The following is a 56,055-nucleotide window of genomic DNA, read 5'->3' as shown; positions in this document are numbered from 1 at the left end:
GCCCTTCATGGCGCAATCCTGAAACGAACCTCTCCGATAAGGGGTGCCTGCGTTCATTCGCCTGCGCGCCCTCGGTTTAATCAACGTCGACTGTTGCAATAAGTTGCTAATCACTCCTTTACGGAGGATGCGGGCCGCGCGCGGGCCGGCTTTATTCCCTGCGGGAGGGTAAACAGATTATTTCTGCTCGAAGCGGGTCATCAACCATTCGCCGGTTTCCGACAGGCAGGCCTGCCCGGAATAAGCTGCCACACCCTCGAAGGAGTGACGGGTGGTCTTGAATTGACGGCAGACGAAACCGCTTGATTTGTCTTCGCGAATGGCCGTGACGACGCCTGCGCTGCCGGTGGCGGCGTTCGCCCAGGGCAGCGGCTGATCTGCAAGCTTGGCGAGATCGGCCGATGTGACCGCATTGCGAATGGTTACGTCGTCGGTCTGGGCGCTGCCATTCTGCTGGTTGGGCACGGAGGCCGTGGAAAGCGAGCGGTCGACCTTATCGCCGCCGAACAGATCGAGGCTGACACATCCGCTCAGCACCACAAGCATCGACACGACGGCGGAAACTTCCGCTACCGACGAAAGGAGGCTCTTTGTTCGACTGTTCGACTTTGCTATGACGGTCACCATCTTTCACCAGAGATCATCTCTGGGGTCCAAATCAGCTCGGGAGCATTTTAGTCAATATGTCGGAAACGGGGTTAACATCCAGTGACTTCACGGAAGAAAATGAACCTTTCACGCTTTTTGCCGAGTGGCTGAAGGACGCGACGGCTTCCGAAATCAACGATCCGAACGCAGTGGCACTCGCCACCGTGGACGAAAATGGCCTGCCGAACGTGCGCATGGTGCTGCTGAAAGGTGTCGATGACCGCGGCTTCGTGTTCTACACGAATTTCGAAAGCCAGAAGGGCCGGGAGATCCTCGGCCAGAAAAAAGCGGCCATGTGTTTCCACTGGAAGAGCCTGCGGCGACAGGTGCGCCTGCGGGGCGAGGTGGAGATCGTGAGCGACGCGGAGGCGGATGCCTATTATGCCTCCCGCCCGCGCGGCAGCCGCATCGGCGCCTGGGCCTCCAAGCAGTCGCGGCCGCTGGAGGGTCGTTTCGCGCTGGAAAAGGCGGTGGCCGAATATACCGCCAAATATGCGATCGGCGATATTCCGCGCCCATCCCACTGGTCCGGTTTCCGCATTCGCCCCGTGAGCATCGAATTCTGGCATGATCGCAAGTTCCGCCTGCATGACCGCATCGAATTCCGCCGCGAGACGCCTGACGGTGCCTGGTCGAAAGTCCGCATGTACCCGTAAAGGCAAGTCGGCGGGTCGTCGTGGCCCGCCTATTTCAGCAGCGAATCGAACAAGGGCAGGCCGATGACGGCAGACATGGCGATCAGCCCGTAGCAGATGCGCCTGAAGGATGCCTCATCGGCAAACCCATGTAATCGCGACCCTGCGTAAAGGCCCGCACCGTAAAAGGGCAACGCCAGCAGGAAAAACACAAAGACATCGAAGCTGAACAGGCCGCCCAAAAAATAGCTGGCCAGGGAAAATATCGTCGATATCGCAAAATAAAGAATGACATTGGCGCGCACGAAAGCGCCCTTCAGCGCGCCGCCCAGCCAATAGGCGACGACGGGCGGGCCACCCAGCTGCGCGGCGCCTGAAAACAGGCCAGCCACGAGTCCCGTGAGAAGGGTGAGCGGCGTCTTCGGCCGGCCGCTGTAACGCCAGCCGGACAGCAGGAACACGAGCAGCACCACGACGACACCTGAAATGAGCCAGCGCAGCGTCAAGGGATCACCCTTGGCGAGCAACATCGTGCCGACGGGCACGCCGACAAGGGCGCCGGTCGCCATGGTGAACACGTCCCGCCGGTCCGCCATGCGGAAGGCGGGCGGTATCATGCCGACAGTTAGCACGGCGTCCACCACCAGCAGAACCGCCGAAGCCACACGTGGCCCCACGATGGCGCTCGCAAGCGGGATGAATATGAGCGCTGCACCGAAGCCGGAAAAGCCGCGGGCAAGGCCGGCAAGAAAGGCTGCGCCGGCAAACATGGCGAGCAGCACCGGGCTGTGTGCGGCGACGAATGACGCCAGGAAGTCGAGATGGGACATGGGTGACGGCATGATTGTTTGAATATCTTTTCTCTATCGCGCTTGCATGCGCATGTCCCGGAAATTTCTGTTCATGGCTGCATGACGCCCTGACGGGTCGACGCCGTCAGAGAATCATGATTAGAGTTTCAGCGAGTGAACAAAGGATGAACAAATGTTTGCTGACATGATGCGTCGGTTTGAAGAGGCGTCGCAAAAATATGCCGCTGAAAACGGGATATTCCGCGATCCGGACTGGTACATGCTGAAGCTTCAGGAAGAGGTTGGCGAGGTCACACAGGCCTGGAACCGGCTGACAGGAAGGGCGCGCGTTAAGGGTAGGAGCAAAGAGGAGACGAAGCGGGATCTGGCCGACGAAACCGCCGATCTCCTCGGCCATGTGCTGTTACTGGCCCATTATAACGGTCTCGATATTGAAGGAGCGATTGAGCGTAAGTGGTGCTTTACGCCGTCAAAACCCTGAAGGCTCCAGCTTTTCCAACATGGCCGCCACGGCGTTAAGGTCGCTGGCGACGGCCACGCATTTCTCCCGCATTTCCTCCGTCGGCGGTGCAACGTCAGGCACCATGATGGTCATCATGCCCGCCGATGTCGCCGAGCGTACACCTGAGTAGGAATCCTCCAAGGCAAGACAGCGCCCGGGATCGAGGGACAGTCGTCGCGCCGCCGTCAGATAGGGCATGGGCGCCGGTTTCGGCTCCGTATAGTCGCCGCGCGCGACAATGGTGTCGAAACGTCCGAGAAGATCGTGGGGCCCAAGATGGCGCGTCACCGAATCGTGCCGCGATGAGGTGGCGATGGCGCGGCGGATGTCGAGGCTGTCGAGCAGATCGAGGATTTCGACGACGCCCGGCTTCAACGCCACGCCATCAGCCATCATCACGCCAAGATGCCGGAGCCAGGCGTCTCGAAAACTGTCGATGGGAAAATCCGCGCCATAATCGGCAAAGATGGTGCCGGTGATGACGTCCCACGGGCTGCCGCAGACCTTCTGATAGGTCTCCACCTTCATGCCATGGCCGCCTTCATCCGAGGCCGCCAGAAATGAATCGCGATAAAGCCTCTCGCTCTCGATCAACAATCCGTCCATGTCGAACACCACCGCCCGCGGCAGAAAGGGCAACATGGCTCAACCGAACCGGAAGGGGCGTTCGCCGAGGCTCTCGAAGGGGCGGATCAGATACCCGTCGGGATCGGCGACGATGAATTGCCGGTTACCCACTTCGACCGTGCCGCGTCTGTACCACTTCTCCTCAAGCGGCATGACGAGATCGATGGCAGACCGCTCCAGCCGGAATAGAATGGGCTGCAGGGAGGGAACGGCGATCTGCAGGTTCATGCCGCGGCCCAACGGCGCATCGAGCGAGGCATTGCCCGCCACAAAGGTCCGGGTCGCGCCGATCTGGTCAATCATCAGCTCTGCGTCGCCCAGCGCCAGATAGGTGAAGCCCTCTTCGGGGCGCTCGTAAACCACATGGAAGCCAATCAGGTCGCAATAAAAAGCGCGGCTCTTCTGCCAGTCGCTGACGGCAAGTTCAGGAACGAGGGCATTTCGTATGATGGTCGTTGTCTCCTTCGCCACGCAGGCCCCGGATGGGAGGAGGGGCCCGCCATAAGTCTTGATATTATCGCGTTCGCGCCAGCGCGCCAGAAAAAACAGCATCATGGCTGCCATGTGTGGGGTCATGGGCTGGCAAGGCACCGGCAGGCTCAGTGTGGCTGCAACTCTTTCTCCCGTCATTCCGGCTCAACGCCGGGATGACGGGCCGGGCGGGGTAGAATGCGACGTAGTTTTGTCCGCGCTATTGAGACAACCGAGTGCAATCACCCGAAAGCCACGGCCTACGCCTTCGTGCCGCCCACAGTGATCTGGTCCATGCGCAGATGCGGCTGGCCGACGCCAACCGGCACCCATTGCCCGGCCTTGCCGCAATTGCCGATGCCGGTATCGAGCTTTGAGTCATTGCCGATCATCGAGACGCGCTTCATCGCATCCGGGCCGTTGCCGATCAGCATCGCGCCCTTCACCGGCGCACCGATCTTGCCGTTCTCGATGAGATAGGCCTCGGTGCAGCCGAACACGAATTTGCCCGAGGTAATATCCACCTGACCGCCACCAAAGGAGACGGCGTAGATGCCCTTTTTGACGGATGCAATAATCTCTTCTGGCGTTTTGTCCCCGGAGAGCATGTAGGTATTGGTCATGCGCGGCATCGGCACATAGGCATAACCCTGGCGGCGGCCGTTGCCGGTGGGCCTCGCACCCATCAGCCGGGCGTTCTGCCGGTCCTGCATGTAGCCGACGAGCCTGCCGTTCTCGATCAAGACATTATATCCTGAAGGCGTGCCTTCGTCGTCGATGGTAAGCGAACCACGCCGGCTGTCGATCGTGCCGTCGTCGACGACAGTGACACCGGGTGCGGCGACCATCTCGCCCATCAGACCAGCGAATGCGGATGTCTTCTTGCGGTTGAAATCGCCCTCCAGACCATGACCCACGGCCTCATGCAGCATCACACCCGGCCAGCCGGAACCGAGCACCACATCCATGGTGCCCGCTGGCGCATCGATGGCCGTGAGGTTGACGAGCGCCTGCCGCAGCGCTTCATCCGCGCCGCGCTGCCAGTTTTCCGTGGTAATGAAATCGCCGAAACCAACCCGGCCGCCGATCCCGTAGGAGCCGCTTTCCTGTCGGTCGCCTTCGCCCGCGACCACGGAAATGTTGATACGGGTCATCGGCCTGACGTCACTGACACGATGGCCATCGGCGCGCAGAATATCCACCACCTGCCAGCTGGCGGAAATCGTCGCCGTCACCTGCCGGACATTCGGATCCTTATCACGCAGATAGGCATCGATATCGGTGAGGAGCTTCACCTTCTCCTCGAAGCTGGGGCTGCCGATCGGGTTTTCGTCGCCATAAAGCTTTTTATTGGTGCGTTGCGGTGCAGCGGCATAGGAGCCGGAATATCCTTTGGTAACAGCACCCACCGCGTCGGAAGCACGCTTCAGCGCGCTTTGCGAAAGCTCGCCGGCATGGGCATAACCGACCGTCTCGCCAGCGACGGCGCGAAGGCCAAAACCCTGGTCGGTGTTAAAGGAGCCGCCCTTGAGACGGCCATTGTCGAAGGTGAGCGACTCCGCCTGCGCATGTTCGATGAACAACTCGCCATCGTCGGCGCCCGCAAGCGCCTCTCCAACGAGCTTGCGCAATTGCGTTTCATCGCAATCGAAGAGTTTTACAAGGTCGTCGGTCATGGGAGGCTCCAAACTGAATAGTGTCTGGCAAGCATGTAGGGTCGTGCGCCGCTGGTGGCAAGCCAAAGCGTCATCAAGCTCAGTTCAGCTTAAAACGAAATGAATGACGATGAAAGCAACAACGCAGACCACTAGTTGATGCAGGATCATCGGGAATGTCAGCCGTGACCAATGTTTGCTCGAGTCCGGCACGATGCGTTGCCAATGAAGGTAAGCAAGCTGGTTGCCAGATGTAACCGACAGCGCAAGCTCAATCATCCGCCAGTCCCTAGGAGAACCAAGCAAAATCCCGACTTTGCGAGCGTAACCCGCAATAAAGGCAAGTGCGACGTAAAAAAAGGCAACGCCGCATATGAAGCGATAGCTGGCGAGCTTGTTTTCTCTCATGCTTTTCAGTAATTGCTAAAACTATACTTTGAAAGTACAGTTTTCCTGTCGAAAAGCAAGGCGCTCCACTCAAGGAAGCGCGTCGTAACCTTCGGCAAAACCGGAAAGCTCGATCGGAATGCCGACGCGGTCCTGATCCACGGCTTCGCGCAGCGCGAAAACCGCGTTCTTGCCGGCGCGCAAAACCTTCAGCAGTTCGTCGTCAATATCGACTTCCACATAGCAGCCTTCGGAGAAGCAGCGGGTGAAATAGGCGCGGCCGATATTATTATTGTCGATATAGAGCTCCATGCCATCCTTCAACAGCACGCCGAGCGGCGCGAGGATGCGCAGGATGCGCGACTTGCGATCGGCCGTCTTCAGAACGACAACCGAAAGTCCCACTTCCGGGCGGTCGTCGGCAATGACATTCTGCATCAGCGCGCATTGCTCTTCAGAGGCGCCGGCCGGCTTGTCGCAGATGACGGACCACGCACCATGCGTCGACTTTGGCGTGCCGGGCGGCTGCTGTTGCGCCAGCGCCGCTGCAGCGGGGGCGATGATGGCAAGACCGGCGGCGGCAAGAAAAGTGCGCGCGAGCGGGGAAAGACGCATGGATACCTCTGGGATTCGAATCAGTGCGGCTATTTTGACGCCATAATCCGGAAAAAAAAGCCTGGAGCCTTCAATTCCAGCCGAGTTGGGCGGAAATAGGACCTGTCGGCCCGGGCGGGCCCGCGATTTTCCCGGTTCGTCATTCTTTATCTGGCGATCAAACCGGCTGGCGAGCGCGGCTTTGTCGCATCTGAGCCGTTAGAAATCGTGCCTGGCGGGGCAGCTCCCATAAAGGGTGCGGGAAAGTCGCCTGCGGAATGCTCAATGGCAAAATTGGGGCGCTTCCGTGTCCCGACGCATATTGCGGCAGAGGGCAAACTGTGGTTTGAAGTTATTACCATTAGCATGGATTCTGCGCTTGTGATTGATCTGGATCAGGCGCGTGAGGGAGAGGGTACCGTGAGGAATAGGATTTACGCAGCATTGGCGGGGATGACCTGTCTGCTCACGGCTGTCGGCGCCCACGCCGATCAGCCGGTGCATTGGCAAATGGGCATGCAGGAGGCAGCCACGCCGATCATGCACGAAATACGCTGGTTCGAACAATATACGCTTTGGTTCATTGTTCCGGTTACGCTTTTCGTTCTTGCGCTGCTCATCATCGTCGCCTTGAAATTCCGCGCCGCGAAAAATCCGGTGGCGTCCAAGACCAGCCATAACACGGCGATCGAGGTTGTCTGGACGCTGGCGCCGGTTCTCATTCTTCTGTTTCTCGCTTTCCCCTCGTTCAATCTTCTGAACGCACAGCTGACGCAACCGGAAAACCCAGACCTGACGCTGAAGGCGACCGCCACGCAATGGCTGTGGAGTTATGAATATGCCGCAGCCGAAGGCGCCGAGCCGCTCTCCTTCGACAGCTATCTGCTGAAGGACCAGGACCGCGCCGCTGCGGGCAAGGAAGACAAGGCCCGCTATCCGCGTCTTCTCGCTGTCGATAATGAAATGGTCGTTCCCGTCGGCAAGACTGTTCGCCTTCTGGTAACGGCAGCTCCGACGGATGTGATTCACGCCTTCGCCATGCCCGCTTTCGGCGTCAAGATCGATGCCGTGCCGGGCCGCCTCAACGAAACCTGGTTCAAGCCGGAAAAGGAAGGCCTTTATTATGGCCAGTGTTCCGAGCTTTGCGGCAAGGACCACGCCTTCATGCCGATCGCCATTCGGGTGGTTTCCGAACAGCAATACACTGCCTGGCACGCCGCCGCCGCTTCCGACCTGAATGCGGCAAACCGGGCGCTGATGGCCTCCGTCGATGGCGCTCCGCGCACGGTCGACGTTGCCGCCAACGAAACCAACTGACTGGAGTGACGACAATGGCTGGACCTTCCGCACACGACGATCATCACTCGCATGGTCATCCCGCTCATGACGATCATTCGCATGACGCGCATCATTCCCACACGCCGGGCTTCTTCGCCCGCTGGTTCCTGTCCACCAACCATAAGGACATCGGCACGCTCTACCTGATCTTCGCCATCATGGCGGGCATCATCGGTGGCGGCCTGTCTGTCGTCATGCGCATGGAGCTGCAGGAGCCGGGCATCCAGATCTTCCACGGTCTGGCATCCATGGTCTACGGCTTCGAGGGCGACGCTGCCATCGATGGCGGCAAGCACATGTTCAACGTGTTCACCACGGCGCATGCGCTCATCATGATCTTCTTCATGGTCATGCCGGCCATGATCGGCGGTTTTGCCAACTGGATGATCCCGATCATGATCGGCGCGCCAGACATGGCTTTCCCGCGCCTCAACAATATTTCCTTCTGGCTGATCGTCCCCGCTTTTATCCTGCTGCTGCTTTCGCTCTTCGTGGAAGGCCCGGCGGGCGCTTATGGCGTGGGTGGCGGCTGGACCATGTATCCGCCGCTATCGACAAGCGGCATGCCCGGACCGGCGGTGGATCTTGCGATCTTCTCGCTGCACGTCGCCGGCGCATCCTCGATCCTCGGTGCGATCAACTTCATCACCACGATCCTGAACATGCGCGCCCCGGGCATGACGCTGCACAAGATGCCGCTCTTTGCCTGGTCTGTTCTGGTCACCGCATTCCTGCTGCTGCTTTCGCTGCCGGTTCTGGCGGGTGGCATCACCATGCTTCTGACCGACCGCAACTTCGGCACGGCATTCTTCTCGCCGGAAGGCGGCGGTGATCCGATCCTTTATCAGCACCTGTTCTGGTTCTTCGGTCACCCGGAAGTGTACATCCTGATCCTGCCCGGTTTCGGCATCATCAGCCACATCGTGTCCACCTTCTCGAAAAAGCCGGTCTTCGGTTACCTCGGCATGGCTTACGCCATGGTCGCCATCGGCGCGGTCGGCTTCATCGTCTGGGCGCACCACATGTATACGGTCGGCCTGTCGCTCGAAGCGCAGCGTTATTTCGTCTTCGCAACCATGGTCATCGCGGTGCCGACAGGCATCAAGATTTTCTCGTGGATCGCGACGATGTGGGGCGGCTCGCTCACCTTCTCGACACCGATGGTCTGGGCAATCGGCTTCATCTTCCTGTTCACGGTGGGCGGCGTCACCGGCGTGCAGCTCGCCAATGCCGGTCTCGACCGTTCGCTGCATGATACCTACTACGTTGTGGCTCACTTCCATTACGTTCTGTCGCTCGGCGCCGTCTTTGCGATCTTCGCTGGCTGGTACTACTGGTTCCCGAAGATCACCGGCTATATGTACAGCGAGTTCATCGGCAAGCTGCATTTCTGGGTCATGTTCGTCGGCGTGAACCTGATCTTCTTCCCGCAGCACTTCCTCGGTCTCGCCGGCATGCCGCGCCGCTACATCGATTATCCCGATGCATACGCCGGCTGGAACATGGTTTCGTCCTACGGTTCCTATATCTCGGCGGTTGCCGTCGGCATCTTCCTCTTCGGCGTCTGGGAAGCCTTCGCCAAGAAGCGGATCGCCGGTAACAATCCATGGGGTGAAGGTGCGACGACGCTTGAATGGCAGTTGTCTTCGCCGCCGCCATATCACCAGTGGGAACAGCTGCCGCGCATTCGCTGATGCGCGGGCCGGAAGGCGCAGGCTTGGCTTGCGCAGTCCGGCTGCTGACAGACAGGGACGGCGCGGTTTGATCCGTGCCGTTTGCCGAACGGGCAGGGCTCCTGCCGCGTGACATTTTGTCCAAGCGATGCCAACACTCCGACGTGATACATGCTCCGGACGTGATAAAAGCCAAATCTGGCCTTTATGAAATGCAAGCGCAGACGAATGGCGGCAGGGTGCGGCGAATGGCTGGCACATGCTGGTATCGGTTTTCCCCGGTACCGGTCCTGCGGGCAGGTTCGGGACCCATGAATTGAAGCATCGCGCATGCCGGAAATCCCATTCGTTTTTCGGGCCGGTGCAAGGGATGTCGTTTCTGGCGGCATCTGAAGGAAACAGGACAGGACATGACCGTTATCGACGATCGCGACATACTGGGCGCACAAAGCTCCGGACTTTCGGAAGCCGGCGCACGCGATTATTTCGAATTGCTGAAGCCGCGCGTCATGTCGCTCGTCGTCTTCACGGCCTTTGCCGGCCTCGTGCTGGCGCCTGGTCACATCAATCCGATTTTGGGCGTCATCGCCGTTCTCTGCATCGCCGTTGGCGCCGGTGCATCCGGCGCGCTCAACATGTGGTACGATGCCGATATCGACGCGGTGATGAGCCGCACCGCTAGACGGCCGATTCCCTCGGGTCGCATCGCGCCGCGCGAGGCGCTCTCCTTCGGGCTGACATTGTCCGCTTTTTCGGTGGTCATTCTCGGTCTTGCGGTCAACTGGTTCTCGGCCGGCCTGCTTGCGTTCACCATTTTCTTTTATGCCGTCGTTTATACAATGTGGCTGAAGCGCTCGACGCCGCAGAATATCGTCATCGGCGGCGCTGCCGGCGCTTTTCCGCCCATGCTCGGCTGGGCCTGCGTCACGGGCGGCGTTTCGCTTGATAGCATCATCCTGTTCCTCATCATCTTCCTGTGGACACCTGCCCATTTCTGGGCGCTGGCGCTCTTCAAGATGCGCGATTACGGCTCGGTCGGCATTCCGATGATGCCGAATGTCGCCGGCGAGCGTTCGACCAAAAACCAGATGATCGTTTATGCGGTGCTCACGGCCGCTGCCGCCGTCGCACCTTATTTCACCGGCCTTACGAGCCCCGGTTACGGCATCTTCGCCGCCGTGCTGAGCGCAATCTTCGTCTACTGTTCGCTCATTGTCCGGCGCATGCCTGACGGTGACGAGAAAATGCTGCCGGCCAAGAAGATGTTTGCCTATTCGGTTTTTTATCTCTTCGCGATTTTCTCTGGCCTGCTGGCCGATCACTTCGCGCCGGCTCTTAAGGCCGTCATGTCGGGAGTCCTGTGATGGAAACGGTGGAACTGAGCGCGGCTCAGAAAAAATCGAGACGCGGGCGCAACATCGCGCTCGGCCTCCTGTTGGCCAGCCTGGTGGTGCTGTTCTACATCATCACCATCATCAAGATCGGCTCGCATTGACGCGCTGATTACGGGGAGAGGAGGAGGAGATGGCAAATATGGAAACGCAGGCGGCAGCGACCGGCAGGCAGAAGGTGAGCAATCGCTCCATTCTCGTGCTGTGTCTCGTGTTTTTCTGCGCCATGATCGGCATGGCCTATGCCGCCGTGCCGCTCTACAGCCTGTTCTGCCGAGTCACCGGCTATAACGGCACGACCCAGCGCGTCGAGCAATATTCCGACGTCATCCTCGACAAGACCATCAACGTCACCTTCGACGCCAACACGTCGAACGGCCTGAACTGGGATTTCCGCCCCGTCGACAAGAAGGTCACGCCGAAGATCGGCGAAACCGTGCAGGTCACTTTCAAGGCAACGAACCGTTCGCCAGTCGCGACAACGGGCACCGCAGTCTTCAACGTCACGCCGATGGAAGCCGGCGCCTATTTCAACAAGGTGGAATGTTTCTGCTTCACCGAAACGACGTTGCAGCCGGGCGAGACGCTGGAAATGCCAGTGGTTTTCTTTGTCGATCCTGACATCGCCACGGCGCGCGAAACCAAGAGCGTCCACACTTTAACGCTGTCCTATACGTTTTATCCGGCCAAAACCGAAAAACCGGTTGCGTCCTTGCCGGTAAAGACAGAATCTGGCGACAGCAAATTGTAATGAGGAGATCCGGGTCTTTTGAGGGGGCCGGATCAGGGAAGAGATAGCAGGGGATTGTCGTCATGGCAGACACGCATCAGAAGAACCACGACTACCACATCATAGACCCGAGCCCCTGGCCGCTTCTGGCCTCGATCGGCGCCTTCGTCATGACATTCGGCGGCGTCTGCTACATGCGTTACCTCTCGGGCGGCTCATTCAAGCTGTTCGGTGCGGAACTGGCCAACCCATGGCTGTTCTATATCGGTCTCGTGATCGTGCTTTACGTGATGTATGCCTGGTGGGCGGATACGATCAAGGAAGCCAATGAGGGCAGCCACACGCCGGTCGTCTCGCTGCATCTGCGCTACGGCATGATCATGTTCATCGCCTCAGAGGTGATGTTCTTCGTGGCCTGGTTCTGGGCCTATTTCGACGCCAGTCTCTTCCCGCATGAGGCCATCCAGGCATCCCGCCTCGAATATACCGGCGGTCAATGGCCGCCCAAGGGGATCGAGGTCATCGATCCCTGGCATCTGCCGCTCTACAACACCGTTATCCTGTTGCTGTCGGGCACCTGCGTGACCTGGGCCCACCACGCCCTGCTGCACAACGACCGCAAGGGCCTGATTTCCGGTCTGGCACTCACCGTGGCGCTTGGCGTGCTGTTCTCTGCCGTGCAGATTTACGAATACATGCATGCGCCGTTCGACTTCAAAAATTCGATCTATGGCGCGACCTTCTTCATGGCGACCGGTTTCCACGGTTTCCACGTCTTCGTCGGCACGGTCTTCCTGCTGGTCTGCCTGTTCCGCGCCATTGCCGGCGGGTTTACGCCAAAGCAGCATTTTGGCTTTGAGGCCGCTGCCTGGTACTGGCACTTCGTTGACGTCGTCTGGCTGTTCCTGTTCTTTGCCATCTATATCTGGGGTGGCTGGGGCGCGCCGATCCACGGGTAAATTACGCCGGTTAGCCCACCAGGGTGCTTTTGAAGCGAGTCGTTGCCACGTGTTTCTTCTCCCCGCCGGGGAGAAGTCCGCGGCAGGGATGAGGGGCAAGGGTGGAGGTATTCGGCGACGTTGCCCCCTCATCCGGCCCTTCGGGCCACATTCTCCCCGGGGGGTGAAGAAATACGAGGCGCCGTCGAGCACAGACAGGCGCCCGGGTTTTGAGGCAAGCTTCCAAGAGGTTCGACGTCACCCTCGGGCTTTGGCCAACTTCGCGGAAGGTCTCTCGATGTCTGAACCATCAAACGGAAATTTCGCCCCGGTCGATCCCATCAAGGTCGGTCTGAAAGGCTGCTGCCCGCGATGCGGCAATGGCCGTCTTTTCGATGGTTTCCTGACGATAAAACCCGCCTGTAGCGCCTGCGGGCTGGATTATGGCTTCGCCGATGCAGGGGATGGACCGGCGGTCTTCGTCATGCTGATCGTCGGATTTCTGGTGGTCGGACTGGCGCTCTGGGTCGATCAGCATTTTGCGCCCCCCGTTTGGGTGCATATCCTGCTGTGGTTGCCGTTTACGGTGTTTGTCTCCCTGCTGCTGCTGCGCAAGCTGAAGGGGATCATGATTGCGCTGCAATACCGCAACAATGCAAGCGAAGGCAGGCTTGATCGTGAATGACATGTCCCACATGAAGGCCGCGCAGCGGCGGGTCTGGTTTGCAGCGCCGCTGGTGCTTCTGGCGCTTGCCATTCTCCTTGGGCTTGGCACATGGCAGGTGAAGCGCCTTTATTGGAAAGAAGCGCTGATGGCCGATATCGAGCAGCGGCGTAGCGCAGATCCGGCGACACTTGAAGAGATCGAGGCGATCGCGAGAAGCGGCGGGGACATAGAATACCGCAAGGTCAGGCTATCGGGCACATTTGATCACACGCGCGAACGACATTTCTTCGCCACCCATCAGGGCCAGACAGGCTATTACGTCTTTACGCCGCTCACTCTGCCCGATGGCCGAATTCTCTTCGTCAATCGCGGCTTCGTGCCCTTCGAAATGAAGGACCCGGCCAAACGGCCGGACGGCCAGGTTGCGGGCGAGGTGACGCTGACCGGTCTGGCGCGCGCGCCGCTCATCGCGAAACCGTCCTCCCTGCTGCCGGACAATGATATCGCCAAGAACATCTTCTATTGGAAAGATCTGGCGGCCATGGCCGAAAGCGCGCAGGTGCCGGCAGGCCGGCTGGTGAACCTGTTTGTCGACGCCGATGCCACGCCCAATCTCGGCGGCTGGCCGATGGGTGGGGTAACGCTGATAGATTTGCCCAACAATCACCTTCAATACGCGATAACGTGGTATGGGCTGGCGGCGGCCCTTGTCATCGTCGTCGGTTTTGCCTATTTCCGGAACGGCAAGACGCAGGACGAATGACGCGCAGGCCCTGTAGGGTCGTTCTCGGGCAAGACCACGGAACTGGCCAAGGAGTTGGCCAAGGAGCTGGAATGAACATCGCCGTTTCCAAACCCCCTTTGACGATAAGGCTGTGCGGACCGCGCGGCTTTTGCGCGGGCGTGGACCGGGCAATCCAGATCGTGGTGCTGGCGCTCAAGGCCTATGGCGCACCCGTCTATGTTCGCCACGAAATCGTGCATAACCGTTATGTCGTGGAAGGGCTGGAGGCCAAGGGCGCGGTTTTCGTCGAAGAACTGCACGAAATTCCCGCCGAGCATCGCGAGCAGCCGGTTGTCTTCTCTGCGCATGGCGTGCCGAAATCCGTGCCGGAGGACGCACAGGCGCGTAACCTCTTCTATCTCGACGCCACGTGCCCGCTTGTTTCCAAGGTCCACAAGCAGGCCATGCGCCATCAGCGCCTCGGGCGCCATGTCATCCTGATCGGCCATGCCGGCCACCCGGAGGTCATCGGCACCATGGGGCAGCTTCCCGAAGGCACGGTTTCGCTGATCGAAACGGTCGAGGATGTCGACCGTTACGAACCAGTCGATCGCGAGAACCTCGGCTTCGTTACGCAGACGACGCTGTCGGTTGACGACACGGCAGGCGTGATCGCCAGGCTGCAGGCGCGGTTCCCGGCCATTCAGGCCCCCGCCGCCGACAGCATCTGCTACGCGACAACCAACCGTCAGGATGCGGTAAAGCAGGCGGCCCCCGGCTGCGACCTCTTCATCGTCGTTGGCGCGCCAAATTCCTCCAATTCCAAGCGGCTGGTAGAAGTCGCGCTGCGCGCCGGCGCGAAGCGCTCCGTTCTCGTGCAGCGGGCCTCGGAAATCGACTGGAATGAAATTGGCGATATCAGCACCGTTGGCCTTTCCGCCGGCGCTTCGGCACCTGAAGTTATCGTTGATGAAATCATCGAAGCCTTCAAGGCGCGTTTTGACACGACGCTTGATCTTGCCGTCACGGTTGAGGAAACGGAGCATTTCCTCGTCAATCGCGAGCTGCGCACCATCGAACTCACGACGGACGACATGGCCTTCGTCAACGGCAACGCCAGCAACGCGCTGCCGCCGAAAGCTGCTGCCGGTCTTTAGGCGCTGCAGCGCTCAACGTGGTCCTGTCCGCCCGCGTCACGCCCGAAATTTCCGATCCATCCTTCATGACGAGATTTTAAATTGGCAGTTTATACTGACATCACCGAAGATGATCTGAGGAATTTCCTCACGCAATATGACGTCGGCAGCCTCACCTCGTATAAGGGTATTGCCGAGGGTGTAGAAAACTCCAATTTTCTGCTGCACACCACCAGGGATCCGCTGATCCTGACGCTTTATGAAAAGCGGGTGGAGAAAAATGACCTGCCCTTCTTCCTCGGCCTCATGCAGCATCTGGCCGCCAAGGGCCTGTCCTGCCCCTTGCCGCTGCCGCGCAAGGATGGCGCGTTGCTGGGAGAGCTGTCGGGCCGCCCCGCCGCACTTATTTCCTTCCTTGAAGGCATGTGGCTGAGAAAACCGGAAGCGAAACACTGCCGCGAAGTCGGCAAGGCGCTGGCCGCCATGCATCTGGCCGGTGAGGGTTTTGAGATCAAGCGCCCGAATGCGCTGTCCGTCGAAGGCTGGAAGGTGCTGTGGGACAAGGCGGAGGCCCGCGCCGACGAGGTGGAAAAGGGCCTGAAAGATGAAATTCGCCCCGAAATCGATTATCTCGCGGCCCATTGGCCGAAGGATTTGCCGGCTGGCGTCATCCATGCGGATCTGTTTCAGGACAATGTCTTTTTTCTTGGCGACGACCTCTCCGGGCTGATCGATTTTTATTTCGCCTGCAACGATCTGCTCGCTTATGACGTGTCGATCTGCCTCAACGCCTGGTGCTTCGAAAAGGACGGCGCTTACAACGTCACCAAGGGTAAGGCGTTGCTGGAAGGTTATCAGTCGGTACGGCCGCTCGGCGGAGCGGAGCTCGAAGCGCTGCCGCTTCTGGCGCGCGGTTCGGCGTTGCGTTTCTTCCTGACGCGCCTTTATGACTGGCTGACGACGCCGGAAGGCGCGCTGGTGGTGAAGAAAGACCCGCTGGAATATCTGCGCAAGTTGCGGTTCCATCGTTCCATCGCCACTGTCGCCGAATACGGGCTGGCAGGCGAATGAAGCATGTCGATATCTTCACCGATGGTGCCTGCTCGGGCAACCCCGGCCCGGGCGGCTGGGGCGCGGTGTTGCGTTACGGTGAGGTGGAAAAGGAACTCTCCGGCGGCGAAGCCGAAACCACCAACAACCGCATGGAATTGCTCGCCGCGATTTCAGCGCTGAATGCGCTGAAAAGCCCCTGCGAGGTCGATCTTTACACGGATAGCGCCTATGTGAAGGACGGCATCACCAAGTGGATATTCGGCTGGAAAAAGAAGGGCTGGAAAACCGCCGACAACAAGCCGGTCAAGAATGTCGAGCTTTGGCAGGCGCTGGAGGCCGCACAGCAGCGCCATAAGGTTACGCTGCATTGGGTGAAGGGCCATGCCGGTCATCCTGAAAACGAGCGCGCCGATGAATTGGCGCGCAAGGGCATGGAGCCCTTTAAACGGCGATAACGGAAATCTGCCTGCTCTGGACCGCGAAAATGGAGCCGCTTAATCCGGTCGCCATTCCAGGGGTTGTGAAAACCGAAACCCGACCTATCTTGTCGACAAGGGTGCTTGCGTGGTGCCCAACGGAGGAGAGGAATCCGGATGATCCTGCATTGTGTCTTTCTACGCTTCAAGGCCGCCACGGCCGCTTCTGAAAAACATGCGATTTTCGAGGCGATCGCCGCCCTCAAAGACGTCATACCCGGCATTATCGATGTGAAATACGGTCAGAATGTCTCACCCGAAGGGCTGAATGGCGGCTTTGTCGATGGTTTCATCGTGACACTCGAAAGCCCGGAAGCCCGCGACGACTATCTCGCCCATCCCCAGCATGTCGAAGTGGGTGAACGTTTGGTGTCGCTGACCGATGGTGGCCTTGCCGGGCTTCTGGTGTTCGACATGAATGTCTAGACGCAAGCAGCCGCTCAGAAAGCGATTTTCCAGCCGGTGCGAACCCATAGGTCGGGATCGCCGCCCTCGCTGGTGACGTTGAGGTTCAGCGACGCCGTGCCGCCCGCTACATCGAATTCCGCGCCAAGGCCGCCGCGCAGCCAGAAGTGGTCGATGTCTTGTCCGGCGAAGGAAAACCCCATGAGCCCGTCAATGACGCCCGTGGTCGTTGCCGTCTTTTTTTCGAGCCGATAGACCGCCTCGGCTCGTGCCAGGATGCGGATTGAGTCGCTGAGGTCGGTCACCCCATCGAGACCGGCGCGAATGATGGTGGACTGCTCGCCGCTTGCGTCAAAATGCGCTGGGAACGCGCCACCTGTCTCCGAATAAGCGCCCATCTTGGCTTTGGCATAAGTCACCCCCGCATAGGGCGTCAGGTTCCATTCGCCGATTGAGAATGTGTCCAGCCAGTCGAAGCGCAGTTTCGCCGCCCAGACATCGAGATCGGTTTCGCCTCGCGAATAATTCATCGCACCGCCATTGAGGTAACCACGCTCGATCGACATCCTGCCGGGTGCGTAATATCCACCGATGGTGGCATGGAGAGCGCTAGCGACCGGAAGGCTGATTTCCGAAGCGATGTAGAAGCCCTTTTCTGTGAAGTCGCCTCCGGTATCGATATCGCGATGGTGGTAAAGGCCGCCGAAGGAGATACGCGCCGTCGCGCCACCTTCGAGCCCTATGCCATAGCCGATATCGGCAATGCCGAAGCCACCAGCCGCGCCGCGGCCGTCATTGTCGCCGATATCGCTGACGATGGAAAAAGATTGCCGACCCGGCTCCAGCAGGCTCCGCATCGGCGCGCCGTGGGCGCCATCCACCACGGTATTGGCGATGGCAAGTCCGACACCCGCATTCGGCCTCGCCGTTAACGTGCTGGCATATTGATGGAGGTCGATGATGCCGGACCGCGCGGGAAGGACGGATTGGCCAGTCGTGACAGCCGAAGTGACTGGAGGGGCAAAAGCCGCATGAGATGCACCAGCCGCTGGCGCTGCCGAAGAGGGTGCCAGGGCGGAAGCCACAGGAGATGCACCAGCCGCTGGCGCTGCCGAAGCGGGTGGCGGGGTAGAAGCCACATGAGAGTTATCAGCCGCTGGCGCTGGCGAAGATGTCGTGGTGGCGGGAGATGTCGAAGCACTGGAGGAGCCCGAGGGCGAGGCAGACGTTGAGGAGGTAGATGACGTAGACGATGAAGTAGACGAAGCAGAACTACCCGAGGATGTAGGAGTAGAAGTTGAGGTGCCTGATCCGTTGGTAAGGTCGATTCCTCGTGGCTGCCTGCCGCCGTTACCCGTAACTCCGGATGCCGCAGCATCCACGTCGTCCAATGTGGTGCTTGGGCCGGATGTCCCGGTATCCGCAAGAACGATGCGGGCAATATAGGGGGTGTTGTTTTTCGTCTGGCCTACAATGATATTGCCATCGGCACTGACGCCCGTGGCGGTATGGGTGAAATCGGTAAGGACGGTGACGCCATTGCTGCGCAGCCAGTGCTCGACGGAAACCATGCCCGTCGCCTCCGTCCAGCGGAAGCCACGCTGCCTGCTTCCGGAATGCGCTGCGCCGACGATGACGGAACCATCGGCGTTCATCGCATATGGTCTGGAGCTGCCGCTACCGCCAATCGCGCCGAGCGGCTGCATCACGCCTGTGGTTGCGTTCCAACGGAAGCCGCGCCATTCGTCAACGGCAATCATCCCATCACCTCCGAACGGAATATCGTTCTGGAATGTCGGGAAAGACGATGAGGTATTGCCGTCGCTGATCCTGTCCTCCAATTCATCGAAAGGGGTATAAACGACGAATCTCGACTCTGCTGCTATAACTGAGCCATCGGCGCTCACGGCCACCCCGCGGGCATCGGATGAGCCGGGAAGGGTTCCGATATCGTATGAGATTCCGGCTGTCGCAGTCCAGCGAAAAGCATTGGTGCTAATGGCCGTCTGATATTCGCCGACGATGACCGAACCGTCAGCATTGACGGCATGGGCAACAGATGAAACTGTGTCAGAGGGCATAGCGAGCGCGGTCATTCCTGTCGCCGCCGACCAGCGAAACGCTTTCTGAGTCTCGATTGCCCCCGACCCGCCGACAACGACGGTACCATCGTTACTGACGTCCGTCGCGATGGATTGGCGGTCCTCACCGAGTGCGCCGAGGTTCCACGCCCCCGTTGACGCGCTCCAGCGAAAAGCCTGGCCGCTGCTCAAGGTGCCGACAAAGACCGAGCCATCGGCATTCACCTTCTCGGCGCGGCCTCGGCTTGTACCGGTCATGTCGTTGACATAGAAAAGGCGGCCGCTCGCGGTATCCCAGCGGAAAGAGCGTGGCCCGCTGCTGGTACTGGAGTATCCAACCGCAATGGACCCATTGGCGCTGATGTCGCTGACCGTGAAGCTTCCGGTTTCACTCAGTCGGCGCACATAGGGATAATCCTCGGGATCCGCCGCATTTGCCGCCTCGCTCCATCCAGCTGTCATCACCGTTGCAATCAGACTGGAAAAATATCCGAAAGAAGCGATGGTACTGGTCGAAAGGGACTGGGGGCCACTTTGTCCGAATCTCCTCAGGCGGACACCATCATGACCGCTATTTTTGCCAGCCATTATGCGTTGATGTACAAAAAAGCGATTTCTTCGGGCCAGGTAGCCAAGTGTGCCGCTGAAAAAAGGGGTCGGTCTGTGCCGTCTTTTAGGCATGGGTGATCCACGGCGCCAGCGCTGTAATCCTTCGCATCAATACCTCTGAGGATTTTTATCGACGTGATGCGAGTGTGTATTGAAGTAATTTCAATGCGCATCAATTTGGATATTTGAATACAATAATCAAGAAATACTAGAATTAACTAAAGATAGGCATGTAAATATTCGTCATTTTTGCAAGTATAATTTTCACCATTAGAGCGTGATTCGTCAAGGCCCGCGAAGGGTAACTTCGCGGGCCTGCTTAATATTTGATGTATGAAGTTGTGTATTTAAGAATAAGCTTCTTAAAGCTGATCGATCATCGCCGCGGCGGCCGAGACGGTCGCCTGGCCGGGGTTTTCTTCGACGTTCAGCGACTTTACCACGCCGTCTTCCACCAGCATCGAATAACGCTTGGAGCGAACGCCGAGGCCGCCGCCGGAAAGATCGGCATCGAGGCCGAGCGCCTTGGTGAAGGAAGCGTCCCAGTCGGCAAGGAAGTGGATTTTGCCCTGGCCGCCCGATGATTGCGCCCAGGCGCCCATCACATGCCAGTCATTGACCGAGACGACAGCGATATCGTCCACGCCCTTTGAAAGAATGGCGTCGCGGTTTTCGAGGTAACCCGGCAGGTGGTTCAGCGAGCAGGTGGGCGTGAAAGCGCCGGGCACGGCGAACAGGACCACTCTCTTGCCGCCGAAAAGTTCGTCCGTCGTGGTGTCAACCGGGCCGTCGGCCGTCTTTTCCTTGAAGGTGGCGGAAGGCAGTTTGTCGCCGATCTTGATGGTCATGTCCGTGCTCCTGTGGCGGTTCGGTTCACGCGACTATAGAGCAAGGAAATGAAGCCTGTCATGCGGTTTTCAAGGTAAATTCCACCGCTTGAACGCCCCTTAAGGTTTTGGAAAATTCAGCACGGTTTCCATTGCCCGATCGCCGGATTTCACAAGGATGGGCCAGCTGTTGCCCTGCACCTGATAGGTCTTCGGAAGCCCCTTTATGTTCATGTAAAAGGAGAGCTTGCGCTTGTCGCGAACAAGGTTTTGCGGCTCGTAATAGGCAAAGCCGGAGGGGCCGGCGATGAAGATTTCAGTGCCCTTTGGCGCATTTTCCGGAAGCTGCAACTGCACGCCGAGCATGGTCTTATCAGGCGTAATGTGGAAATCGACGACCTTGAAATCATCGGATGCCGCTTCGGGCAGAGTTTCCCGCGCCTCCTCCAGAAGCCGCCGTTCCTCACTGTCATCGTCGCCAGGCTTGCCGCGATCGATCGAAAACTTCGCCTCGAAAGGGATGCAGATATTCTGGCAGACGCCGATGAAGGCGGTGAGATCTATTTTTGCGCCAGCGGCCGGATCGACGACTTTCAACTGAAAAGGCAGGCTGACGGCGTGGTCGTAACCGATATCGGTGAGTTCACCATTTTCAATCAGCTTGGGAACAGGGTAGGCCATGCTGGTCAGCGTTGCGCCGCTTGCCGGATCAAGCGTGATCTTCGGGGGAATGCCGGCTTCACCCGGTTCGCGCCAATAGGTGATCCAGCCATCTTTCGGTTCGATTTGCAGCACGCCGCGTATGACGCCGTTGGCGTCCGCGGCAAGGCTTGCCACGCGCATCTGGCCACCTTCGCTTCTGGCCCAGTCGGTTATTTCGGCCCTGGCGACTTGCGTGCCGCCGAGGGAGGCGACCAGCGCGGCCGCGAGGCGAAGATGCGAAAATCGGGAAAATAATGTGACGTTCATGCTTTCCCGTCTAACCCAACACGGCGCTGCGGGCCAGTTACGAATTCGTGGGATTCATCATTTTCGGTTGATTGATCGGGCGGGATGCCGCATCCTGTCCTTTGTCGAAGTGCGAACGCCGTTTCCGCCATGCAGCGGAATTCGGCCTGCTGGAGGCGCCGGTGAGCTTTTCAACCCTGATGGACAAACGCGAACGTGGCTTTCTCGATGGTCAGTTCCTCATCGCGATGCCCGGACTGGATGACGGCAATTTTGCCCGCTCGGTGATCTATATCTGCGCTCATTCGGATGCGGGCGCCATGGGCTTCATCATCAACCGGCCGCAGCAGATCACCTTTACCGATATCCTTCTGCATCTGAAACTTGTGGACAGCAACGATGCCATCATGCTGCCGAACCGCACGCGCGAATTTCCGATCCAGTGTGGCGGGCCGGTCGAGTCCGGGCGCGGCTTCGTGCTGCATTCCGATGACTACTTGAGCGAATCCAGTATTCCCGTCAGCGATGATATTTCCTTGACGGCAACGCTCGATATTGTCCGCGCCATTTCCAACGGCCGCGGCCCGCAAAGGGCAACCATGATGCTGGGCTATGCCGGCTGGGGGCCGGGCCAGCTGGAAAACGAGATCGCCAACAATGGCTGGCTGAACTGCCCCGCTTCGGAAGAGCTGATTTTCGACCGTGGGCTGGATAATAAATACGAGCGCGCTCTGGCGCTCATGGGTGTCGACGCCCGCATGCTGTCGGCGGATGCGGGCCACGCCTGAAGCTTTATATTCGGCTTTTCCAGTTGGAACCAAAATTGCAGCCCTGACGTTACTATGCCGAAAGTCGGACAGAGAGTACGGCTAAACTAGGGAGTAGTAACATGGGTAGCACATCTGACAAGATCGCCGGTAAAGCCAACGAAGTTGCTGGCAAGGTGAAGAAAAACGTCGGCGAAGCCACAGGCAATAACGAGCTTCGCGCGAAGGGTGCCGCCCAGGAAACCAAGGGCAAGGTTCAGTCGTCCGTCGGCAAGGCCAAGGATTCCGTCAAGGGCGCCGTTGACCGCATGTAGACGTTTCGACGCATAGCGCCCCTCCCAAAACGTGGCGCTCGGAGCGCATGTGTTACCGCACATGCGCTCTTGTCGTATGCGGGGAACGGTGGTCCGTCACCAGATCGGCACGTTCAACCCTTACATCTGCCTTATCCGTCCATTCCGGGATTTCACCGATGAAGCTTTTTTCCTGCGCGTCCTGCGGCCAGCCCGTTCATTTCGACAATCGATTCTGCGTCGCCTGCGGCCACCGTCTGGCCTTCGTGCCGGAGCGCCTTTCCATGGAAGCGCTGACACCGGCGGGGGAACCAAACTGGCAGTTGGTGGCAGCGCCGGAAAAACAGATCCGGTTTTGCGCCAATGAGGTGAACGACATCTGCAACTGGTCGGTGCCGGCTGAGAGTGAGAGCGCTTTTTGCCCCGCCTGCAGCCACAATCGGCTCGTCCCGGATATCGCGACCGAGCAGGGGATCGAGCAATGGCGGCGCATCAGCCAGGCGCAGAGACACCTGTTCTATTCGATTTTGCGTCTTGGCCTGCCGCACCCCAACCGTGACGCGGACCCGGCAGGCGGACTGGTTTTTGACTTTCTGGTGGATGAGGTTGCCCCCGATGGCTCCGTTATTCCGGCCATGACCGGTCACGACGAGGGCCTGATCGCCATTCGCGCCGCCGAGGCGGACGACGTGACGCGCGAGCAGGTCCGCGCCAACATGAACGAGCCATACCGCACCATGCTCGGCCATTTTCGTCACGAGGTCGGCCACTTCATCTGGAACAAGCTCGTGCGCGACGCCAATCGGCTCGAGGCTTGCCGTGCCGTGTTTGGGGACGAGCGCGCCGATTATGGTGAGGCCTTGCAACGCAATTACGATTCCGGCCCCAACCCGGACTGGCAGCAGAATTTCATCAGCTCCTATGCCTCGGTCCACCCGTGGGAAGATTTCGCCGAATGTTTCGCTCACTACCTGCATATCGTCGATACGCTGGAGACTGCGCGCGCCTTTGGGGTGGCGATTGACCCTGATGGGCATGAAGAAATGGCCGCTGAGGTGACGTTCGATCCCTATAAGGCCCGCAGCGCCGAACAGCTGGTCAAGGCTTGGATCCCGTTGAGTGTCGCCATCAATTCCATCCAGCGCAGCATGGGGGAGGCGGACCTCTATCCCTTCGTGCTGACGCCGCCGGTGGTGGCGAAGATGGAGTTCATTCACGACCTCCTGCACGGCAAGGTGGCCGCGGATGAGTCAACACAGGTGCAGGCTGCGCTGGTTCAGTGAACAGTCGACAAGCTAGGAGCAACAGTCGGCAAACGCGCTGTTTCCTCCTCCCGCCATGCCGGACTTGATCCGGCATCCAGCCAGCCCAAGTCCTTGGGCTGAAAGGACTTTCTCGCCGCGCCGACGCGCGGCGGCTGGGTTCCTGCTCAAGGCCGGAATGACGGAGGTAGCCTACCTCGCGTTCCAATACTCCGCTTACGAAGCCCGCTTCGTCGGCTGGAACCGTTCCCGCAGAAGCTTCAGCGCCGCATCGCCCGAAACCGGAGTGCCGAACAGGAAGCTCTGGCCGAAATGGCAGTTCATGCGCGCCAGTTCGGCCGCATCCTCAGGCGTTTCGATGCCTTCCGCCACCACCTGCATGTCAAGCGCGCGCGCCATGGCGATGACGGAGCGTAGCAGCACGTTGCGCTTGTCGCTGGTATTGGCCACCAGCGCCTTATCGAGCTTGATCGTGTCGAAGGGGAAGCGGGTAAGATAGGCAAGCGACGAATAGCCGGTGCCGAAATCGTCCATGGCGAGGCTTAAACCCGTTTCCTTTAGCTTGGAAAGCACAAGCCGCGCCTGTTCCGGGTTTTCCATGACGACGGATTCCGTCAGTTCCAGCTTCAGCTGCTGCGGGTTGCAGCGCGTGCGGGTCAGCATGCCACGAACGTCGTTATAGAGTTCGTTGTTCAGCAGCTGCGCGCTGGAAATATTGACGGAGATGAAGATCGGCATCTTGTCGATGGCATGTTGCCAGTCCATCAGGTCGGTCGCCGCGCGCTCAAGCGCAAACATGCCGAGCGGCTCGATGAGGCCGGAGGCCTCGGCAATCGGAATGAACTCGCTTGGCGGAATATTGCCGCGCTTGGGGTGCTCCCAGCGCATCAGCGCCTCAAAACCGGCAAGCTCGCCATCGTCGAGTTTGACGATCGGCTGATAGGCAAGCGACAGCTCCTTGCGCTCGATGGCGCGGCGAAGGTCGCTCTCCATCTGCAGCCGGTCGGTGCCCGAGGTGCGGAAGGCGGGACGGAAAGGCTCGACCCGATTGCCACCAGCGCGCTTGGCGCGATACATGGCCAGTTCCGCGTCGCTCAGCAGCCCCGCCGCACTTTCCTGCTGGTCAATCCAAGAAACGAGGCCGATAGAAGCGGTGAGAATGATTTCGCGATTGGCGAAATTGATCGGCACCATGATCGCCTTGTTCACCGCATCGGCGAAATCGGCAACCCGCTGCGGATCGCGCTCCGAGGTCAGGATCAGGCCGAATTCATCGCCGCCAAGACGCGCGAGCGTATCCTGCGGTTTCAGCAGCCGGCGCAGACGCCGCGTCAGCGCAATCAGGATATTGTCACCGGCGGCGATGCCAAGCGTATCGTTGACCAATTTGTAACGGTCGATATCGATCGCCATCACGGTCGGGCGCACGCCCTCGCTGTCGGGGGACAGGTTGAGGATCGATTGCAGACGGTCGAGGAAAACCTGCCGGTTCGGAAGCCCGGTCAGATTGTCGTTCATCGCGTCCTGCAACAGCCGCTCGACCGAGTTTCTCTGCTCGGTAATGTCGGTGATGGTGCCGACGCAGCGGATGATTTCGCCGTTGGAGCCAAGAACCGGGCGCGCGCGGATTTGCAGCCAGTGGAAATGACCATCCTCGGCGCGAATGCGGAATTCGTGGTTGAGGCGGCCCTTGCGATGGTCGAGCAACACATCGAGCGTCGCCTTGAAGCGGTCGCGGTCATCAGGATGCAGACGCGGCAGCCAGTTGCGCGCAGCACCATGCATGGTGCCGGGCTCCAGCCCGAGCCGATTGGAGATGTCAGGCGTGGTAACGATGCGGTCGCGCGTCACATCCCAGTCCCAGACCGTATCGCCGCTGCCGGTCAGCGCCAGCGACTGGCGTTCGAGATCGGAGAACAGTCCCTGCTGATAGGCGCTGCCCGCAAAGGCGTGCTGGATGACGGTAAAGCCGATCAGAAGCACGATCAGAACCAGCCCGCCGCCAAGGGCAGGCTGCACGATGTCATTGTCGAGCTGACCCGTCACCGTCAGCCAGCTGCCGAATAGCCAGACGAGGATCAGCGCCCAGGATGGAACGAGCAGGATCGCCCGGTCGTATTTGTTGAAACCGAGATAGATGATGAGCGCGATACCCGCCGTTGCCGTCAGCGCGAAGGAAACGCGCGCAATACCCGATGCCACCGAGGGGTCGTAGATCGCCACGCCGAACAGCAGCGCCAGTCCCACCACCCAGGCAAAGGTCGCATAACCTAGATGCGCGTGCCATCGGTTGAGATTGAGATAGGTGAAGAGGAAGACGACGAAGCTGGAGGCGAGCGCCACTTCCGCGCCCGCCCTCCATATTCGCTGATCGCTTGAGGTGACGGTGATGAGTTTTTCGAGAAAGCCAAAATCGACGCAGATATAGGCAAGCACGGCCCAGGCGAGGGCGGCTGACGCGGGAAGCACGGACGTTCCCTTGACCACGAAAAGAATGGTCAGAAGCACGGCGAGCAGGCCGGCGATGCCCAGCACGATGCCGCGATAGAGCGTGAACGCGTTGATCGTGTCCTTGTAGGCTTCCGGTTCCCAAAGATAAATCTGCGGCAGCTGCGGTGTGGAAAGCTCGGCGACAAAGGTGATGACCGAGCCGGGATTGAGCGTAATGCGGAACACGTCCGCATCCGGGCTTGGCTGGCGATCCAGCGCAAAACCTTCACTCGGCGTAATGGCGATAATGCGCTGCGAGCCGAGATCGGGCCAGAACAGCTTGGAATTGACGAGACGGAAATGCGGCGCGACGATCACGCGCTCCAGCTGCTCTTCGGAGACGTTGGCGAGTGCAAAGACCGCCCAGTCGCCCTGGTGATCGTCGGAACTGGCGCGCACTTCGATACGGCGGCGGATGCCGTCAGGGCCGGGCGCTGTAGACACCTGAAAGGCTTCGCCCTGATTGGCATAGATGTCGGTGGTCGCGGTAAGATCGAGCGCCGTGTCGTCACGGGAAATCTTCACCGGTTCGAAAGCGTAGGAATGAGAGGCGAAAAGCACGAAAAGCAGGAAAAACGGCACAGCCAGTGCGAATGCCGCCAGACGTTTCGACAGGCACGGCGCAGAGTGATTGTAGGTCATGTATCGTACTTCGTTCCGCCGGAGCTTTGCTTGTCGGCAAGAAGGGAAAACATCATATGATCCCGCCATTGGCCATTGATTTTCAGATATTCCCGCAAGAGACCTTCCCGCTGGAACCCGGCATTTTCGAGAAGCCGGATGCTTTTGAAGTTTTCCGGAATACAGGCTGCCTCGATACGGTGCAACTGAAGTCCGTTGAAGATGTAGGGTATTACCAATTTTAATGCGGCAGACATATGGCCTTGTGCCGCGTAGCGTTCGCCCACCCAATATCCGACCATGCAGCTCTGCGCCGCACCGCGTCTGATATAACCGATGGTGATGCCACCGACGAGCAGCGCTTCCTTCTGAAAGAGCAGGAAGGAAACGGCCGTGCCGGAGGAAAATTCCTGGCCGTTGCGTACCACACGCATGCGGAAGGCGCCTTCGGTCAATTCGTCGGAGCGCCAGGTCGGCTCCCATGGCTGCAGAAACTGGCGGCTTTCAGAGCGCAGGACATGCCATTGCTTGAAATCGCTGTAGCGGGGCAATCTGAGGAGATGATCGGCACTGCGCAATTCGGGCGTGTCGCTATGTCGGGAAAGAAAACGCAGCATTCACGATCCCTGTGCGGCAAACATCGCCATCCGCAAGCGGGATGGCGAAAGAGATGAGCGGTCTCCGCCTTTAAATCCCGCCCTCATGTCGGTTTATCCGTTCGCCTTTATCCTTGCGGGCTGCTGCGCGGAAAGCGCGGCGGTCATGTCTGAGAGCGGCGGCAGATGTTCGAGCGGGCCAATGGCGGACAGTGTCGGAACTGTATCGAAAAACAGGCGTCCTGCAAGATCGGTCAGACGCTCCCGGGTGATGTCCTCCAGACGCGTCATCATCTCCTCATTGGGAATGGGGCGACCATACAGCATCATCTGCCGGGCGATCTGGCCGGCGCGGGCGGCGGGGCTTTCCTGTCCCATCAGCAACTGTGCCCGGATCTGTGCGCGGGCACGGTTGATTTCTTCCTGATGGATAATCTGGGACGACTTGCGCAATTCATCGACGATGACAGGCATCAGCTCAGGCAGATCGTTGCCGCCGGTCGCGGCATGCACGCCGAAGATGCCTGTATCGGAAAAGCCCCAATGAAAAGCATAGACCGAGTAGCACAGGCCCCGGGACTCGCGCACTTCCTGAAACAGGCGCGAAGACATGCCGCCACCGAGAATATTGGCGAGGATCTGCGAACAGTAGAAATCGCGGGCGTGGTAGGCCTTGCCCTCGAAACCGAGCAGGACCTGCGCATCCATGAGGTCGCGGGTCTCGCGGATTTCCCCGCCGGTATAGATCGCCTTTTCCATCACGGGCGGTGCCGCAGGCACCAGCGGCAGCGACGCAAAGCGCTCCTCGACCTGCTTCACGAAGCTTTCATGATCGACAGCGCCTGCCGCGACGACGAAGATGCGGTCCGTCGTATAGTTGCGCGCGAGATAGTGCCTGATCTGGCCGCTCGTGAAAGATTGCACGGTATCGGGCGTGCCGAGGATCGGGCGGCCGATCGTCTGGTCGCGATAGGCGACGCCGGAGAAATTGTCGAAGATCACGTCGTCAGGCGTATCGGTCGCAGCGCCGATTTCCTGGAGGATGACGTTTTTCTCGCGCTCCAGTTCGTCTTCGTCGAACAGCGATTCCGTCAGGATATCGGCAAGGATATCGACGGCGAGCGGCACATGGTCCTTGAGGACGCGGGCATAATAAGATGTGGTTTCCGTCGATGTCGCGGCGTTGACTTCACCACCGACATTTTCGATCTCTTCAGCGATCTGCCGGGCCGTGCGGCGCGCGGTGCCCTTGAAGGCCATATGTTCGAGAAGATGGGCGATGCCGTGCTCGGCATTCGTCTCGTTGCGGGAGCCGGATTTGATCCACACCCCAAGAGCGACGCTTTCGAGATGTGGCATTCTTTCCGTGACAACGGTCAACCCGGACGACAGCCGGGTCAAATTTACTCTCATACTCAACGTCTTTCCGCGTTTCTATTTGCCGGCGCGTGCATGTTTGCCGATGAAGCTTTCCACGGCTTTAAGCTCCGCCTCCAGAATGTCGAAACGCTCCTCCCGGTTCATGATGTCAGCTAGCCATACTGGAAGCGCAGGCTCGATTGCGCAAGCGGATTTTACAGCGGCCGGAAATTTTGCGGGGTGCGCGGTCGATAGGATAACCATCGGGGAGGATGCTTTTTCGTGTTTCTCAGCCACGAAAACGCCTGTCGCCGTATGCGGGTCGATGAGGTAGCCGGTCTTATCAAGCGTATTTCTGATGGTCGCTGCCACCTGTTTTTCGGTGGCGCGTCCGGCACGGAAGTCCTTTTTGATGAACTTCAGCGCCTTGGCCGGGATTTCAAACGCGCCCGACTGCTTGAGGCCGTCCATCGATGACTTTACGGCGGCGGAATCGCGGTCATAGGCTTCAAACAGCAGGCGCTCGAAGTTGGACGAAATCTGGATGTCCATCGAAGGCGAGGTGGTGGGCCTGACGCCGCGCATCTCGTAACGGCCGGTCTTCAGCGTGCGTGCCAGAATGTCGTTGTCATTGGTGGCAATCACCAGCTTGTCGATCGGCAGGCCCATCTTCTTGGCGACGTAACCCGCAAATATATCGCCGAAATTGCCTGTTGGAACCGTGAAGGACACCTTTCGGTCCGGGCCGCCGAGCGAGAGCGACGCGGTGAAATAATAGACCACCTGCGCCATGATGCGCGCCCAGTTGATGGAGTTGACGCCGGAAAGCTTCACGCTGTCGCGGAACTTCACGTCGTTGAACATTTCTTTCACCAGCGTCTGGCAATCGTCGAAATTGCCGTTGATCGCCAGCGCATGCACGTTGGACGCGGTGGAGGTCGTCATCTGGCGCTGCTGCACCGGAGAGACCTTGCCGTTCGGGAAAAGGATGAAAATGTCGGTGCGCTCTCGCCCGGCAAAGGCGTCGATCGCCGCACCGCCGGTGTCGCCCGAGGTCGCGCCAACGATCGTCGCGCGTTCGCCGCGCTCCGTCAGCGTGTAGTCCATCAGGCGGGCAAGGAGCTGCATCGCCACATCCTTGAAGGCGAGCGTGGTGCCGTGGAAAAGTTCCAGCACGAACGTGTTTGGGCCGGTCTGGGTCAGCGGTACGACGGCCGGATGGCGGAAGGTCGCATAGGCGTCATCGATCATCGCCTTGAATTTGTCGGCCGGAATTTCGCCGCCGGTGAAACGGTAGAGAACCTCGAAGGCGACGTCCTGATAGGATTTGCCGCGCAGATTGCGGATTTCCTTCTTCGACATGGACGGCCACTCGCTCGGAACATAAAGCCCGCCGTCGCGGCCAAGGCCCGCCAGCAGCGCGTCGCAGAAACCAAGCGAAGGGGCGGCACCCCGGGTCGATACATATTTCACGAGATAGTCCCCTGTCCTAACCTGTCCGTCGCCGATCGCCGGCATCTTTCCAGCAGCGTCTCACCGAAATGAGGCGATTGGGGAGGTAATGAAGGGCTTTTTTGAAAATTCAAGCAAAACCGAACATGCCAATCGATTTTTTCCGGCGTCGCTGCTATAGACCATCGCCAACCTGCGTGAAAGGTCAATAAACAGCGTCTGCGGTTCGGTTCCGGGACAATGGAGAGGGAATTAGAAGAGTGTCAGGGAATTTCTTGCGTTTGTCCGCTGCGATGTCGCTTCTGGCCGTTGTTGCCGGTTGCAATTCCTCCAACCCGTCGGACTCGCTCGCCGTCAATCCGCCGGCCGCGCAGGCCAATGCCGTTACGCCGGTCGTTCAGGCCAACTGCCCGACGGTCACCATTCTCGACGCGACTGCCGTCCACCGCGTCTATGTCGGCGGTGCGAAGGACGACCCGCAGAAGCTCGCCTATCAGGTTTCGCTGTCAGACACGACGCGCTCCTGCACCGCCAATGAATCGACGCTCACCGTCAATGTGCTGGCCCAGGGCCGCCTCGTTCCCGGCCCGATGGCCAAGCCGGGCCGCGTGACCGTGCCGATTCGCGTGACGGTGAAGGATGGCGATGGTGAGATTTTCAGCGAAACGACCAATTACGCCATCGATGTCGCGGCAGGTGGCGCGGGCACCCAGTTCATCTTCAACAACGACCACGTCGCCATCCCCAATGCCCCGGGCGGCGCACCGAGGTCCGTCAGCGTCTATGTCGGCTTTGCCGAGCAAGGCGCGAAGGCCAAGACCAAGCGTCGTACATGAGGTAGAAACCGGAGGCTGCTTTGCGGTCTCCGGTCAGATCGCGGATAAAGCGCTCCTAACGCGCGACGTCATCCTCGGGCTTATCCCGAGGATCCAGCCACTTATTGTAAAGTCAAACTGTTGCAGACGCTCGGGACAAGCCCGAGCATGACGTAGTGGCGCTTGTGACAAAGCCGGAAATTAAAAAGCGCCTTCCCACTCCGCCATCGCCGCAATCACGGCGGGCAGGTCCTGCATGCGCGAAATCACGGTTTCGGCGCCCGCATCGGTCAGCCGGTCGGCGTGGCTCGGATAGGTGTGGGATGCGCCGGTAAAGCCGATCACGCGCATGCCGGCCGCTCTTGCGCCATGGATGCCGTGCACGGAATCTTCGACCACCACCACGCGGTCGGGCGAGACGCCGAATTGTGCTGCGCCATGCAGAAAAATATCGGGCTTCGGCTTCACGCGGTCGGCGCCGAGGTCCTTGGCGGAATAGATATGCGGTGCGAAGTAGGGCTTCAGGCCCACTTTCGTGAGCATCATATCTAGGCGGTGGCTGGAAGAATTCGAGCAAATGCAGCGCGGCGTCGTCAGGCGCGACAGCGCGAACTTCACGCCCTCGATAATCTTCACGTCGCGCTCCAGCCGCATGTCGAGCAGTTTTTCCGATTTATCGAGCAGCGAGGCTGAGAGCGGAATGCTGGCTTCGCTTTCCACCTGTAGAAGAATGTTCTTCCATGTCATGCCGGCGAAACGCTCGCCCATTTCTTCCACTGAGATCGGATAACCCGCCTCGGTCAGAAGGCGGGATTCCACCTGCGCCGCGATGATTTCGGAATCGACCAGAACGCCGTCGCAGTCGAAAATAATGAGGTCGAAGCCGCTCATGGGGCGCTCCCTGTATCGAATTTGCCTGGAGGAAGTGATGGCGGGCTTTTAGACCAAGTCCGCTTCAAGCTCAACCGGCTCACCCGCAAGGGTCGGTCCCATCAGGCTCACAGCTTGATAGATTAGAGGATCGGCGGCGGTGGGAGCGTACATTAGCTTGAGCGGGCTAAAAAATGCTACACAGCGCCGCGCCATATGCGATATGGGGTGGTATGCCCAAGCCAGAGAAAACGACGCCTGAAGACACTATCGCCGCACGCATCAGCCGCACGCTTGCCGACCGTATCGTGCGCGGCGAGCTGTCGCCCGGCGAACGCCTGAGGCAGGACCACATCGCCGCCGAATTCGGCGCGTCGCATGTGCCCGTGCGCGAGGCCTTCCGCCGCCTTGAAGCCCAGGGGCTGGCGGCAAGTATCCCGCGGCGTGGAGTGAGGGTGGCTGATTTCGGGCTCGAGGATGTGCGCGAGGTGGCCGAAATGCGTGCTGCTCTTGAGGTTCTCGCTCTGCGCCACGCCATCCCCAATATGACACCAGCCATTCTGGACCAAGCGGAGGCCGCGACGCTCGAAGGTGACAGCGCCGTCGATGTGCAGCATTGGGAAGAGGCCAATCGCCGTTTCCACCGCCTCATCACCGCGCCCTGCAACATGCCGCGCCTGATGGAAGCGATCGACGGCCTCCATGCAGCCAGCGCCCGCTTCCTGTTTTCCGCCTGGCGGGCCGGCTGGGAACGCCGCACCGATACCGACCATCGCGCCATCATTGACGCGTTGCGCGGCGGCCGGGGCGAGGAGGCGGTGCGCATTCTCGACGGACATGTGCAATGGATCGGCCGCAAGGCGATCCGCACCTCGTCCGGTTCGGTGCGCGACGCCTTCGCCATCGTTGGATAGGGCGGGCTGTGACAGTCCGCCTGCGGCCCCATCATCTCCTGTGCATGCTGACCTATGTCGGAAAAGGCTACACGTCCGGTTTTGTCGAGAATTACGATGGCGTGGCCGCGCGATTGAATGCGGGCGAGGATGTCGAACTGGTGGATGGTCCCGACGATATCTGCGAAGGCTTGCTCTGCGAAAGCCATGCGCATTGTTTTAATCACGGCGTGGTGCAACGGGATGAAACCGCCCGCCAGTCCGTTTCGGCCTTCCTGGGCGAGCCTCTCCCTGCCGGCAAGCGATTGCCGGCCACACCTGATTTTCTTGGCAGGATGCGTCTGGCCTTTGCGTCAGGCGATATCAGGCAGGCCTGTCGCGGCTGCCAGTGGATCAGGCTGTGTGACCGCATCGCCGCCTCTGGCTTCGGCGGCGTGAAGATCAGTCCGGCGCCAGACGGCGGCAGGGCTGAACCGCTGGCGCCTATTCCGCCACGGTCGTCTCGGTTCTCTCAGCGGCCTTGACGGTGACGGTCATCTCCTTCGGGTCGCGGCCGGACTTCTTGTCGTAGCTCACCTTGACCGCATAATCGCCGGGGTGCAGCGTCTCCTGATGTTTCGTGCCGTATCGACCCGAAATCTCCTTCTGCGTGCCCTGAAGGTCTTTGGTGGTTTCGACGATATCGATCCGTTCGGCGCCAGGAGCGTTGATGGCAAGAACGCCTGCATCGAGATTGAGCGTGACTTCCGTGCGCTCGCCGGCCTTGACGGTAAAGGCCTTGTCGACCATCACCTTGCCGAGACGGGCGTGCATGACGAAGTCGCCCGCAGGCATCTCCATCATTTTCCCGGTGCCGTAGGTGCCGTTGATGGTCTGGCGGGTGCCATCCAGCGTCTGTTCCGCCGACATGGCTTCAAACCTGATGTCGTCGGTCTCCACCGCGCGGCCGCCCTCGGCATAAACCGCCTTGGCAACCACTACGCCGCTCGGGATGATGACATCATGGCTGATCCTGTCGCCCGCCTTGACGGATAATGTTTCCTGCGCTTTCGCCGGGCCGATGCTGCCGGTCAGGACGATCTCGCCTGCCGGGACAAAAACGCTGTTGCGGCCATAGACGCTGTCCTTGAAGTCGTCCTTGGTGATTTCCGTTTTCGCCTGGGTTTCGACGTCGCCATCGGGTTTCCGTTTCGGCACGACCGTCAACTCGGCGGCGTCGAAATTCACTTTTGGCCTGGCCACGCTGCCGTCCTTCACTTCAAACGGCACTTCGCGGGTGACATTGCCAAGTGCGGCAACGCCGACATATTTGCCCGCCGGCAGCTTTGCCTCAAAGGTGGCGTCGTAGGATCCGCCAGCGTTGACGTCGGTGCGCACACCGGTGCGATCAGCCTTGTAGAAATCCCAGCGCACTTTGTCGGTGTTGCCAAGTGAAGGGCCGCCATCTGCAAGCACCGCATCGGTGACGACGTTATATTGGGGGCTCGGCTCCTGCGCAAAGAGGGGGGACGCCTGCATGGCCGTCCACGCGACGCCAAGCGCAAGTCCATTCAACAACCCGGCCGTTTTTTTTCTGGATCCCATGGCACCCACCCCCATCGACTGACAACTGTCACCACCCGCAAACGTCTGCGGCGGTCTAACCCATTGTGCACAACGTTTTAGGTACCATCGGGTTCCCGTCGCTGCCCCGCCAAAAGCCGGCCGCCTTCCGCCACCTGCCATTTATTTCGCATTTTCCGTGACTTGTTCAGGCTTTGATAACCATCTTCGGTAACCATAAGCGTCAGTAAAGAGTAAGCGTATGGAGCGAGTACCAATGGCAGCAGTTTTTCCGCTGGCCGATTTTCGGCGTGCCGGTTTTGATCGTGCGGGCGAGAGTGACGCCTGGAAAGACAGCATCATCAAGGGTGATTGTGTCGCTGCCTTGGATGCCCTCCCGAGCCAGTCGGTGGACGCGATTTTTGCCGATCCGCCGTATAATCTTCAGCTTGGCGGCACGCTGCACCGGCCGGATCAGTCGCTGGTCGACGCCGTCGACGACGAATGGGACCAGTTTGCCTCCTTCGAGGCCTATGATGCCTTCACCCGCGCATGGCTGCTTGCCTGCCGCCGCGTGCTGAAGCCGAACGGCACCATCTGGGTCATCGGCTCCTATCACAATATCTTCCGCGTTGGCGCCATGCTCCAGAACCTCGATTTCTGGATCCTGAACGACATCGTCTGGCGCAAGACCAATCCCATGCCCAACTTCAAGGGCCGTCGTTTCCAGAACGCGCATGAGACGATGATCTGGGCGAGCCGCGATCCGAAAGCCAAGAACTACACCTTCAACTACGATGCGTTGAAGGCCTCCAATGATGACGTCCAGATGCGCTCCGACTGGCTGTTCCCCATCTGCAGCGGCCATGAACGCCTGAAGGGCGAGGACGGCAAGAAGGTGCATCCGACGCAGAAGCCGGAAGCGCTGCTCGCCCGCATCATCATGGCCTCTACCAAGCCGGGTGATGTCGTGCTCGACCCGTTCTTCGGCTCCGGCACCACGGGCGCTGTCGCAAAACGCCTCGGCCGCCACTTCGTCGGCATTGAGCGCGAGCAGGATTATATCGATGCGGCGTCGGCACGCATCGCCGCCGTCGAGCCGCTCGGCAAGGCCGAACTGACGGTCATGACCGGCAAGAAGGCGGAACCCCGGGTAGCCTTCAACACCTTGGTAGAAAGCGGCCTCGTGCGCCCTGGACAGGTGCTGACGGACGCAAAGCGCCGTTATAGCGCCATTATTCGTGCGGATGGTACGCTCGCATCCGCCGGAACCGCCGGCTCCATCCACCGCCTCGGCGCGAAGGTGCAGGGTCTCGACGCATGCAACGGATGGACGTTCTGGCACTTCGAAGACGGCGACGCGCTGAAGCCGATCGATGATCTCAGAGCCATCATCCGCAGTGAAATGGCAAAGGCCGAATAGTCGAAAGCCCAAAAGGCCCACGACGGACGATCCACCGCCCGCCCTTGTCAGCATACGTCTCCACCCGGTTTCGTACCTTCAGTCCCGGATGGAGAACGACCAACGCTCGGCACATCAGTGTCGGGCGTTGGTATTTTCGAATATAGAATTTTAGCTAGACAAGTTTCGCGCAAGAGACGACAACTACTGTACTAGTCAAAGCAGTGGTTGTGAAAATCCGGTCTGGACAACTCACAAAAACATTGCGTCCAATGCCGCTTGCGGCAGGACTGGCGCAGGCCGGAGACCGCCATTTCCGCCTGCGCCAATTTCTTTTCCCGATCATTTTTTGACAAATCTTGCGAAATTTCGCACTCTGTCTTCATAGGAGATGAAGATGGCGACAATGAATATTTCGCTGCCCGGCCAGATGAAGGAATGGGTCGAAGCGCAGTCCAGAACGGGCCGTTACTCTAATGCCAGCGACTATGTGCGAGATCTCATCCGCAAGGATCAGGCGCGGAGCGAAAAAATCGCCGCCATGCAGGGCCTGCTGGATGAAGGATTGCACGCCCCCTCCGGACATCGTTCTGAAGATGCCATGTTTGCTGAGGCCGAAGCCCGCTCCATGAAACGTAACATTGGCTGACCATGGGGTTTCGCCTTTCTCTGCCTGCGGAAGAAGACGTCATCCGCATAGCGCAAGAAGGCATCGACCTGTTTGGACGTCAGCAAGCGCGACAATATCATCGCGAACTTTTTGCAGTCTTCGACCTGTTATCACGGAATCCGAGGATCGCACGCGAGCGTAGCGAGTTGTCGCCGCCGGTGCGCATTCATCCGTTCAAGGCACATCTCGTGGTCTATCTCGTTGAGGCGGACGACGACGTTCTCATCGTCCGCGTTCGCCATGGGCACGAGGACTGGGGCAATGAGCCTTAACGCGTGCCTCGAGATGACTTAAGGGCGGAACCTAAACCGCCACCCCAAACGCCCGCAAATCCTGCTTCAGCTTTTCCGCGCCGGTAAAATGCACCGCCTGCCAGCCGGCGGCCTGGGCGCCTTCGACATTGGCGAGCGTATCGTCGATGAAGAGACTGGTGGCCGGATTGAGGCCGAATTCTTGCGCGTGGAGATCATAGATCGCCACATCCGGCTTCAAAAGCTTCACATCGCCGGAAACGGTGACGCCGCGCGGTAAGGTGAGGAAGGGGAACATTTTCTGCGCCTCGCGAAACGTGTCGGAAGCGAAGTTGGTGAGCATCGTCACGTCATGGCCGCTGTCGATCAGGCCTGTCATGATGGCGACGCTGTCATCATAGGAATGCGAGACCATCTCATGCCAGAACTTGCGGAAGGAGCGGATATGCTCTTCCCGGTCCGGGAACTTCTCAACCAGCAAGGCCTCGGCGTCTTCCCAGCGGCGACCGCGATCCTGTTCGAGGTTCCAGTCATGGGTGCAGACATTCTCGAAGAACCATTGGCGCTCATCGGCATCAGGGATGAGGCGGCTATAGGGAATATGCGGATCGTAGTGGATCAGCACCTTGCCGATGTCGAATACGATATGCTCAATCTTGGTCATCGAAATTTCCTGCTTTCATTGAATGCGGATGGAATAGCCTGCGCGATGACTTTTTTCATCACCGTTGGCAGTGCCTGCGCGTCAAGATTTGTAACCGGCTCCCACCATCCGTCATCCGGGCGGGTCTGAAGCCTGTCCGGCACCTGCGCGCGATAGACTGTCAGCCGCAGTTCGAAATGGGTGAAGACATGCACGATAACGCCCGCCGCCTGCCATTCGGCGGAAAAGGGCGCGTGGCTCATCTCCGTGCCGCCATCCATGCGCGCGGTCCATGCCGTTGTCGGCACCTCGGTCATGCCGCCCAGAAGGCCGCTTTCGATCCGCCGCCGCAGCAGGATGTTACCCGCGGCATTTACTACTACAAATGCAGCACCGAGCCGCACCGGCTTTGCCTTCTTTGCGGCTTTCACCGGAAAGCGTTCGGGCTCGTCTTCCGCAAGCGCCCGACAGACGCCATTGAACGGACAGAGCGCGCAGGCCGGCCGTTTCGGCGTGCAGATCGTTGCGCCAAGGTCCATCATCGCCTGGGCAAAATCCCCCGGTCGGTCGGCGGGCGTCAGTTCCGCCACCTTTGCTTTCATCGCAGGCTTGGAGCCGGGCAGGGGCGCATCGATGGAAAAGAGCCGCGAAATCACGCGTTCGACATTGCCATCCATCACGGCCGCCTGACGATTGAATGCGATGGCAGCGACGGCGGCGGACGTATAGTCGCCGATACCGGGCAATTGCTTCAAACCCTCTTCCGTGTCCGGAAAGATGCCGCCATGCTCATTCGCCACGGCTTCCGCGCATTTCTTCAGGTTGCGGGCGCGGGCGTAATAACCGAGCCCCGCCCAGGCGGCCATGACGTCCTCGACCGGTGCCGCTGCCAGATCGTTGACGCTTGGCCACGTCGCGAGAAACTTGAGGAAATAAGGTTTTACCGCCTGCACCGTCGTCTGCTGCAGCATCACTTCGGAAAGCCAGACATGATAGGGATCGGCGCGTTTTCCCTTCGCTGCCATGGCGGGAGACGTGCGCCATGGCAATTCGCGATGATGCCGGTCGTACCATACGAGCAGCATCTGCGCATAAGACGACGGGGCGGTTTTTTGAAGCATGGTTTGCCGTTTCTGTTCGGTTTGGCCTATAGTTGGGACATCCGTAGCGGGCGATCAAGAAAATGTGGATCGCCCCCTCCAAAATCGCGAGTGAAACATGCGTTATCCCCAGAGCGGTGCCGGCAAAAAAAAGGGCGTCGTCCAGATCGCCGAAGTCGCCAATGGCATCATGGACCCGGTCCTATCGAAACGCGCAGGCATCAACACCGCGCTGCTCGGCTCCTGGGACGAGATCGCCGGTGATGACTTTGCCGATTGCACCCGCCCGGAAAAAATCACCTGGCCGCGCCGTGACGAGGGGCCGGATCGCGGCGGTTATCAGCCCGGCGTGCTGACGATCGCCTGCGAAGGCGCACGCGCGCTATTTCTCACCCACGCGCAGGGCGAACTCATCGCCCGCATCAACGGCTTTTTCGGTTTCCCGGCGGTGCGCCAGATCAGGATCGTGCAGAAACCGGTGTCGCAGGCCATCACCCGCCGACGCAAACCGCAGCCCCTGCGCGGCGATGCGGCAAAACGTCTCGATGACATGATGAACGGCATCGAGAGCGAGGCATTGCGCAAGGCGGTGGAACGGCTTGGCACGGCGGTCTTGCAGAAGAAGCCAGGGCGCAAAACGATTTGATGAAGGCGCCGTCCTTGACTGGTCACAATTCTTTGACAAGAAGAGTTCAGAACCCCGCTTGTGATGAACCGGCCGTCGCTATATCGGAATCAACAGACAATCGAGTCTATTACCAACAGGTGCTTTCATGCATTTTCCCGAACTGACCATTTCCCGTCGCAGCCTTCTCGGCGGCGTTGCTCTTGCCGCCATCGCCACGGCCCTGCCGTTTGCCTTCACGCCCGGTATTGCCCAGGCGCAGGAATTGCCTGAATCCACCGGTGATGTGGACATGGCTGCTGTCATGAAGCCCGGCCCGCTGCCGGAAGCAGCGCTCGGCGACGCCAACGCACCCGTCAAGATCGTCGAATATATGTCGATGACCTGCCCGCACTGCGCCAACTTCCACAACAAGACCTTTGAAGAAATCAAGAAGAAGTACATCGATACCGGCAAGGTCTATTTCGTGCTGCGCGAATTCCCGTTCGATCCGCGCGCCGCTGCCGCCTTCATGCTGGCGCGCTGCGCACCGGAAGGTCAGTATTTCCCCTTCGTTTCCATGCTGTTCAAGCAGCAGCAGAGCTGGGCAACCGCTCAGGATGCGCGTGCCGCCCTGCTGCAAATGTCGAAAATGGCCGGTTTCTCACAGGAGTCTTTCGAGGCCTGCTTGACGAACCAGAAACTTCTGGATGATGTGAACGCCACCATGCAACGCGGTGCGACGGAATTCGGCGTCAACTCCACGCCGACTTTCATCATCAACGGCAAGAAATACGCGGGAGACATGTCGGTTGAAACCATGTCGGCTGTCATCGACAAGCTGCTCTGATCACCGAAGCCTTCAGAAAGCGGGCGGCGGATATTTCCGCACGCCCGTTTTTTATTGCCGTTACTCCACCTGGAGCGTGGCGGCATGAAGTTCAACAAGCTCCGTCTCGTCGGTTTCAAGTCCTTCGTTGAACCATCCGAATTCATCATCGAGCCCGGTTTGACCGGCGTCGTCGGCCCGAACGGCTGCGGCAAGTCCAACCTCGTCGAAGCGCTGCGCTGGGTGATGGGCGAGAATTCCTACAAGAACATGCGCGCCTCCGGCATGGATGACGTCATCTTCTCCGGTTCCGGCAACCGTCCCGCCCGCAATACCGCTGAAGTCGGCCTTTATCTTGACAATTCCGACCGCACCGCGCCCGCCGCCTTTAACGACGCCGATGAAATTCAGGTGACGCGCCGCATCGAGCGCGAAAACGGCTCCGTCTACCGCATCAACGGCAAGGAAGCGCGCGCCAAGGATGTGCAGCTTCTCTTCGCCGATGCCTCCACCGGCGCACGCTCGCCCTCCATGGTGGGGCAGGGACGCATCGGCGAACTCATCAACGCCAAGCCGCAGGCCCGCCGCCAGCTGCTGGAAGAAGCGGCTGGCATTTCCGGCCTGCATTCCCGCCGCCACGAGGCGGAACTTCGACTGCGCGCCGCCGAGACCAATCTGGAGCGGCTGGAAGATGTGACCGCCCAACTGGAAAGCCAGATCGAGAGTCTGAAACGGCAGGCGCGCCAGGCCAACCGCTTCAAGATGCTGTCCGCCGATATCCGCGCCCGCGAGGCGACGCTGTTGCACATTCGCTGGGTGGAGGCGAAGGAAGCCGAAGGCGAGGCGGAAAGCGCGCTCAACCAGGCAACGAACATCGTTGCCGAAAAGGCTCAAGCCCAGATGGAAGCAGCCAAGCAGCAGGGCATCGCCAGCCTGAAACTGCCGGAGCTGCGCGAGGACGAGGCGAAAGTCGCCGCCGCCCTGCAACGCCTGCAAATCGCCCGCACTCAGCTGGATGATGAGGCCAACCGCCTGCTGCGCCGTCGTGACGAGCTGGCGCGCCGTCTGTCGCAGCTTGGCGAGGATATCGTCCGCGAGGAAAGGCTTGTCTCCGACAATGCCCGGATACTCGCGCGGCTGGACGAAGAAGAGGCCGAGCTCCTCGACATCCTCTCCGATTCCGGTCGCCACGCGGACGAGATGCGCGAGGCCTTCGAAGCCGCCGCCGTCAAGCTGGCGGAAAGCGAAGCCATATTCACGGCCATCACCGCCGAGCGCGCCGAGGCGGCTGCCGGCCGTCAGCAGCTGGAGCGGGCGATCCGCGATCTTTCCGACCGCAAGCTGAGGCTGGAGCGGCAGTCGCAGGAAGCAACGGCCGAGATCGGGGCCATTGACGAGAAACTCTCCGGCCTTCCGGACCCCGCGGAACGGCGCGAAGCCGTCGAGGCGGCTGAGATCGCCGTCGAAGACGCGATGATCGTGGTGGAGGAGGCCGAGGCTGCCGTTGCCGAGGCACGTTCGGCCGAAGCGCTGGCGCGCGCGCCGCTGGAAACGGCGCGGAACCGGCTGAACGCGCTGGACACCGAAGCGCGCACCATCACCAAAATCCTTGCCTCCAGCGCCGCCGCCAATGGCAGCTTCACGCCGGTGGCGGAAGAAATGACGGTCGAGCGCGGTTATGAAGCAGCACTTGGGGCGGCGCTCGGCGACGATCTCGAAAGCCCGCTTGATGCGAGCGCCCCCGCCTATTGGGGCGGCAATGGAAACGGTGCGGATGATCCCGGCCTGCCGCAGGGTGCCAAACCGCTTCTGGACTATGTGCAGGCACCGGATGCCCTCCGGCGCGCCCTTGCGCAGATCGGTGTCGTTGCAGACGTATCGGAGGCCCGACGCCTTCTACCGTCCCTGAAAGCCGGCCAGCGGCTGGTGACGCGCGAAGGCGCGCTGTTCCGCTGGGACGGCCATGTCGCCAGCGCCGATGCGCCGGGTGCCGCAGCACTTCGCCTGTCGCAGAAGAACCGCCTTGCCGAAATCGAAGCCGAACTGGATGAGGCCCGCTCCATTCTGGAAGAGGCGGAAGACCAGCTTGCCGCGAAAACCGAGGAGATCAGAAGCAGCGAATTGCGGCTTTCGGACGTGCGCGACCGGAACCGGCTCGCGACCCGTCAGCTTGCCGAGGCACGCGAGGCGCTGACATCGGCCGAACGCGCCTCGGGCGATCTTTTGCGCCGCCGCGATATCGTCTCCGAAGCATTGAACCAGATTGGCGCACAGATCGATGAGATCGCCGTTCAGGAGGAAAATGCCCGCATCGAAATGGAAGACGCGCCTGATCTTTCCCTGCTCGATTTCAAGCTGCGTGAAAGCCAGCTGGAAGTCGCGACCGATCGCGGCCTTCTCGCGGAAGCGCGCGCCCGCCATGAGGGCGTGAGCCGCGAGGCGGAAAGCCGTCAGCGCAGAATTCAGGCAATCGGGCAGGAACGTTCCACTTGGGCATCGCGGGCGGCAAGTGCCGCCGACCATATCGCCAGGCTGCGCGAACGTGAGGAAGAAGCGCGCGAGGAAATCGCCGAGCTGGACATCGCGCCCGAGGAATTCGACGAAAAACGCCGCAACCTCCTCGACGAATTGCAAAAGACCGAAGACGCCCGCCGCGCCGCCGCCGACCGGCTGGTCGAGGCCGAAAACCTGCAGCGCGCCGCCGACCGGGTGGCGGCAACGGCGCTTTCCGAACTGGCAGAAGCCCGCGAAAAGCGCGGCCGCGCCGAAGAGCGGCTGGTTTCCGCCCGCGAAAAACGGCAGGAGGCGGAACATCGCATCCGCGAAACGTTGAATACCGAGCCGCATATGGCGTTTCGCCTGACCGGCCTTGGCCCTGACCAGCCAAAGCCGGATATACGCGATGTCGAGCGCGATCTGGACCGGCTGAAGATCGAGCGCGAGAGGCTTGGCGCCGTCAATCTGCGCGCCGAGGAAGAACAGGCCGAGCTCTCCGCCAAGCTCGCGGCGCTGATCAAGGAGCGGGACGATATCATCGATGCCGTACGCAAGCTGCGCGCCGGCATCCAGAGCCTCAATCGCGAAGGTCGCGAGCGGCTGATTGCCGCCTTCGACGTGGTCAATTCACAGTTCCAGCGACTGTTCACCCATCTCTTCGGCGGCGGCACGGCGGAATTGCAGCTGATCGAATCCGATGATCCGCTCGAAGCCGGCCTCGAAATCCTCGCCCGTCCGCCGGGCAAAAAACCGCAGACCATGACGCTGCTGTCAGGCGGCGAGCAGGCGCTGACGGCCATGGCGCTGATCTTCGCGGTCTTCCTGACCAACCCCGCGCCAATCTGCGTGCTGGACGAGGTGGACGCGCCGCTCGACGACCATAATGTCGAGCGCTATTGCAACCTGATGGACGAAATGGTGGCCTCCACCGAAACCCGCTTCGTCATCATCACCCACAACCCCATCACCATGGCCCGCATGAACCGCCTCTTCGGTGTCACCATGGCCGAACAGGGTGTATCTCAACTCGTGTCGGTCGATCTGCAGACCGCCGAGCAGCTCCGCGAAGCCGTCTGAGCCCGACCGCAAAATTCTCTTAAAACGCGAATTTTTCAGCCGATATCACCCATTCGGGTGGGCAAAGACCCGCGCTCCCTTGCTATCATCATCGCGAGCCTCAGGGTGCTCTCCCAGAACCCCTCCATCCGGTTTCCTGTACCGGATGGGTTGCCTTGCGAGGTTGCTGCAACAGCCTCGCAAGGCATTTCTTTTCCAAATGCCATCTGCGTCGTGCTCGACGTTTGCATCTTTATACTCAATGGGACGATATCTTTAATTGCTGGGCTTATAAAGGTTGTTGATGAAAATTTATATGAATTCTGCTTACGTGGACGATAATAGAATTTTCGTTGAAACTTTTTTCGACTATATGGACATATATATTCAAAGGATGACTTATAACAGTAACGAATCCATTTCGAGTATACGTTGCGCAGAGGTGGAAATAGCTCGAGCATTGCGATATGAAGGTGAAGTTAATAATGGTGGTCACTACCAATATATAAATAACCTTGATGGAGATCAGGCCGAGATGGCGATCGCGCTTGATGGCCTTACTCTCTTAGGTGCTGAAAGACAGGTGAACATTCTTCGCGAAATGATTCGCTGGACGAAGGCCAATCCCAAGGAAGTGTATCGTATGTTGAGTGCCGACGATTATATAAAACAACCGTTGCTTGAGTCTCTGGATGACGATTTATTTTCAATTCCGTCAGAACTATCGGTTAGTCAGCACGCCGCGAATTGGCTAAGAAAAAACGGCAATTTCGTTTATGTGACGGAGGAACAGTACGAAGAAATAAGACAACGGCTTTTCACGTCTGGGCTTGTTAATTAGCCGTCCTTTCAAGCCATGTAACTCAGTCATGGCGATAAGGCTGCTGTTGGGGATGAGATTGGACGTCGTCTACTTCTTAACCTCTCAAGCTTCCCCCGGCACCAGCCGCAGCCGCGTGCCCCATGGGTCGATTGCCTCCACCACATTGTTCTCCATCTCCACCAGCACGTAACCGGCCGCTCGCAACCGCGTTTTCTGCGCCTCCAGATTGGCGGGATTGCGCACGATGATCGAAAACCAGTCGAGGCCGGTTTCCATGGCGTTTCGTTCCTTTGCGCCGCGGCTGTTCCAGGTGTTCACTGCCAGATGGTGATGGTAACCGCCGGAGGAGAGGAAGGAGGCGTCCGCGCGCGCATCCTGCGTCGGTTGTAAACCCACCGCCTGCTCATAAAAGGCACGGGCGGGGGCGATTTCACCGACACGCAGGTGAACATGGCCGATGCGTATGCCGGTCGGCGCGGCCTCAAAATCGCTTTTCGTCGTGTCGGTCAGCGCCACCAGATCATCGACATCGAGCGGCTCCGTGCCCATCTTGACCACGTTACCGCTCCAGACCCATGTGTCCTTTGGTCGGTCGCTATAGACCTCGATGCCGTTGCCTTCGGGATCGCTAAGATAGACCGCCTCGCTCACATTATGATCGGCAAAGCCGGTCAGGGGCACCTGCTTGAGCGCCGCATGCACCAGCCAGCGCGCCAGATCCTTGCGGGAGGGCATCAGGTAGGCGATGTGAAACAGGCCGGCGGAAGTCGGGCTCTCGAAATCCGCCGCCGGCTTGTGCACGAGATCGAGCAGGGGCACTGTCCCAACCCCCAGCGTCACGCCCCTTGCCGTCCGCTCCACCTCGTTGAAGCCGAGAACCGAGCGATAATAATCGATCATCGGATCAAGCTCACGCACCCGCAATGCCGCTTGGCCGATATGCATGGGCGTCGTCAGGGCGAAGGGAACGGCGGCAATTGCAGGGGAGTTGTACCCTTCTGCCCTTAACGCGCCGGCAAGTGCACTGGCTGCACAGGAAATTCCGGCAAATTTAAGCGTCTGGCGGCGGGTAAATTGCATGAATAATCTCTTTGTCGCGATTTGAATGGCTTAGGAAACACTCCGTTACTTCGCATTACACGAATGCGTCAGTGCTGCTGTTATGTCGTGTTTAAGGCAATTCTGGCGCGGAATCCGCCGCAATTATGCTGCACTGCGATGTAAACTGCTCCCAGTGGCGTTTCCAACATGCCGCCGATGCTGTAGATGATAGAAAAATGACAACGCTTCTGGGTGGAGAGCGTGGAATGAAAAAATGGGTTTATACCTTCGGCAACGGTGTCGCCGAGGGCAGGGCAGGTGACGTTGCCATATTGGGCGGCAAGGGCGCAAACCTTGCCGAAATGGCAAGTCTCGGCCTACCCGTTCCTCCCGGCCTCACCATTATCACCGATGCCTGCGCGCTTTATCACAAGAACGGACGCGATCTGCCTGATGACCTGAAGGTTCAGGTCATGGCGGGCCTGCATGGCATGGAAACCGTGACGGGCAAAACCTTCGGCGGCAGCCAGTCGCCGCTGCTCATCTCCGTTCGCTCCGGCGCGCGTGCCTCCATGCCCGGCATGATGGATACGGTGCTCAATCTCGGTCTCAACGACCGCACCGTCGAGGCGTTGGGTCACGATGCGGGCGATGCCCGTTTCGCCTGGGACAGCTATCGCCGCTTCATCCAGATGTATGCCGATGTCGTCATGGGCCTCGACCATGAAATGTTCGAGGAAATCCTCGAAGATGAAAAAGGCCGGCTTGGTCACGAATATGATACGGACATGTCTGCGGTCGAGTGGCAGCACGTCGTTTCGCTTTACAAGAAGCTGATCGAGGATGAGCTTGGCGAGGCCTTCCCGCAGGACTGTCATGTCCAGCTCTGGGGCGCAATCGGCGCTGTGTTCGCCAGCTGGACCAACCACCGGGCCGTGACCTATCGACACCTGCACAATATTCCCGGCGACTGGGGCACGGCCGTCAACGTGCAGGCCATGGTCTTCGGCAATCTCGGATCGTCATCGGCAACCGGCGTTGCCTTTACCCGTAATCCGTCGACAGGCGAGGCAGAGCTTTACGGAGAATTCCTCGTCAACGCGCAAGGCGAAGACGTGGTCGCCGGCATCCGCACGCCACAATCCATCACCGAAGCCGCGCGTCTCGCCTCCGGTTCCGACAAGCCTTCCATGGAAAAGCTGATGCCAGAAGCTTTTTCGGAATTCCTGGCGATCTGCAAGCGGCTGGAAACCCATTATCGCGACATGCAGGACCTGGAATTCACCATCGAGCGCGGCAAGCTCTGGATGTTGCAGACCCGCTCCGGCAAACGCACAACCCGAGCCGCGATGAAAATCGCTGTCGACATGGTAGAAGAAGGGCTAATTTCGCAGGAGGAAGCCGTCTGCCGCATTGAGCCGTCCTCACTCGACCAGTTGCTGCACCCGACCATCGATCCCGGCACATCCCGACCGATCATCGGCTCCGGTCTGCCGGCCTCTCCGGGGGCGGCGACGGGGGAAATCGTCTTTACCGCCGAAGAGGCGGTTGCGGCGGAAGCTGAAGGCCGCAGCGTCATTCTGGTGCGCATCGAAACCAGCCCGGAAGATATTCACGGCATGCATGCGGCCGAAGGCATTTTGACGACGCGCGGTGGGATGACAAGCCACGCCGCCGTCGTCGCGCGCGGCATGGGCATTCCCTGCGTCACCGGCGCGGGCTCCATGCGCGTCGACATGCGCAACAAGGTGCTGATCGGCGTCGGCTGCATGCTCAAACGCGGCGATGTCATCACGATTGACGGGTCCTCCGGCCGCGTGCTGAAGGGCGAGGTGCCGATGACGCAGCCGGAACTGTCAGGCGATTTCGGCAAGCTGATGGAATGGGCGGACGATCTGCGCCGGATGACCGTGCGCACCAATGCCGACACGCCGGCAGACGCCCGCGCTGCCCGTGCCTTTGGCGCTGAGGGCATCGGCCTCTGCCGCACCGAACACATGTTCTTCGAAGGCGACCGCATTCATGTGATGCGCGAGATGATCCTTGCCGAAAGCGAAAAGGGCAGGCGGGCAGCGCTCGATGAGCTTCTGCCGATGCAGCGTTCGGATTTCACCGAACTGTTCCAGATCATGCACGGCCTGCCGGTGACGATCCGCCTGCTTGACCCGCCGCTGCACGAATTCCTGCCGAAGACAGATGGCGAGATCGTCGAGGTCGCCGCCGCCATGGGTATGCCGCAGACGGTATTCCGCCAGCGGCTCGATGCGCTGCACGAGTTTAACCCGATGCTCGGCCATCGCGGCTGCCGTCTCGCCATTTCCTATCCCGAGATCGCGGAAATGCAGGCCCGCGCCATTTTCGAAGCCGCCGTTGCGGCGGCGCGCATCACCGGCGCACCCGTCGTGCCCGAGATCATGGTGCCGCTGGTGGGTCTGCGCTCGGAGTTGGATTATGTGACCGCGGTCATCGATGGCGTCGCCGCCGCCGTCGCCAAAGAGACAGGAATGGAGATCGAATATCTCACCGGCACCATGATCGAGCTGCCGCGTGCGGCCCTGCGTGCCCATGTCATCGCTGAAGCGGCGGAGTTCTTCTCCTTCGGCACCAACGATTTGACGCAGACCACCTTCGGTATCTCTCGTGACGATGCGGCCCGTTTCATCAATACCTATCAGCGCAAGGGCATCATCGAACGCGACCCGTTTATCTCGCTCGATTTCGACGGTGTCGGCGAATTGATCCGGATCGCCGCCGAACGCGGCCGCCAGACGCGGCCGGAGCTCAAACTCGGCATTTGCGGGGAACACGGCGGCGACCCGGCCTCGATCCACTTCTGCGAGGATGCCGATCTCGACTACGTCTCCTGCTCGCCCTTCCGTGTGCCGATTGCCCGCCTGGCAGCGGCGCAGGCGACTTTGGCCGCAAAGGCAAAGCAGGGCGAAACGCGCAGCAACGTTGCCTTCATTCCCGTCAGGGGTTCTGTCGGACGATGATCTGACGCTCGACGACGACGGGCCGGTAGAACATGTCGCGGTTCATCTGCGCCTGCCAGGCGCGGTTATCCGCGCGGCGGTCCATTTCCAGATCGAGAAGGCAACCGGCCATCGGGTCCGTTCCGGGGCGGAAACCATACCCCCGGCATGTCGCCTCATCCCGCGCCCGCCGCTCTTCCGGCGTCAGCGTCTGGCAGGCGGTGAGCGCCACAAGCGCGGCGAGCGAACCGAGGACGATGGAAACACGCATCTTGTTTCTCCCTGATATGACAGCCGTACGGCTCGTTTATTGCCGCGATTGATACGCCTGTTTGCATTTAGGGAAAAGCCGCGCAGGCGCGGAAAGTTGCCACCGCGCCTCGCTCCCATGCGCAAAGATTCCGGTGACGCTGCAATCGCCTGGCGCGTGCGCGCCGTCACTCCGTGCAGCCGGAAAGCAGCGTTTCCCGGCTGTCGCTCAGAGTGGCGTTGTTACCGTCGGTGCGCAGAACATAGGTGTAATTGCGATTGATCGCCTTATAGACGGCGCCGGACGCGGCCCTCTGCTCCGCCATTGGGATCATTTCGTCCATCTGCAAAAGGATTGCGAAACTTTTTCCGTCTGCGCCGTTAACGTAGACCACACGCATCGTCTCATTGTTTGCACAGGCGTAAGACACGGCGTCGACCGTCGTGGAACCGGCGGCTGCTGACGACACATGGGCACCAAGCGCCAGGATGCTCATGAATGTTAAAGATAATATTTTCATGTTCTTATTTTCCAAATTTTTGAGTTTACAAAGTTTTATCTCAAATATAACTGAATTATCAATGATATAAAATTCAGTTATATTTGCTTGTATTGTTTTTTATTTTGTCAAAAATGTGGATATTCTGGCGGCAAGCCGGGTGGCCCCAGGGAATTCAGGTGCGCTTCGAACTGAAGCGCACCTGGTCTTTTTATTAACTCTCCGTTAGGCCGTCACAACGTCCCGGTCATCGAGCGCGTCGATATCCTTCGCATTGTTGTAGACAGCCTCGTTGAGGATGCCCTCGCGCTTGGCGACGATGGTCGGCACCAGCGCCTGTCCGGCGACGTTGACCGCCGTGCGGCCCATGTCGAGGATAGGGTCGATGGCAAGCAGCAGGCCCACGCCTTCGAGCGGCAGGCCGAGCGTGGACAGCGTCAGCGTCAGCATCACCACGGCACCCGTCAGGCCCGCCGTTGCGGCGGAGCCGAGCACGGAAACGAAAACGATCAGCACATAGTCCTGAATGCCGAGGGGCACCTGGAAGAACTGCGCGATGAAGATCGCCGATATTGCCGGATAGATCGCCGCGCAGCCGTCCATCTTGGTGGTCGCACCGAGCGGCACGGAGAAGGCGGCATATTCACGCGGCACGCCGAGGCTCTTTTCCGTCACGGTTTCGGTGACGGGCAGCGTGCCGATCGAGGAGCGCGACACGAAGGCCAGCTGGATGGCCGGCCATGCGCCCGCAAAGAACCGCGAAGGCTTCAGCCCATGGGCGAGAAGCAGCGCCGGATAAACGACGAAGAGCACCAGCGCCAGACCGATATAAACGGCGGCCGCATACCAGCCGAGCTGCGACAGCGTCGTCCATCCATATTGGTCGACCGCGCGCCCAAGCAGACCGATGGTGCCGACGGGGGTGAGGCGGATGACCCACCACAGGATTTTCCGCACAATGGCAAGCAGCGACTGGTTGAAGGCGAGGAACGGCTCCGCCGCCTTGCCGGCTTTCAGCGCCGCGACGCCAAAGGCAATCGACACCACGAGCAGCTGCAGGACGTTGAAGTTCAGCGAGGTGCTGCCAGCGCCATTGTTTATCTTGGTCGAGGCTTCAAGCCCGAACACGTTAACGGGCACAAGACCCTTCAGAAAGTCCAGCCACGAGCCGGTGGAGGAGGGCGCTGCCGCTGCCGTATTGGCAATGGCGGTGTTGACGCCCGGCTGGATGACGAGGCCGAGCACGATGCCGATGACGACCGCTATCAGGGCGGTGATGGCGAACCACAACAGCGTCTGCCAGACGAGCTTTGCCGCATTGGAAAGGTTCTTGAGATTGGCGATGGAGGCAACGATGGCCGTGAAGATGAGCGGCGGCACGAGCGCACGCAGGAGCTGCACGAAAATCGTGCCAATGGTCTGCAGCGTCACCGAAAGCCAGTTGGGATTGCCCGCGGCATCCGGCCCAATGTTACGGGCAACAAGGCCCAGCAGAAGGCCGATAACCATGGCGATCAGGACCTGGAAGCCGAAATTGCGATAAAAGGGTTTAGACCCGGATGAGCGGATAGGTGTCGTTGCCTGTGACATGGCCTGTCTCTTTTTTATGCAAGAAAACGAGAATACTGCACTTTTCATACGCATTCTCGAGGGGAGTGGCGGAGAATACGCCGATTTCCTCAGCAATTAAGGAATGAACATGCGTATTTGTTGCATTACCGGGGGATCATTCTCTGGAGCGATTTAGATACGGAAAAATATTCCACCCTTTCGGCGCCTTCGCGGCCCGGCGCTCAAACGCTATCATTTGGCAGCGCCCTGGCAGCGATTCAGTCCTTCCAAAAACCACGTCCCGGCGGTGTGGACGGGTCTCGGTCGGAGGCCAGATCAGCTTCGCCACGAAGGAGAACGTCGCGCGGTTGACGGGTCTATTGCCTCTCCTTTGTTTTCCTTGGCGCCAATCCGGTCTATGACATCATATGCAGGTGATTCCCTGCCGATAATTCGGGTGCAACGCTCTTTAGCCAATGCGATCTAACGGATATCCGCTTTCATGACTGTGCGTTTCGTCCGGCCATTTTCGATTGCCGCCTATCTTTCCCGTTATCTGGGGCTTGCGGCGCTGGTGCTGTTTTTGATTGCGGCGGGCGTCCACCGGTTCGGCCCGCTGACGACGCCCGATTTTGTCGGCCTGCTCATCATCGCGGCGGGCATCGCGCTCGCGGCGGTCGTTCTGGCGCTGATCGGCCTGGAGCGCTTATGGACCAAGGGCGCGCGCGGCGGCCTTTCGGCGCTGGCGGCGCTGCTTCTGTCGGGCCTGCCGCTGGGTGTGGTTGGCTACGGCGCCTTTCTCTACGGGCAGCAACCGAAGATTTACGACATTTCCACCGATCTCAGCGACGTGCCGGAGTGGCTCGTGACGCCAGCCACCAACCAGCAATGGCTGGTGCGGCCCGCCGTCATCACCAAGGCTGATCGCGACGCGCAGATGGAGGCCTATGCCAGCCTCGCCGGCCGCCGCTATGAAGGCGCGATTGACCGCATCTATGCCGCCGCCAAAAAAATGGCTGCCGCCCAGTCCATCCACATTACCCATACAAAGGGCGTGATCGGAGCGGAAGATGCACCCTCTGTCGGCGTGCCGCCGCAGGATCGGACGCAGCCGGCGGAGGATGCGCCTGTTGAGGACCTGCCGTCTGTCGTGCCCGTGCCCATGGCCCGCCCGGCAGAAGCACCGCAGCCGACTTTCTTTAACGGCAGCGGGGTGGTGCTGATGCAGGGCGAAACCCGCACCCGCATCTGGGGCCTGCGTTTCGATATCCTCATCCGCCTCAGGGAAGAAGCCGAGACCACCATCGTCGACATCCGCGTCGCCTCCCGCTACGGCCCGCATGATCTTGGCATGGGCGCCGCGATTGCCGAAGCCTATCTCGATGCGCTGGATGCGGAAATGCAAGGTCTGAACGACAATTGAGGCCAGACGCCGAAGGCTTGGCTGGCGCTAAGCTTCGGCAAGATTTGGGCTCTGCATCGCCGCGAGTTTCTTCTCCCCGAGGGGGAGAAGGTGGCCCGAAGGGTCGGATGAGGGGGCTGGCTCTCGGTATATCTCTACCCGCGCCCCCTCATCCCGCTGCCGCGGACTTCTCCCGGCGGGGAGATGAAACAGGTGGCATCCGCTCGTTCCCTATCGAACAGGGCGTAATCGGCGAAAGCATCTTGAGAATTCGCGCCTTAAAACCCGGTCACGCCGGAAAATACTCGCCCAGCAGCGAAGGCGCGCCATCCGTCCGCACTTCGCCCTTTTCGATCAGATCCTCGATATGCGCCAGTACGGAAAGTGCGGCCGCGCCATGCAGACGCTTGTCGGTGCTGGCATAGATCACCTTCACCATGTCGGCGATCAGCCGGTCGCCGTCCCGGATACGTTTCAGCACCGCCTTTTCCCGCATGCGGCGGTGGGCGCGCAAGCCGCGCATGAAGGCGGCGGGATCGGTGACCGGGCCGCCATGGCCAGGCAGAAACAACCGGTCGTCGCGGGCAAGCAGCCGCTCCAGTGAAGCCATGTAGTCGCTCATCGCCCCATCCGGCGGGGCGACGATGGTGGTGGCCCAGGCCATGACGTGATCGGCCGAAAAGACGATGCCGCTGCCCTCCAGCGCAAAGGCAGCGTGGTTGGCGGTGTGGCCCGGCGTATGCAGCGCCGTCAATGTCCAGCCATCGCCGGAAAGGCTCTGCCCGTCGCCAAGCGCGATGTCAGGCACGAACGCCGTATCGGAACTTTCGGCAAAGGGGTTGGTCTCGCCCACATGCAGCGGCCGGGCGGCGCGGTGCGGGCCTTCCGCCACCGTCAGCGCCCCGGTCGCCTGCGCCAGCCTGCGGGCAAGCGGCGAATGATCGCGATGGGTGTGGCTGACGAAGATGTGCGTGACTTCGCGGCCTTCGAGCGCAGCCATCAGCGCCTGAAAATGCGCCTCATCCTCCGGGCCGGGATCGATGACGGCAACGGAGCGGTCGCCAACGATATAGGAGTTGGTGCCATGGAAGGTAAAGGCGGAAGGATTGTTGACGGTGATACGCTGGACGAGCGGGGCGACAGGGACCGCCTCGCCATAGGCCGGCTTGAAATCGAGATCGAATGCCGGGTCCGCCATCGAGACCTCCTGAATGAATGCCATGCCGCCCGTGCAGACGACACCCGCCGCACAATCGCCAAGCCCTATCATGCTGCCCGCGGCCGGGCACCCAAAAAGCTTGTATTTTGTGAAAAAATTGCTCGCCGGGTCATTGCCGCGCCGGTCCGGCTTTGCTAATCAGGCGCGGTTCGGGCAGCGGCGTTTCGCTTACACTGCCCTGTTGGGGCGTCGCCAAGCGGTAAGGCACCGGTTTTTGGTACCGGCATTCCCAGGTTCGAATCCTGGCGCCCCAGCCATCTATCCCCAAGTCAAAACAGTATCCGCAGATCCCGGCGACCGTACTGACGCGAACTATTTCCACGGATCGTATATTGTCGCCATCGGTATCCGGCACGGTTTCGTAGAGAATGATATAAAGCGCTTCAACCAGCATGCGGGCGGGTGGAAAAATTTCCGGGTGGCGCTCGCCTTCAACAAAAAACGCCGCGCATCCAGAGACACGCGGCGTCCAATCTTAAATCTCGCGACGATGCCTTAAAGCGCGATATCCGGCACCTTCTTCACCGGCGCGCCCGCAGGGGCCGAGCCAGCTGCCTTCAGCGCCTCAAGGTCGATCTGCGGCGGGGTCGGCAGTTGCAGGTGTTCGGCGGTGTAGGCCCATTCCTCACGTACCTTTTCCGGGTCGTCATTGAGCTTGGTGCCATAGCTCGGCACGATCTGGCGGATCTTGGCCTGCCATTCCGGTGTTGCCACCTTGTCCTTGAAGACCTTTTCCAGAACGCTGAGCATGATCGGTGCGGCGGTGGAGGCGCCCGGAGACGCGCCGAGCAGGCCGGCGATGCTGCCGTCCTTGGCGGAAACCACTTCGGTTCCGAGCCTGAGCACGCCGCCTTTTTCTTCGTCGCGCTTGATGATCTGCACGCGCTGGCCTGCCTGCCAGAGACGCCATTCGCCCTGCTTGGCATTCGGGAAATATTCCTTCAGCGCAGCAAAACGGTCGTCATCCGACATCATCAACTGGCCGGCGAGATATTCGACCAGCGGATATTCATCGACGCCGACGCGCACCATCGGCCAGGCATTGCTGGTCGTTACCGAGGAGACGAGATCGAAATAGGAACCTTCCTTCAGGAACTTGGTGGAGAAGGTGGCGAAAGGTCCGAAGAGGATGACGCGCTTCCCACCCAGAACGCGGGTATCCAGATGCGGAACCGACATGGGCGGCGAGCCGACCGAGGCCTTGCCATAGGCCTTGGCCAGATGCTGCATCGTCACGTCGGGGTTTTCGTTGATGAGGAACGAGCCGCCGACAGGGAAACCGGCATAATCATCGGCTTCCGGAATGCCGGACATCTGCAGCAGATGCAGCGCGCCGCCGCCGGCGCCGATGAACACGAATTTCGCATCCACCACCTGTTCGGCATCGGTCTTCGTGTTGGTATAGGTCACGCGCCAGCTGCCATCGGCATTACGCTGGATGTCGGAAACCTCGCTGTTGACCTGCAGGTCGAAATTCCGGTCGCTCTGCAGATGCGAGACGAACTGGCGGGTGATTTCGCCGAATTCCATGTCGGTGCCGAGCGGCGACCAGGTTGCGCCGATCTTCTGGGAAGGATCGCGGCCTTCCATCATCAGCGGCACCCACTTCTTGATCTGCTCGGGATCGGTGGAGAATTCCATGCCGGCGAAGAGCGGGCTCGCCTTCAGCGCCTGATAGCGCTTTTCCAGATAGGCGACGTTCTCGTCGCCCCAGACGAAGCTCATATGCGGCGTGTGGTTGATAAAGGAGCGCGGGTTCTTCAGAACGCCGTTGCGAACCTGCCATGCCCAGAACTGCCGGGAAATCTGGAAGGATTCATTGATGTTGACGGCCTGGGAAATCTTGATGTTGCCCTTGTCGTCTTCAGGCGTGTAGTTCAGCTCGGCAAGCGCGGAATGGCCGGTGCCGGCATTGTTCCAGCCGTTGGAGCTTTCAAGCGCCACGCCATCCAGCCGCTCCAGCATCTGCATCGACCAGGTGGGCTCCAGTTCGCGCAGCCACACACCGAGCGTCGCGCTCATGATGCCGCCGCCGATGAGGAGAACGTCGACCTTCTTGGCAGTCGTATTTGCGAGAAGCGGCGAAGAGGGCAGCGCTGCAACGGCAAGTCCGGCAAGCGCGCCGCCCAGAACCTGTCTGCGGTTCATTGGCAATGCCTGGGAAAGGGAGTTGTCCGCAGAGAGATCAGTGAGCTGGGATTTGTCTTGTTCGATGGGAGTCACGGCCGTACCTGATTCTTGTTATGTGTCAAAAACACTCCTCCCGGCCGCCCCGTTATAGCAAAGCGGAAAGTGGCACAACCCGGCCTGGACCATGTCAGTTCAGGTGATCTTGCACGGCATCAGAGGTCGTTTTCCATTATCGGGCAGGCATGGTTCTCTTGCCGTTGGGCAAATTTTGTTTGGTACGACGGGAAGGCGGCAGTTTCAAACGGTTGAATGGCGCCCTAATGCCGGGATGTGGCGAAAAGACATCGAAAGCCAGGAAGCAGCATTGAACCGCTTCAGTCCGGTGTCGAGCGCCAGTTTTTCGCGACTACGACAAAAAATCTCAAAAAAGTGAAAAGGCCCGCCGGTCGGGCGAGCCTTTTTTTGATGTGTCTCGTATGAGAGCTTAGTTCGCGGCGAGGAACTCCGCGCAGTAGCTCGGGCCATTGACGCCGGGGCGGTCGGAGACCGTGCGGACGGCGGTGATCTTGTAGTCGCTGGAAACGACGAGCTGTACGGTGCAGGAGAGCGAGGCGGTGCGGGCGGGCGAGATCTGGCGACCCTTCTTGCCGTCCTTGCCTTCTTCGAACTTCGCCGGAATGGTGGCCTTCTTGTAGCCGCCGCGCCAGTTATAGACCGTGGAGCTGCCGGTTTCCGTGTCGCTGAGCGGTGGGCCGAATTTTGCAAAGAAAATGCCGGCGGACTGGCCGACCCAGCGGGTTTCGACAGGGCTCTTCTGGGTGAAAGAGGGG

General features: G+C 59.9%; 54 protein-coding genes, 1 tRNA gene and 1 pseudogene (1 of these 56 running past the window's edge). 30 read left to right on the top strand and 26 right to left on the bottom strand.

Going from position 1 to position 56,055, the window contains the following annotated elements:
- Positions 1 to 177: 177 nt before the first annotated feature.
- A complete protein-coding gene (locus tag FS804_RS06075; RefSeq protein ID WP_144575598.1) occupies positions 178 to 627 on the bottom strand; it encodes an RT0821/Lpp0805 family surface protein in 450 nt (149 codons plus the stop codon).
- A gap of 56 nt (positions 628 to 683) precedes the next feature.
- Here FS804_RS06075 and pdxH point away from each other — a divergent pair, with 56 nt between their 5' ends.
- The gene (gene pdxH, locus FS804_RS06070; protein WP_063947767.1) at positions 684 to 1,304 is read left to right on the top strand and encodes a pyridoxamine 5'-phosphate oxidase; all 621 of its coding nucleotides are present in this window, start codon (positions 684 to 686) and stop codon (positions 1,302 to 1,304) included.
- A 29-nt stretch (positions 1,305 to 1,333) separates the two neighbouring features.
- On the opposite strand, the gene FS804_RS06065 is transcribed toward pdxH, so the two are convergent.
- Positions 1,334 to 2,113, bottom strand: coding sequence for a sulfite exporter TauE/SafE family protein (locus FS804_RS06065; protein ID WP_186376735.1), 780 nt, complete (start codon positions 2,111 to 2,113; stop codon positions 1,334 to 1,336).
- 154 nt (positions 2,114 to 2,267) lie between these two features.
- Here FS804_RS06065 and FS804_RS06060 point away from each other — a divergent pair, with 154 nt between their 5' ends.
- Positions 2,268 to 2,576: a MazG nucleotide pyrophosphohydrolase domain-containing protein gene (locus tag FS804_RS06060; protein WP_144575596.1), complete on the top strand. Its 309-nt coding sequence runs from the start codon at positions 2,268 to 2,270 to the stop codon at positions 2,574 to 2,576.
- On the opposite strand, the gene FS804_RS06055 is transcribed toward FS804_RS06060, so the two are convergent.
- From FS804_RS06055 to FS804_RS06035, 5 genes are all read right to left on the bottom strand, one after another.
- Positions 2,565 to 3,239, bottom strand: coding sequence for an HAD family phosphatase (locus FS804_RS06055; protein WP_144575594.1), 675 nt, complete (start codon positions 3,237 to 3,239; stop codon positions 2,565 to 2,567). The two genes, FS804_RS06060 and FS804_RS06055, sit on opposite strands and share 12 nt — an antisense overlap.
- A 3-nt stretch (positions 3,240 to 3,242) precedes the next feature.
- Complete coding sequence (locus FS804_RS06050; RefSeq protein ID WP_063947822.1) at positions 3,243 to 3,671, bottom strand: VOC family protein; 429 nt, start codon at positions 3,669 to 3,671, stop codon at positions 3,243 to 3,245.
- Positions 3,672 to 3,955: 284 nt separating this feature from the next.
- Positions 3,956 to 5,371 (bottom strand): metalloprotease TldD, encoded by a 1,416-nt coding sequence (gene tldD, locus FS804_RS06045; RefSeq protein ID WP_144575592.1) that lies wholly within the window; start codon positions 5,369 to 5,371, stop codon positions 3,956 to 3,958.
- Between the two features lie 84 nt (positions 5,372 to 5,455).
- Complete coding sequence (locus FS804_RS06040) at positions 5,456 to 5,758, bottom strand: hypothetical protein (RefSeq protein WP_144575590.1); 303 nt, start codon at positions 5,756 to 5,758, stop codon at positions 5,456 to 5,458.
- Positions 5,759 to 5,827: 69 nt separating this feature from the next.
- Positions 5,828 to 6,352 carry an invasion associated locus B family protein gene (locus FS804_RS06035; protein ID WP_003521101.1) on the bottom strand — a complete coding sequence of 175 codons (525 nt, stop codon included), beginning with the start codon at positions 6,350 to 6,352 and terminating at the stop codon, positions 5,828 to 5,830.
- Between the two features lie 432 nt (positions 6,353 to 6,784).
- Between FS804_RS06035 and coxB the strand changes: the two genes are divergently transcribed.
- From coxB to FS804_RS05975, 12 genes are all read left to right on the top strand, one after another.
- Positions 6,785 to 7,648, top strand: coding sequence for a cytochrome c oxidase subunit II (coxB, locus tag FS804_RS06030; protein ID WP_063947823.1), 864 nt, complete (start codon positions 6,785 to 6,787; stop codon positions 7,646 to 7,648).
- 14 nt (positions 7,649 to 7,662) lie between these two features.
- A complete protein-coding gene (ctaD, locus tag FS804_RS06025; protein ID WP_063947774.1) occupies positions 7,663 to 9,363 on the top strand; it encodes a cytochrome c oxidase subunit I in 1,701 nt (566 codons plus the stop codon).
- Between the two features lie 389 nt (positions 9,364 to 9,752).
- Positions 9,753 to 10,706, top strand: a complete 954-nt coding sequence (cyoE, locus tag FS804_RS06020; RefSeq protein ID WP_144575586.1) for a heme o synthase — start codon at positions 9,753 to 9,755, stop codon at positions 10,704 to 10,706.
- Positions 10,706 to 10,837 (top strand): hypothetical protein, encoded by a 132-nt coding sequence (locus FS804_RS25365; protein ID WP_144575585.1) that lies wholly within the window; start codon positions 10,706 to 10,708, stop codon positions 10,835 to 10,837. Before cyoE ends, FS804_RS25365 begins: the two co-directional genes overlap by 1 nt.
- 29 nt (positions 10,838 to 10,866) lie before the next feature.
- Positions 10,867 to 11,484 carry a cytochrome c oxidase assembly protein gene (locus FS804_RS06010; protein ID WP_063947776.1) on the top strand — a complete coding sequence of 206 codons (618 nt, stop codon included), beginning with the start codon at positions 10,867 to 10,869 and terminating at the stop codon, positions 11,482 to 11,484.
- A gap of 62 nt (positions 11,485 to 11,546) precedes the next feature.
- Positions 11,547 to 12,422, top strand: coding sequence for a cytochrome c oxidase subunit 3 (locus FS804_RS06005; RefSeq protein WP_063947777.1), 876 nt, complete (start codon positions 11,547 to 11,549; stop codon positions 12,420 to 12,422).
- A gap of 277 nt (positions 12,423 to 12,699) precedes the next feature.
- Complete coding sequence (locus tag FS804_RS06000; RefSeq protein ID WP_144575583.1) at positions 12,700 to 13,086, top strand: DUF983 domain-containing protein; 387 nt, start codon at positions 12,700 to 12,702, stop codon at positions 13,084 to 13,086.
- A 10-nt stretch (positions 13,087 to 13,096) separates the two neighbouring features.
- Positions 13,097 to 13,831 carry an SURF1 family protein gene (locus FS804_RS05995; RefSeq protein ID WP_144576344.1) on the top strand — a complete coding sequence of 245 codons (735 nt, stop codon included), beginning with the start codon at positions 13,097 to 13,099 and terminating at the stop codon, positions 13,829 to 13,831.
- Positions 13,832 to 13,902: 71 nt separating this feature from the next.
- Entirely contained in the window at positions 13,903 to 14,949 is a 1,047-nt protein-coding gene (ispH, locus tag FS804_RS05990; RefSeq protein WP_144575581.1) for a 4-hydroxy-3-methylbut-2-enyl diphosphate reductase, read from the top strand.
- Between the two features lie 81 nt (positions 14,950 to 15,030).
- Complete coding sequence (locus tag FS804_RS05985) at positions 15,031 to 15,999, top strand: homoserine kinase (RefSeq protein ID WP_144575579.1); 969 nt, start codon at positions 15,031 to 15,033, stop codon at positions 15,997 to 15,999.
- A complete protein-coding gene (gene rnhA, locus FS804_RS05980; RefSeq protein ID WP_065115053.1) occupies positions 15,996 to 16,436 on the top strand; it encodes a ribonuclease HI in 441 nt (146 codons plus the stop codon). Before FS804_RS05985 ends, rnhA begins: the two co-directional genes overlap by 4 nt.
- A gap of 138 nt (positions 16,437 to 16,574) precedes the next feature.
- Positions 16,575 to 16,883, top strand: a complete 309-nt coding sequence (locus tag FS804_RS05975; RefSeq protein ID WP_063947782.1) for a Dabb family protein — start codon at positions 16,575 to 16,577, stop codon at positions 16,881 to 16,883.
- A 14-nt stretch (positions 16,884 to 16,897) separates the two neighbouring features.
- On the opposite strand, the gene FS804_RS05970 is transcribed toward FS804_RS05975, so the two are convergent.
- From FS804_RS05970 to FS804_RS05960, 3 genes are all read right to left on the bottom strand, one after another.
- A complete protein-coding gene (locus FS804_RS05970; protein ID WP_246665853.1) occupies positions 16,898 to 19,405 on the bottom strand; it encodes an autotransporter domain-containing protein in 2,508 nt (835 codons plus the stop codon).
- Positions 19,406 to 19,914: 509 nt separating this feature from the next.
- The gene (locus tag FS804_RS05965) at positions 19,915 to 20,400 is read right to left on the bottom strand and encodes a peroxiredoxin (RefSeq protein WP_144575575.1); all 486 of its coding nucleotides are present in this window, start codon (positions 20,398 to 20,400) and stop codon (positions 19,915 to 19,917) included.
- 99 nt (positions 20,401 to 20,499) lie between these two features.
- Positions 20,500 to 21,348 carry a protein-disulfide reductase DsbD domain-containing protein gene (locus tag FS804_RS05960; RefSeq protein ID WP_144575573.1) on the bottom strand — a complete coding sequence of 283 codons (849 nt, stop codon included), beginning with the start codon at positions 21,346 to 21,348 and terminating at the stop codon, positions 20,500 to 20,502.
- A gap of 161 nt (positions 21,349 to 21,509) precedes the next feature.
- On the opposite strand from FS804_RS05960, the gene FS804_RS05955 reads away from it, so the two are divergent.
- The 3 genes from FS804_RS05955 (at position 21,510) to FS804_RS05945 (ending at position 23,670) form a co-directional block, all read left to right on the top strand.
- Entirely contained in the window at positions 21,510 to 22,115 is a 606-nt protein-coding gene (locus FS804_RS05955) for a YqgE/AlgH family protein (RefSeq protein WP_063947825.1), read from the top strand.
- Positions 22,116 to 22,216: 101 nt separating this feature from the next.
- Complete coding sequence (locus FS804_RS05950; protein ID WP_063947787.1) at positions 22,217 to 22,408, top strand: CsbD family protein; 192 nt, start codon at positions 22,217 to 22,219, stop codon at positions 22,406 to 22,408.
- A 158-nt stretch (positions 22,409 to 22,566) separates the two neighbouring features.
- Positions 22,567 to 23,670 carry a putative zinc-binding metallopeptidase gene (locus tag FS804_RS05945; protein ID WP_063947788.1) on the top strand — a complete coding sequence of 368 codons (1,104 nt, stop codon included), beginning with the start codon at positions 22,567 to 22,569 and terminating at the stop codon, positions 23,668 to 23,670.
- 195 nt (positions 23,671 to 23,865) lie between these two features.
- Here FS804_RS05945 and FS804_RS05935 read toward each other — a convergent pair whose 3' ends face one another.
- The 4 genes from FS804_RS05935 to thrC form a co-directional block, all read right to left on the bottom strand.
- Entirely contained in the window at positions 23,866 to 26,781 is a 2,916-nt protein-coding gene (locus FS804_RS05935; RefSeq protein WP_144575567.1) for a sensor domain-containing phosphodiesterase, read from the bottom strand.
- Complete coding sequence (locus FS804_RS05930) at positions 26,778 to 27,377, bottom strand: GNAT family N-acetyltransferase (protein WP_144575565.1); 600 nt, start codon at positions 27,375 to 27,377, stop codon at positions 26,778 to 26,780. The genes FS804_RS05935 and FS804_RS05930 overlap by 4 nt, the downstream gene beginning before the upstream one ends.
- Before the next feature lie 93 nt (positions 27,378 to 27,470).
- Positions 27,471 to 28,769 carry a pitrilysin family protein gene (locus tag FS804_RS05925; RefSeq protein WP_063947791.1) on the bottom strand — a complete coding sequence of 433 codons (1,299 nt, stop codon included), beginning with the start codon at positions 28,767 to 28,769 and terminating at the stop codon, positions 27,471 to 27,473.
- 21 nt (positions 28,770 to 28,790) lie between these two features.
- Complete coding sequence (thrC, locus tag FS804_RS05920) at positions 28,791 to 30,188, bottom strand: threonine synthase (protein ID WP_063947826.1); 1,398 nt, start codon at positions 30,186 to 30,188, stop codon at positions 28,791 to 28,793.
- Between the two features lie 272 nt (positions 30,189 to 30,460).
- Between thrC and FS804_RS05915 the strand changes: the two genes are divergently transcribed.
- The gene (locus FS804_RS05915; protein ID WP_186376734.1) at positions 30,461 to 31,003 is read left to right on the top strand and encodes a PilZ domain-containing protein; all 543 of its coding nucleotides are present in this window, start codon (positions 30,461 to 30,463) and stop codon (positions 31,001 to 31,003) included.
- Positions 31,004 to 31,183: 180 nt separating this feature from the next.
- Here FS804_RS05915 and FS804_RS05910 read toward each other — a convergent pair whose 3' ends face one another.
- Positions 31,184 to 31,873, bottom strand: coding sequence for an HAD family hydrolase (locus tag FS804_RS05910; protein ID WP_003520496.1), 690 nt, complete (start codon positions 31,871 to 31,873; stop codon positions 31,184 to 31,186).
- A gap of 212 nt (positions 31,874 to 32,085) precedes the next feature.
- On the opposite strand from FS804_RS05910, the gene FS804_RS05905 reads away from it, so the two are divergent.
- Entirely contained in the window at positions 32,086 to 32,766 is a 681-nt protein-coding gene (locus FS804_RS05905) for a GntR family transcriptional regulator (RefSeq protein ID WP_063947792.1), read from the top strand.
- Between the two features lie 44 nt (positions 32,767 to 32,810).
- Positions 32,811 to 33,269, top strand: coding sequence for a DUF1284 domain-containing protein (locus FS804_RS05900; protein WP_144576343.1), 459 nt, complete (start codon positions 32,811 to 32,813; stop codon positions 33,267 to 33,269).
- Here FS804_RS05900 and FS804_RS05895 read toward each other — a convergent pair.
- Positions 33,229 to 34,329, bottom strand: coding sequence for a hypothetical protein (locus FS804_RS05895; protein WP_371417816.1), 1,101 nt, complete (start codon positions 34,327 to 34,329; stop codon positions 33,229 to 33,231). The genes FS804_RS05900 and FS804_RS05895 overlap by 41 nt on opposite strands.
- Before the next feature lie 235 nt (positions 34,330 to 34,564).
- On the opposite strand from FS804_RS05895, the gene FS804_RS05890 reads away from it, so the two are divergent.
- From FS804_RS05890 to FS804_RS05875, 3 genes are all read left to right on the top strand, one after another.
- Positions 34,565 to 35,710, top strand: coding sequence for a site-specific DNA-methyltransferase (locus tag FS804_RS05890; RefSeq protein WP_144575561.1), 1,146 nt, complete (start codon positions 34,565 to 34,567; stop codon positions 35,708 to 35,710).
- A gap of 376 nt (positions 35,711 to 36,086) precedes the next feature.
- Positions 36,087 to 36,338, top strand: a complete 252-nt coding sequence (locus FS804_RS05880) for a type II toxin-antitoxin system ParD family antitoxin (RefSeq protein WP_144575559.1) — start codon at positions 36,087 to 36,089, stop codon at positions 36,336 to 36,338.
- Between the two features lie 2 nt (positions 36,339 to 36,340).
- Positions 36,341 to 36,631 carry a type II toxin-antitoxin system RelE/ParE family toxin gene (locus tag FS804_RS05875; protein WP_186376673.1) on the top strand — a complete coding sequence of 97 codons (291 nt, stop codon included), beginning with the start codon at positions 36,341 to 36,343 and terminating at the stop codon, positions 36,629 to 36,631.
- Between the two features lie 31 nt (positions 36,632 to 36,662).
- Here FS804_RS05875 and FS804_RS05870 read toward each other — a convergent pair whose 3' ends face one another.
- Both FS804_RS05870 and mutY read right to left on the bottom strand, forming a co-directional pair.
- Positions 36,663 to 37,274 carry an HAD family phosphatase gene (locus FS804_RS05870; RefSeq protein WP_144575555.1) on the bottom strand — a complete coding sequence of 204 codons (612 nt, stop codon included), beginning with the start codon at positions 37,272 to 37,274 and terminating at the stop codon, positions 36,663 to 36,665.
- Positions 37,271 to 38,374, bottom strand: a complete 1,104-nt coding sequence (gene mutY, locus FS804_RS05865; protein ID WP_144575552.1) for an A/G-specific adenine glycosylase — start codon at positions 38,372 to 38,374, stop codon at positions 37,271 to 37,273. The genes FS804_RS05870 and mutY overlap by 4 nt, the downstream gene beginning before the upstream one ends.
- A gap of 97 nt (positions 38,375 to 38,471) precedes the next feature.
- Between mutY and FS804_RS05860 the strand changes: the two genes are divergently transcribed.
- The 4 genes from FS804_RS05860 to FS804_RS05845 all read left to right on the top strand — a co-directional run bounded on the left by FS804_RS05860 (position 38,472) and on the right by FS804_RS05845 (position 44,179).
- A complete protein-coding gene (locus FS804_RS05860) occupies positions 38,472 to 38,999 on the top strand; it encodes a DUF721 domain-containing protein (RefSeq protein ID WP_063947797.1) in 528 nt (175 codons plus the stop codon).
- Positions 39,000 to 39,126: 127 nt separating this feature from the next.
- Positions 39,127 to 39,807, top strand: a complete 681-nt coding sequence (locus FS804_RS05855) for a DsbA family protein (RefSeq protein WP_063947798.1) — start codon at positions 39,127 to 39,129, stop codon at positions 39,805 to 39,807.
- A gap of 84 nt (positions 39,808 to 39,891) precedes the next feature.
- Positions 39,892 to 43,359: a chromosome segregation SMC family protein gene (locus tag FS804_RS05850; protein WP_144575549.1), complete on the top strand. Its 3,468-nt coding sequence runs from the start codon at positions 39,892 to 39,894 to the stop codon at positions 43,357 to 43,359.
- Between the two features lie 295 nt (positions 43,360 to 43,654).
- Entirely contained in the window at positions 43,655 to 44,179 is a 525-nt protein-coding gene (locus FS804_RS05845) for a DUF4375 domain-containing protein (protein WP_186376672.1), read from the top strand.
- Positions 44,180 to 44,263: 84 nt separating this feature from the next.
- Here FS804_RS05845 and FS804_RS05840 read toward each other — a convergent pair whose 3' ends face one another.
- On the bottom strand, positions 44,264 to 45,241 hold the full coding sequence (locus FS804_RS05840; protein WP_144575543.1) for a VOC family protein: 978 nt from the start codon (positions 45,239 to 45,241) through the stop codon (positions 44,264 to 44,266).
- Positions 45,242 to 45,468: 227 nt separating this feature from the next.
- On the opposite strand from FS804_RS05840, the gene ppdK reads away from it, so the two are divergent.
- On the top strand, positions 45,469 to 48,195 hold the full coding sequence (gene ppdK / locus FS804_RS05835) for a pyruvate, phosphate dikinase (RefSeq protein WP_063947802.1): 2,727 nt from the start codon (positions 45,469 to 45,471) through the stop codon (positions 48,193 to 48,195).
- Here the strand turns inward: ppdK and FS804_RS05830 are convergent.
- The 3 genes from FS804_RS05830 to FS804_RS05820 form a co-directional block, all read right to left on the bottom strand.
- Entirely contained in the window at positions 48,173 to 48,445 is a 273-nt protein-coding gene (locus FS804_RS05830; protein WP_006310254.1) for a hypothetical protein, read from the bottom strand. The genes ppdK and FS804_RS05830 overlap by 23 nt on opposite strands.
- A 166-nt stretch (positions 48,446 to 48,611) precedes the next feature.
- Complete coding sequence (locus FS804_RS05825; RefSeq protein ID WP_144575540.1) at positions 48,612 to 48,944, bottom strand: MliC family protein; 333 nt, start codon at positions 48,942 to 48,944, stop codon at positions 48,612 to 48,614.
- Positions 48,945 to 49,148: 204 nt separating this feature from the next.
- On the bottom strand, positions 49,149 to 50,513 hold the full coding sequence (locus FS804_RS05820; RefSeq protein WP_144575536.1) for a dicarboxylate/amino acid:cation symporter: 1,365 nt from the start codon (positions 50,511 to 50,513) through the stop codon (positions 49,149 to 49,151).
- A 463-nt stretch (positions 50,514 to 50,976) separates the two neighbouring features.
- Here FS804_RS05820 and FS804_RS05815 point away from each other — a divergent pair, with 463 nt between their 5' ends.
- Positions 50,977 to 51,897 (top strand): DUF1499 domain-containing protein, encoded by a 921-nt coding sequence (locus FS804_RS05815; protein ID WP_144575533.1) that lies wholly within the window; start codon positions 50,977 to 50,979, stop codon positions 51,895 to 51,897.
- 268 nt (positions 51,898 to 52,165) lie between these two features.
- On the opposite strand, the gene FS804_RS05810 is transcribed toward FS804_RS05815, so the two are convergent.
- Positions 52,166 to 53,074 carry an MBL fold metallo-hydrolase gene (locus tag FS804_RS05810; protein ID WP_144575531.1) on the bottom strand — a complete coding sequence of 303 codons (909 nt, stop codon included), beginning with the start codon at positions 53,072 to 53,074 and terminating at the stop codon, positions 52,166 to 52,168.
- Between the two features lie 203 nt (positions 53,075 to 53,277).
- On the opposite strand from FS804_RS05810, the gene FS804_RS05805 reads away from it, so the two are divergent.
- Positions 53,278 to 53,352 (top strand) — tRNA-Gln (locus tag FS804_RS05805).
- A 12-nt stretch (positions 53,353 to 53,364) separates the two neighbouring features.
- On the opposite strand, the pseudogene FS804_RS25130 reads toward FS804_RS05805, so the two are convergent.
- The 3 genes and pseudogenes from FS804_RS25130 to FS804_RS05790 all read right to left on the bottom strand — a co-directional run.
- Positions 53,365 to 53,525: pseudogene (locus FS804_RS25130) on the bottom strand (type II toxin-antitoxin system RelE/ParE family toxin); the annotation flags it as partial.
- 65 nt (positions 53,526 to 53,590) lie between these two features.
- Complete coding sequence (mqo, locus tag FS804_RS05795; RefSeq protein ID WP_246665851.1) at positions 53,591 to 55,243, bottom strand: malate dehydrogenase (quinone); 1,653 nt, start codon at positions 55,241 to 55,243, stop codon at positions 53,591 to 53,593.
- Positions 55,244 to 55,709: 466 nt separating this feature from the next.
- Positions 55,710 to 56,055: the 3' portion of a hypothetical protein gene (locus FS804_RS05790; protein ID WP_063950822.1), read on the bottom strand. 80 nt of this gene lie beyond the right edge of the window; 346 of the gene's 426 nt are visible here — the last part of the coding sequence; its start codon lies off the right edge, out of view; its stop codon occupies positions 55,710 to 55,712.

Origin of the sequence: Agrobacterium sp. DE0009 (assembly GCF_007680755.1) — a bacterium.
GTDB classification, from domain to species: domain Bacteria; phylum Pseudomonadota; class Alphaproteobacteria; order Rhizobiales; family Rhizobiaceae; genus Agrobacterium; species Agrobacterium tumefaciens_B.
Note: the sequence above shows the minus strand (reverse complement) of the source record. Positions and strands in the feature narration are given on the sequence as shown.

Excerpts from the sequence above, each read along its gene's own strand:
- FS804_RS06075 (WP_144575598.1), bottom strand. The coding sequence starts at position 627 with ATGGTGACCGTCATAGCAAAGTCGAACAGTCGAACAAAGAGCCTCCTT.
- pdxH (WP_063947767.1), top strand. The coding sequence starts at position 684 with ATGTCGGAAACGGGGTTAACATCCAGTGACTTCACGGAAGAAAATGAA.
- FS804_RS06065 (WP_186376735.1), bottom strand. The coding sequence starts at position 2,113 with ATGTCCCATCTCGACTTCCTGGCGTCATTCGTCGCCGCACACAGCCCG.
- FS804_RS06060 (WP_144575596.1), top strand. The coding sequence starts at position 2,268 with ATGTTTGCTGACATGATGCGTCGGTTTGAAGAGGCGTCGCAAAAATAT.
- FS804_RS06055 (WP_144575594.1), bottom strand. The coding sequence starts at position 3,239 with ATGTTGCCCTTTCTGCCGCGGGCGGTGGTGTTCGACATGGACGGATTG.
- tldD (WP_144575592.1), bottom strand. The coding sequence starts at position 5,371 with ATGACCGACGACCTTGTAAAACTCTTCGATTGCGATGAAACGCAATTG.
- FS804_RS06040 (WP_144575590.1), bottom strand. The coding sequence starts at position 5,758 with ATGAGAGAAAACAAGCTCGCCAGCTATCGCTTCATATGCGGCGTTGCC.
- FS804_RS06035 (WP_003521101.1), bottom strand. The coding sequence starts at position 6,352 with ATGCGTCTTTCCCCGCTCGCGCGCACTTTTCTTGCCGCCGCCGGTCTT.
- coxB (WP_063947823.1), top strand. The coding sequence starts at position 6,785 with ATGACCTGTCTGCTCACGGCTGTCGGCGCCCACGCCGATCAGCCGGTG.
- ctaD (WP_063947774.1), top strand. The coding sequence starts at position 7,663 with ATGGCTGGACCTTCCGCACACGACGATCATCACTCGCATGGTCATCCC.
- cyoE (WP_144575586.1), top strand. The coding sequence starts at position 9,753 with ATGACCGTTATCGACGATCGCGACATACTGGGCGCACAAAGCTCCGGA.
- FS804_RS25365 (WP_144575585.1), top strand. The coding sequence starts at position 10,706 with ATGGAAACGGTGGAACTGAGCGCGGCTCAGAAAAAATCGAGACGCGGG.
- FS804_RS06010 (WP_063947776.1), top strand. The coding sequence starts at position 10,867 with ATGGCAAATATGGAAACGCAGGCGGCAGCGACCGGCAGGCAGAAGGTG.
- FS804_RS06005 (WP_063947777.1), top strand. The coding sequence starts at position 11,547 with ATGGCAGACACGCATCAGAAGAACCACGACTACCACATCATAGACCCG.
- FS804_RS06000 (WP_144575583.1), top strand. The coding sequence starts at position 12,700 with ATGTCTGAACCATCAAACGGAAATTTCGCCCCGGTCGATCCCATCAAG.
- FS804_RS05995 (WP_144576344.1), top strand. The coding sequence starts at position 13,097 with ATGAAGGCCGCGCAGCGGCGGGTCTGGTTTGCAGCGCCGCTGGTGCTT.
- ispH (WP_144575581.1), top strand. The coding sequence starts at position 13,903 with ATGAACATCGCCGTTTCCAAACCCCCTTTGACGATAAGGCTGTGCGGA.
- rnhA (WP_065115053.1), top strand. The coding sequence starts at position 15,996 with ATGAAGCATGTCGATATCTTCACCGATGGTGCCTGCTCGGGCAACCCC.
- FS804_RS05975 (WP_063947782.1), top strand. The coding sequence starts at position 16,575 with ATGATCCTGCATTGTGTCTTTCTACGCTTCAAGGCCGCCACGGCCGCT.
- FS804_RS05970 (WP_246665853.1), bottom strand. The coding sequence starts at position 19,405 with ATGACAGCTGGATGGAGCGAGGCGGCAAATGCGGCGGATCCCGAGGAT.
- FS804_RS05965 (WP_144575575.1), bottom strand. The coding sequence starts at position 20,400 with ATGACCATCAAGATCGGCGACAAACTGCCTTCCGCCACCTTCAAGGAA.
- FS804_RS05960 (WP_144575573.1), bottom strand. The coding sequence starts at position 21,348 with ATGAACGTCACATTATTTTCCCGATTTTCGCATCTTCGCCTCGCGGCC.
- FS804_RS05950 (WP_063947787.1), top strand. The coding sequence starts at position 22,217 with ATGGGTAGCACATCTGACAAGATCGCCGGTAAAGCCAACGAAGTTGCT.
- FS804_RS05945 (WP_063947788.1), top strand. The coding sequence starts at position 22,567 with ATGAAGCTTTTTTCCTGCGCGTCCTGCGGCCAGCCCGTTCATTTCGAC.
- FS804_RS05935 (WP_144575567.1), bottom strand. The coding sequence starts at position 26,781 with ATGACCTACAATCACTCTGCGCCGTGCCTGTCGAAACGTCTGGCGGCA.
- FS804_RS05930 (WP_144575565.1), bottom strand. The coding sequence starts at position 27,377 with ATGCTGCGTTTTCTTTCCCGACATAGCGACACGCCCGAATTGCGCAGT.
- FS804_RS05925 (WP_063947791.1), bottom strand. The coding sequence starts at position 28,769 with ATGAGAGTAAATTTGACCCGGCTGTCGTCCGGGTTGACCGTTGTCACG.
- FS804_RS05915 (WP_186376734.1), top strand. The coding sequence starts at position 30,461 with ATGTCGCTTCTGGCCGTTGTTGCCGGTTGCAATTCCTCCAACCCGTCG.
- FS804_RS05910 (WP_003520496.1), bottom strand. The coding sequence starts at position 31,873 with ATGAGCGGCTTCGACCTCATTATTTTCGACTGCGACGGCGTTCTGGTC.
- FS804_RS05905 (WP_063947792.1), top strand. The coding sequence starts at position 32,086 with ATGCCCAAGCCAGAGAAAACGACGCCTGAAGACACTATCGCCGCACGC.
- FS804_RS05900 (WP_144576343.1), top strand. The coding sequence starts at position 32,811 with ATGCTGACCTATGTCGGAAAAGGCTACACGTCCGGTTTTGTCGAGAAT.
- FS804_RS05895 (WP_371417816.1), bottom strand. The coding sequence starts at position 34,329 with ATGGGATCCAGAAAAAAAACGGCCGGGTTGTTGAATGGACTTGCGCTT.
- FS804_RS05890 (WP_144575561.1), top strand. The coding sequence starts at position 34,565 with ATGGCAGCAGTTTTTCCGCTGGCCGATTTTCGGCGTGCCGGTTTTGAT.
- FS804_RS05880 (WP_144575559.1), top strand. The coding sequence starts at position 36,087 with ATGGCGACAATGAATATTTCGCTGCCCGGCCAGATGAAGGAATGGGTC.
- FS804_RS05875 (WP_186376673.1), top strand. The coding sequence starts at position 36,341 with ATGGGGTTTCGCCTTTCTCTGCCTGCGGAAGAAGACGTCATCCGCATA.
- FS804_RS05870 (WP_144575555.1), bottom strand. The coding sequence starts at position 37,274 with ATGACCAAGATTGAGCATATCGTATTCGACATCGGCAAGGTGCTGATC.
- mutY (WP_144575552.1), bottom strand. The coding sequence starts at position 38,374 with ATGCTTCAAAAAACCGCCCCGTCGTCTTATGCGCAGATGCTGCTCGTA.
- FS804_RS05860 (WP_063947797.1), top strand. The coding sequence starts at position 38,472 with ATGCGTTATCCCCAGAGCGGTGCCGGCAAAAAAAAGGGCGTCGTCCAG.
- FS804_RS05855 (WP_063947798.1), top strand. The coding sequence starts at position 39,127 with ATGCATTTTCCCGAACTGACCATTTCCCGTCGCAGCCTTCTCGGCGGC.
- FS804_RS05850 (WP_144575549.1), top strand. The coding sequence starts at position 39,892 with ATGAAGTTCAACAAGCTCCGTCTCGTCGGTTTCAAGTCCTTCGTTGAA.
- FS804_RS05845 (WP_186376672.1), top strand. The coding sequence starts at position 43,655 with ATGAATTCTGCTTACGTGGACGATAATAGAATTTTCGTTGAAACTTTT.
- FS804_RS05840 (WP_144575543.1), bottom strand. The coding sequence starts at position 45,241 with ATGCAATTTACCCGCCGCCAGACGCTTAAATTTGCCGGAATTTCCTGT.
- ppdK (WP_063947802.1), top strand. The coding sequence starts at position 45,469 with ATGAAAAAATGGGTTTATACCTTCGGCAACGGTGTCGCCGAGGGCAGG.
- FS804_RS05830 (WP_006310254.1), bottom strand. The coding sequence starts at position 48,445 with ATGCGTGTTTCCATCGTCCTCGGTTCGCTCGCCGCGCTTGTGGCGCTC.
- FS804_RS05825 (WP_144575540.1), bottom strand. The coding sequence starts at position 48,944 with ATGAAAATATTATCTTTAACATTCATGAGCATCCTGGCGCTTGGTGCC.
- FS804_RS05820 (WP_144575536.1), bottom strand. The coding sequence starts at position 50,513 with ATGTCACAGGCAACGACACCTATCCGCTCATCCGGGTCTAAACCCTTT.
- FS804_RS05815 (WP_144575533.1), top strand. The coding sequence starts at position 50,977 with ATGACTGTGCGTTTCGTCCGGCCATTTTCGATTGCCGCCTATCTTTCC.
- FS804_RS05810 (WP_144575531.1), bottom strand. The coding sequence starts at position 53,074 with ATGGCGGACCCGGCATTCGATCTCGATTTCAAGCCGGCCTATGGCGAG.
- mqo (WP_246665851.1), bottom strand. The coding sequence starts at position 55,243 with ATGAACCGCAGACAGGTTCTGGGCGGCGCGCTTGCCGGACTTGCCGTT.